Here is a 56,514-nt window from a genome sequence, read left to right on the forward strand (position 1 = left end):
TCCCTCGGTTTCCTCCTCATAAGGGAGATAAGCCTTAAAGACCTTAAAAGGCAATTTGATGAGATTAGATCATATGGAAAACTTTCTGAGAGACCCAGCTCCTGAGGAGGCATCCAGATTAATCCCCTCGATCTACTCAAGAAGAAGCTTATGTATTAGGGGACCTTTTGACCCTGATTTCGCCATTTTCTCTTCCTTGATCTCTAAGTACTTCAAGGGAGAGATTGGGGTGAGCTTTTCGTCCTCGTGCGACGTTACCTTAGAGAAGAGGGATACTGGTAGCTTCTTGATGTTGAATGGAAACGAAGTTTACGTTGGCTTCTCCTCATTCACGTCTCTTCTTCCCTTGACTATTGACGACCTTGTTCCCATGTTGGCCGGGATCTCCTCAGACTTGATCCTATACAGGAGGAGGCCGAGCCCCTGGGAGGAGAACTTACTCACCAAGGCTCAGGATCTGGGAGTTACGGAGGAGAAGTCCCTGAAAATCCCAGGTTACAGGGAAATCCCACTGTTCCTTTCCCTTTCCTATTCCCTTGACCCCTACATTCCCGAGATCTCAGGTAACAGAGAAAATTCCCTGAAGTTGGTTAAGGACATCGGGGGAAACGAGTTCACAAAGCTGGGAGAACTCGACGAGTCGCAGTTGAACACCCTCGTATTTAGGCTGATCTCTCTCCTGGTGAAGTTGAACCCCAAGATTGACAGGGACGAACTGGTGGTGAAGAGGTACTTCTTTCACAGCTACGATTTTCTAGAGTTAGGTCTCGTGTCCATATACCTTTTGGATAAACTCGGTTATCCCGGACTTTTCGATTTGGCACTTAACCCTTCCCTTTTCGGTGCATCCCTGGAGCTCTACAGGGAAAGCCTCAGCCACGGTTTCTCGCTGGATGTGGTTGAGGAGAAGAATCGTTACCTAGTTAATACTTCCCTGGGTTCCCCAATGCTGGCTCATGTTATACTTAGGCAACTTGGTAAGAAGGGAAAGCCAGTGTATGTTAATGATGGGAACAGGGTTTTTACCTCTAGGTTCTTTGGAAATATGGAGGAAGTTGATTCAAAGGATAAGGCTTGAAATTTCCACGGAGAATCCGAGCGAGATACTTAACGCAATTCAGGTTGATAACGTGGAACTGCCAGAGGGAATGACCATTAAGATGAAGGAGAACGAAAAAGGTGTTGAAATAATTGTGGAAATGAGGTACACCGATCCAAGGTCAATACTCACCCTCAGGAACACGGTGGATGAGATATTGGAACACGTGGAAATGTTGGAGAGGGTTCTGAAGAGCGATTCGAAGTTATAACGATTTTCAGGCTTATTTTCAGGATAGATAGCACGGTTTGATAATTAAAAACTTCCAATTGTTTAAGGAGACTAACAAGAAATCTTTTACCCAAACCGGAGTACTAGATGTCTAATACGAAGTAACCATGCGTAATGTAGAAACATAGAAATTATTGTTACGTCAACTTATAACTATCACCACGATATTTCGAACTTATATATTACGTGAAATCTGCATGAACAAATAAATAAGAATCTCAGTAAACGTGATTTTGCGATCTCATGCTCATAATAAACAAGTATTTACCAATCCCTAAACAGACGGACTCGGAGTTTTGGACAATAGACAGGCTAGAGCATATAAGGCAACTTGCACTTACAGGTGAACCGTATCAGATCTTCACCAGCAGAAGGAACAATTTGAGGATACTGGACAGGGTTGAGTTTAGGGTCGCTGAGACCAAGATAACAAGGGAGCCCTCAGCAGACACCAGGGTCTCCTTCAGCGGAATATCTATGTCCTCACCCCTATACCTAGGCGACATGTCGTACGGAGCCCTCAGTGGAACCCCTAACATTGCCATTGCGGAGGCGGCTGACATCACAGGTACGCTCGCTGGAACCGGAGAGGGCGGACTTCATCCAGAGGTAGCGAAACACAAGAGAATATTTGTTCAATGGGCCTCAGCTAGGTTCGGGGTAGATGTTGACGTTCTAAACGCTGGGCTGGGGGTAGTAATAAAGATAGGCCAGGGGGCCAAGCCGGGGATTGGCGGACATTTACCCGGAAGTAAGGTAACCGAGCCGATTTCCAAGACCAGGAGGATCCCAGTTGGGATGGACGCGATCTCGCCAGCCCCACATCACGACATTTACTCCATAGAGGACCTGGGACAGAGAATTGAGGCGCTAAAGGAGTTAACGGGCAAGCCTGTCTTCGTAAAGGTAGCAGCGACTAACTACATACCCTACGTGGTCTCAGGAATTGCCAGGATGAAAGCGGACGGAGTCATAATTGACGGTCACGGAGCGGGAACAGGAGCCACTCCTGCAGTGATACGGGACAACGTTGGGATACCCATAGAGTTGGCTGTATCTTCGGCAGACTCTGTCCTAAAGAGGGAAGGTCTAAGGGACAACTTCACTATCATTGCTGCTGGAAGAGTGGGAGATGCAACAGACGCAGCGAAGCTGATTGCGCTAGGAGCAGACGTAGTGAGCGTTGGAACTGGAGCTTTGATTGCCATGGGTTGCGTCATGGTCCATAAGTGTCACATAGGGTCGTGTCCCACTGCACTAACTAACAAGATAGATGGCACGAGGATAATGGAGACCGAGTTTGGAACTAAGATGCTCGTCAACTTCGTGAGGGGATTCTCCCTGGAGCTTGCGAACATTCTAGATAACCTTAATCTGTCCTCTGTCTCACAACTTAAGGGTAGAAGGGATCTACTTTACGGTTATGGGCTATCCAGGGACACCCTGGAGATTCTTGGAATCCGGGGAGAGGTTGAGGAGCTGAACCCCAAGTTAGGTGAACTTTGGACCAGGAGAAGAAAGAACGCCCTTCATGACCTCATAAACAAGGGAGAGCCATCACTCACCAGCATGGGTAGCACCGCACCACCTGACGTTGAGAAACCAGCTAGGATCCTCGACTGGCTTAGGTCCGACGGCGCACAGGTTACCAGGCCGTCCATTGACCCCTATAGGGAGGATATTGATACTAGTTTCCTTCTTAAGGGAGGTGAGCTTTACCTGTCACTGCCCGTAATTTTTGACGTGAGCAACTTACCGTTGGAGTATACTCAGGCCTTTGCCTGGGCTTCACTTGCCCTGGGAACCCTGGTCTTCTCAGTGGAGACCATTCGTCAATTTGAGGAAGTCTCGCTTTCCTCAGACGGAAAGGGAATTGCTACCTGGTCCACGAAACCCTCACTGGGCAACTACTTCATCCCGGAAGACCTCGAGGAGATGGAGGAACTGGCTAATGAGGGTGAGGTCCCGGGTTTCATCCTAGATGAGGATATCATGGGGGAGGACATAGAGCTTGTGATATCGGATGCGGACCTCAGGCTTAAGGAAGCTGGAGTAAGGAATAGGTATGACCTAATAGCCAAGTCCTCAAGGCTCAGGGACTCCTCGGACGTGTTCAAGCTTGTGGCCCTTGGCGCAGATTCCGTGATCATGCCCTACAGCGTTCTCGAGGTGGCCATAGGAGAAGGAAGTAAGGGAAACCTAAAGGAGAGAGCCTTTAACCTGATCTCGGGAATGAGGAAGGAGATCGCGCTGTTGGCTGGATCAGCGGGAATTTACAGCATTCAGTCAAGCTTAACTGGAAACAGGGAACTCCTGAGGGCGGTGAACCTGAACTCCTACGTCGCTAGGAGAATAAGAGTGAGGCAGGCTGGTTCGCTATGATCTCGCCATCGGGTTGTGGAGTTTTCGGGGTTCTGAGGAAACCACACGCCCCTAAGATACAGGGAGATTCCGTGGTAAGATCCATAGACGCTGTAAGCTATAGGGGAAGCGATAAGGGGGCAGGGTTTGCTGTATTTAACCTGGAGGAGGGCAACTACTACTACCTAAAGGCGTTCTTCCTAGATGACCCCGGAAAGATGAGGATAGCGATGGAGAGCCAAGGTCTTCAGGTGATAGAGGAGAGCATCGAGGCCGAGGATAGGGGGGTATGCAGTTGTAGCTATAAGGTTTCCATCGGGAACATAGCCCAGTTAAGGAAGGCAGTGAGGAACCTCAACGAGATGCTATGGCCAGAGAGGAAGGGTAGGATATACAGCATGGGTAAATCCCTTCAGGTGTTCAAGGGAGTCGGCTATCCCAAGGATATAGCCAAGATATATGACGTAAACAAGTACGAGGGAGATATGTGGTTGGCCCACACAAGACAGCCAACCAACTCCCCAGGTAGTTATCCCTATTGGTCTCACCCCTTCTCCTCCTTTGATGTGGCCATCGTTCACAACGGTGACGTTAGCTCCTTCGGTGCCAACCTGGAGTTCCTTCAATCCAGGGGATGGGGAGGTTTCGTGGGGACGGACAGTGAGGTCATGGCGTTCCTCTTCGAGGAGTTGATCAGCGAAGGTCTCACTGTGGAAGAAGTTGCAAAGATCCTGGTTAATCCTTCCAGGAGGACCAGTGCCATATCCCCGCATCATGATTACCTTTATAGGAACGCGAGACTCGATGGACCCTTCACTGCGGTGATTGGGTATGACTCTGGGGATGACCTATATCTTGTGGGTTTGGCCGATAGATCCAAGTTCAGGCCTGTGTTGATTGGCGAGGACGATTACTACTACTATATTGCGAGCGAGGAAAGTCAGATAAGACTCATGAGTCGCGAGGCGAGAGTTTGGACCCTCAGCCCCGGATCTTACTTCATTGCTTCCTTAAGGAAAGGGATACTTAGTCATGGGAGAGAGCTAGAGGAGATAAGGAATTTCTCTCCTCCTCCTACCTTTGTTTCCCCAAATTATGATATAGACGCTACTGCAATTGGTTACAAAGACCTGGACAAGGAAATTCTTAGGACTGGGAAGAAGGAGGTCAAGGTTGTAAACGTCCTGGGACACAGGTTCATTGGTATAAAGTTTCCCAGGGGAGGGCTTAAGGTCAGGTTATATGGGGTTGTGGGAAACGCAATGGCTAACCTCAACGAGAACAACGAATTCTACGTTTACGGTAACGTTGCAGACGACTGTTGTGACACCATGCATGGGGGAAAGGTGGTGATTACCGGGGACGCAAGGGACGTTCTCGCGCAAACTCTTCAGGGAGGGAAAGTTTTCGTTGGCGGAAATGCGGGCAACAGGGTCGGCATACAGATGCGTGAATACGCCAACAAGAGACCCTACCTGGTGATAGGTGGAAGGGTGGATGACTATCTTGGGGAATACATGGCAGGAGGGGTGATCATGGTTCTTGGAATGAGGGAGAAGGGTGAAAAAACGGGCAACTTCGTGGGAACAGGAATGGTTGGGGGAAAGATATACGTACGTGGTAGGGTAGACCCTGGAAGGATAGGGATGCAACCCAATAGGCTAGAGGTCATGAGACTTCTAAAGGCACTCGCCATGGAGGGTTACGTGCACGACGTGGACTATAACATGTCATATATTGACGTGATGAAAAAATTGGAGGGCGAAGCTAAGAAGTACGCCAAGAGGCTTTTCGAGGAAAAGGTGGGAATACCGACTTACGAGTACAGGGAGTTGAGTGACTCGGAGTTTAAGGAAGTTGAGCCTATCATAAGGGAGTACGATCAAGATCTAGGTACAAGAGCTACTGAACTTTTGAGCGAGAAATTCACCGTTATTTACCCGTCCAAGGAGAAATAAGTCAACGTGCTTAGCGTAGAAAAGCATAAATATTATCCTTCTCTTTACCTTTTTGCGAAGGGCCTGACACTGCTATGTAGCAGGGTGTGAAGGCCTTAAGCAATCCATGTGCGGCCGTAGTCTAGCCTGGTTAGGACGCTGGCCTTCCAAGCCAGAAGTCCCGGGTTCAAATCCCGGCGGTCGCACCATTCAGGATCCCATATACAATCTTAATTATATTAAGTTTCAATTATATTACCTAGGAGTTTAACAAGGTAAATGCAGCGTTAGACCATATTTGTAAAAAACATAATATCTGCGTGAGTTAGGTGAGCTCCATGGATAGGCTTAGACTGATGTGGCTCATCATAGTCGTCGGAAATATTGCAGACGTGATCATATCATGGTTTGGTTGGCCCACTGAACTTCGGAATACCGATATCTATATTTTTGATCATAATCTTGTTTTTAACATGTACATCAATTACATATTTGATTACGGTGGGGATAGCATATCCTTCTTTCAATTGTTGATCCTTCTTATCTCTCTTAAAATCCTACTAATCGTCATGATATACTGGTTTACTAAATTAGCGGATAAGCTAAGGGTAAGCCACATGAAGTGGGTTATGTTACTCCCATTCGTGTTGATAACATTAGGTGTAGATGTTTATGATGTCTTGTCCCTGACCAGCCTCGTTTTGGGCTCTTTATAAAATCTCTTAGTTTCCCCCCTTCAATGAAGTACAAATCCCCTATATCAATACCAATTCTAACATTATTTTCAATAACAATACTGGTGCCATCTGTTATTACTAATGCCGATACAGATTACCCTAACACATATGTAGTGGCATTCTATCCTGCCAACCCGCCAAGTAGTTACACAAGTTTTTCAACAATATTTGACGCACTGCCATTCATAAATACTGAGGGCTATAATTATACTGGATTAGTTATATCTGCGTTTCAATATGATAAAAATAGCATATATTATGGTAAAACTCTAGTAGGTTATTGGCTAACAGATGTAGGATATCAAGAAGGTATAACTACAAACAATTATCAGTAGGTCAAACATGCCAATATTCAGGACTTAAATCCATTTTTTAATTTATAAAGAATATTGCCAAAACGTTTTTTATTTCTTTAAGGGCAATCCTTTTTTAGGTGGCATAAAACAGTGACTACAACTACGATGTATCCAATAAATGGTACGCCTTTCGGGCCTGTGTACTTGCCGCCTGGGACGTTTATTCCGGCAAATAGTTCTTCAACAGTACTATTATCCCCACCCCCACCACCATGGTATATAGCCTTTTTGCCAGAAATCGTAATAGGAATAGTCGTAATAGGTGCCATATCCTTCTTAGTATTTAGAGGTAAGTTTAAGTTCTTAAGAAAGGCAAGGGGCTCTTTATAAATTTCCCCTTTTCCCACCTAGTGGTGACAACAATCAGATGCACGTATCGCTTGGGAATGCATGGCCTAATAATGGTGAATACGACTATTCCTATAACTTCTATCTGCCATCATCCGGTCTATCATTCACCGCACTATAAGGAATAACTTTTTCCCTTTTCTTTTTCCTATTCTCTTGATGACTGTATCTAACACGAGTTATTATAACATCACAAAAGTACCATTCCAACCTGGAAATATTAATGTAACAATAGGGCCAGACACTACCACGTTCATTGGCCCACCGGAACCCCTATGGGTTCAAACGATGCACACGATTATTTTCTTCGTTATTTTCTTCTTACCAGAAATAACTCTCGCATTAGCTATACTGAGTTTGATATTTACTTTCCGTAAATCACCAAAAGTGAAGGCAATAACAAGGTATTTCCCTAAGTTCAGGAGCAAGTCAAAGGGCTCTTTATAAATTTCCCCTTTCCCAGTCCAATGAAAAGAGAGTTGACAATTACCTTACTCTTCTAATGGTGATCTCGGCGTGATCCCCTACTACATCCCCCTTAAATAGATACCTAGGAGCATTCTTGAGAAGTTGATGTGTGCAAAGTATCCTGTCCTGATCAGCGACTAGCGAAAGTACATCTCCTGGTTTCATTGCAACTAATACCTTGGATATTTCAACCATGAATTCGTCGCATGATTTTCCCCTTAAATCTAACGAGAACGTCTGTGGCATAGGAAACTTATCTTAGAGTCCTTTTTAAATGTTGATAAAAATCGTTAACAAGCTCTCATAATTAAATGAAACTTTATAAAAAGAAAATAGTTACCGTTCTCCGCATACACTGTTTTCTTTTAATATTGCGGTTATCCCTATTCCCTTAAGCCAACTCACCACAAATCTTCCATACTTGGCATCAATACCTACTTCGTCTAGGCTGATACAGCCTTCCTCTGTTACCTTGGCTACTATCACATCCCTAAGTCCCTCAAGTAGTTGGAAGAGAGCTGAGACTGACTGGAAATCCGCTACTATCTCATCTATATCATTTATTACGCTAATGAAAGAGTACACTCTCCTTACTATCTCACATGTGGGAAGGTTTCCATTCACTGTGAAAGTTAAGTCCTCAATTACCTTTGCGTACTCCTTAGACTCGGGAAGTCCGATTTTTCTCAACTCATCCTTCCTAGAGGAAAGATACTCGAAGTACTTTTTCAGTAAGTTGACGTTCTCGTTAGAGAGGCTTACAATCTGACTTAGCTTGTCCATGGAGAACGTCTCAATTATGACCTGGTTAAGTTTACGTGAGAGAGCGATCTTTTCGTCACTAAATGGGTTCATCTTCAATTCCCTTACTGCATCCGCCTGCATGGCTAAGCATTCTTCCGCACTCCGTCTCATCGTCTCATTGCCAACAACTTCAGAGACCTTTTCCAATGACTTGAAGTCGGTAACCAACAGCCTCGTGTATTTTCCTCCCAGGGTTTTCTCTAAGCCTTCTACTATCTGGTTTATTCTACTCGTGGTTAGATACACGTTCCTGTCTATTGTGTTCAGTATCCTGATGACAGTGTTTACATCCTGCTCTGTGAGCCTTAGAGAGGGCGGTATCTGAATCTCCTCTGCGTTAACTCCAAGTTTCCTTATTCCGGTTACGACATTATTGTAATCTATAACTATCTTAAAGATCGCGTCATTGAGAGACTTATCTACGTTGTTTGATACTTCCAGAAAGTTTCTATATGCCTCGGCTATACATTCCGAAGTAGAGCAGGAGTTCATCTTGGCCATTTCAGCCTTGAGTTGGGACTCCATTTCGCTGAGTACTGTAATTAGCTCAACTGGCAGATTGGCTGACCCACCCTTAATGTTGTTAATCAACATGATCTTCTGTTCTACCTGTGAAATTACCTCATTTTTCTCCTTCTGAAGTATACTCTTAGCCTGGGATGAAGACATTAGGTGGTTCAGAGTGGCAGGAAGAGCATTCACAAGTAGGCCTAAAAGTGAAGCTATTATAGTATTGATCGAGAGAAATCCATACCCAAGGGCAAGTGCTATCCCTGGATAGAGAGGGATAATTCCTAGAACACTTAGTATGCTTCCCCTCGTAAAGAGTATGGAAGCTACAATAAGGAGAATGAAACCAACTATTGGATAAACGAGAGACACTGGCTCCGATAGTATGCCAGTATAATTCTCTACAGCCTTCAATACTAGAGAATATAGTACAGGTATGGCAGAGAGCACGTTACTTTTGGGATCTCTACCTTTTTCTGATATACCAGTGGCCACAAGGAAAGGAGAGATGAAAACCCCCAAAAGCGACTCTGAGGTTAAAAAGCCCTGAAGGGAGGTGAACTTTACCTCAACTATAATCGGTATAACGAATAGCAGGATCAACATAATCCCAAACGTCTCTATCGTCGTGGGAGTTATTGTGTTGGTCTGACCAAGAATCATCCCACTGAAATTGTAACTTACCACGTATAGTAGAGTTATGGCAGGGGCGAGAATGTAAGGTAAAAGCGCAGATAAGATGATGACGACTCCCTCCTCAAAATAGAAGAAAGAATGAAGGTTCAGTGCGTTGGAAATAAGGTAGAAGACGAAGGTATTTAGAATTGTTATGCCTATTCTTTCAACTATATCATTAAAAGTTACAGTGCTGAGCCCTAGAATTCTAAGCATAAGACCTTCTCTCTTTGCTAATACATTATTGATATAAATTTATTACGTGTGTAAAGATCACCTACATGAAGGGATAAAAAGGGACAATATTATCTCTGGGGTTGTATGGATGGGGATTCGGCGTTAATTAGATGGTCTGCATGGGGAATCCTCCTATTCTAGTGACAGGTATAATGATCAATTCCTAACCTTCAGGTAGAACATGTTCCCAAAAATTGAGAGCGTGATACGATTTTTATTAAATTCACTGATTAAACCTAAGAACCCATAAAAGGAAAAAATAAAAGTGATTAGCAAGTAAGTATTGCTATGAGTTCTTCCATATCTTTCAAAAAATTCGAATTGCCTCCACTACCCTATAAGGTAGATGCACTGGAACCATACATAAGTAAGGATATAATCGACGTTCACTATAACGGCCATCACAAGGGATATGTGACGGGAGCCAACACATTCATGGAAAGGTTCAACAAGGTTATAAAGGGAGAGCTACAGAGCGGGCAATACGACGTTCAGGGTCTAATGAGAGGAATAGTATTCAACATAAATGGTCATAAGCTTCACGCCTTGTATTGGGACAACATGGCCCCCGCTGGTAAGGGAGGCGGACAGCCAGGCGGTGCCCTCGCTGATCTCATTGTGAAGCAGTACGGGAGCTATGACAGGTTCAAGCAAGTTTTCACTGAGACTGCGAACTCGTTACCAGGCACAGGTTGGACTGTCCTTTACTACGACACTGAGAACGGTAACCTTGAGATCATGACCTTTGAGAACCACTTCATGAACCACATTGCAGAACTTCCGATCCTCCTGATCCTAGACGAGTTCGAACATGCCTACTACCTGCAATACAAGAACAAGAGGGCAGACTACGTAACTAACTGGTGGAACGTGGTAAACTGGGATTACGCTGAGAAGAAGTTGCAGAAATATCTCAAGTAAATCGATTCATTTATTTTCTTTCATCTATCAACAATATCATGGTTTCTGCTATTATTCTAGCTGGAGGATGGGCCACTAGGTTAAGGCCTTTGAGTTTGACAAAGCCAAAGTCCCTCTTTCCAGTTCTCGGGAAGCCTATAATTGATTATACGCTCGATGCACTAGAAAGGGCCGACATCAAGGACGTATATATCTCCTTAAGGGTAATGGCTGATAACATCATTAAACATGTGGAGAGGGGAGGGAAGAAGGTCACCTTTGTTGTGGAGGAGGAACCACTTGGCGACTTAGGACCCCTGAAATACATCTCTGAAAAATATACCTTAGACGACGAGGTTCTAGTGATCTACGGTGACGTGTACATGGAGGTGGACTTCAAGGAGATCCTCTCGCTTCACAGGAGTAATGAGTGCGGTGCAACTATCATGTCAGCTGAGGTGGAGGACCCCCAGAGGTACGGGGTCCTCTACACGGAGGGGGATAGGCTAATCCAGATCGTGGAGAAACCTTCGAACCCCCTTTCCAAACAGATTAATGCAGGAGTTTACGTCTTTGACAAGAAGCTTTTCTCGATAATAAACGGAAAGTCGATCGCAAGGCATTTCCTTCCCAAAGTCTTACAACAGAGTTGCGTCTCAGTTTATAGGTATCAGGGAGTTTGGGCAGACATCGGGATACCGGCGGATTATCTCAAGTTAAACTTTGATCTCCTGAGGAGGAAATATCCCCGTGGCTTTATCTCGGATAAGGCTAAGGTGAGCGAGAAAGCCGAGTTAACTCCTCCCTATTTTATAATGGAGGATGCAAAGGTGGGAGAGGTATACTTGGACTCTAACGCAATACTAGGAAAAGGTTCAGTAGTGGGCAATGGATCATACGTAGGGGAGAGTCTACTCATGGATAGGGTTGTGGTAGGAGAGAACTCATTTCTGAAGAACGTTATCGTGGGAGACAATAGTAAGATAGGGAAATGGAACCACATCAGGGAGAGGACTATCCTAGGAGAGGAAGTAGTTACGGGAGATGGAGTACTTCTAAATAGGGGAACAATAATCTTACCATATAAGGAAGTCTCAGATCCAGTTTACAAGGAGGGCAAGATAATTCTATGATATTATCCGAAATGTTGGAGGAACTCTCATACGAGCTCAAGAGGAGGAGGGTAGTAAACCTATGCGTAGGTCCCTCCTACACCGGAGTTCTCCTTGATGATCAGAGCATGGGCATCTCAATTACCTTGACCGACGGAGAAGTGGAAGAGGCAGGGGAGTTACAGGGAAAGAGCGCCTATGACGTCGCAAATAATTTTGACTCTCCCATGAGGAGGAGCATCTCCACCGCGGTCATGAATGCGTTAAGTCCTGCTGATCTTAGAAGCGGAGACCCACTTCAGCTATTTCAAGGAGGAAAACTGTGCATGTTTGGCTATTCTCCCCAGGTTAAGGTTGAGGGATTCACCGAGGTAGTCTCGTATGATTTCTCTCCCCAACCGGTTCCCGGAAGTAGACCCTTCTCTGAGTTTAGGGGTGAGGTATGTACCACAGCAGTGATCTTCGGCTCGTCATTAGTTCTGAACAACATCGAGAAGATCATCAAGAACGTTAAGGCAGACCACCTTATTATGAACGGGGCCTCGTCAGTGATGGCGTTGGGAACTCTCAAGAAGTATGGGTTTGAGGCAGTTGGAAAGCTCGTACCGGTGGACAGGAACAGAGCCTTCAGGACAATCTGCGAAGGTGGAAACGCGAGGCAGCTAGCGAGATTCCTGGAAAGAGTTCACGTAACTCTCTAGTCCTCTAGGCCAAGACCACTAAATTCCTCTAGTTTTTCTGCGCATTTGTCCCCTTGCTTGAACCTGCAGTTCACTCCCTTGTTCAACATGACCCTCACGTCCTCATAGTTTCCAGGTATTGAGGTTAGGATTCCATGGTTAAGCCTGAGAAGGGAGTGGGCAATTCTTGCGCTTACCCCAAGAAAGTCACTCCTGACACTGGCTATCCCCAATGCCTTGATCGCCATCTTTCTGGTTTCCTCATCTCCTGTGGCTTGCCAAAGGGCAGAGAGGAAGATCGCAATCTCAGCGTTGGCAAGTGGCTCCAGATATGTTATTGAGGTCAAAGGATCCTTAGGAACGGTATCCCTGAATCCCTTTTCGGTCTCAAGCTCCCGTTTCACGTAATCTCTAATCTTGATTGCCTGTTCCAGGTACTCATCCTTCCCTTCCCTAAGGTAACTCATTAGGAACGCATATCCCACAATAGCCTCATCTATCAGGAGTCCCCAATTCTCCTTTTTGGAACTCCTGAAAACCTTTCCATCCTTCACGTACTCCTCTAATTTTGAGGGCTCTCCCTTAATCGTTTTCACTGCCTCATAAATGGCGAACTCTCCCTTTAGATCTCCGCCTCCTAGAAGATAGGATGCAACCTCGTCCATTGGTGACAGGAATTTCTCGATCGTGGAATATCTTTTCTCGACCCTGGAGATAGTCTTTATCATCTCTATTACCCTGAAGTCAGCTTTCTGTTGATCTATTACCTTGTTCACAGTATCGAAGATTGAGGCCTCGGAGGGCTCCAATGGCTCAGGTGTGTACTCGGGTATCTTGACGGGGCGAATTTTCTTGGTTTCGAAGGAGTTAAGCATGTCCTTTAGGGAAGTCATCATGTAATCCACGTTATTGGACTCAATTATCCCTACCAGTTCAATGTTGGGCGTAAGCACCGATAGACAGGGTATAACGCCTCGCGTTATCCTTATGAGATAGTCTGGGTACTCCTCTGGATCAACCTTGAGTATCATGACCCTTCTCTCCAGTGCCGTTCCCTTAATCTTCCCTGAAATTGTGTCCTCCTTGTTCAGAAGAACGCCAATCAACTTACCGTAGAACTTAGCGTCCGAAAGTAACCTATCGTTTAACACCATGACCTACCGTAACTTTTATTTTAATTTAAAATGTATCTATGCAGATGAGCAGACCGGAAACCAAGTGGACGTGCGATATCTGTAAAAACAAGATATACTGGGATGAGCTTTTTACCTTCACGAGCAAGAAAGCAGTCGTTCACTACACCTGTTTCAGGGATAAGGCCTCGAAGACAGCTAAGATAGAGCCAGCTCAACTGGAGATAGTTCTTGACATGCTTGAGGACGAGCTAAGGGATATCACGATTTACAAGCAGAAGATTAACGTGGTAAAGGAAGAGGAGATAAAGAAGGTATTAGAGCAGGCAGAGAAGGATGCAGAGAAGAATTCAGCACTACTCACTAGGGTTGTGGAGAAGTTTAGCGGAGTGACTGAGTGAGAAAGTCATATCTAAATGGATTCTTTAAAGGTAGTACCTGGTATCAGGGAATAATATCTATTTCTTTTCTAGATAGATAATAGGTCAAATGATAAGTAGGGCCCTTCCATTTAAAGTAAGGTTGGTGGCGTACAACCCACAGGGAGAGAAAGTTGTTGCGATAGCAGCTAAAATGAGCAGGTCGAGACACGGCTGGGAGCACCACGAGGACATGTCTCAAGAGGAGATTGAAACGTGGATTCGTGATTCAATCATCCACGGATACTGGTCAGTTCTGGAGCACTCGGTCTACACTTTCTCCATAGAGGGCATATCTAGGGTAGCCTCACACCAATTTGTGAGGCATAGGATAGCATCCTACACCCAGATGTCGCATCGTTTCGCTAAGCCAAAGGACGAATTCTATAGGCCCGTTGTACCACCTAGCTTCAAGTCACCCGAGGCATTCGAAAAGGTATACCAGGAGTACCTTCGTGTCCTAGAGTCGGGGGTACCTGAGGAAGACGCTAGGTATGTCCTACCAAACGGCGTCAACACTAACCTAGTGGTTACGATGAACGCAAGGGAGCTCTACAACTTCTTTGGACTCAGGTTATGTACTAGGGCACAGTGGGAGATTAGGGCAGTGGCCTGGCTCATGCTGGACGAGGTGAAGAAGGTCCACCCCCTGCTCTTTAAGTTCGCAGGGCCCAATTGCATTCTTCACGAAAACTTCGTGAGGCCTGAGGACGATCCCGTTACCCTTGACCAGGAGAAGGAGCTGGTCTCATCGAGATGCATCGAGGGAGTCCCGAGAAACGGAGTCTGGAAGTGTATAAGAAACTCTCGCATGATTCTAGAAAAAATAAAGTAAACCTACATCTGCACAATTCTAGTTTTTTAAAATATATAAGCATAGTTCGATTGTCAAAAGCAAATATTTTATACTCCTTCTAGTCTATCTAACACTGCATGACCTACACTCAGGCAGTGTTATCCTTCGGTTTGCCCTTCATCTTAGTTCTTTTGGGGGCATATGGTACGTATAAACTCCTAGAGCTAGTTATGCCTAGAAACCCGAATCCTTTGAAGACTGCCAGGTTCGAGGCAGGTAATATTCCCACGGGAGAAGGTAGGCTGTGGTTTCCTCTTCAGTATTATGGTTACCTTCTCGTGTACACGACGCTCGAGCCCATAGTAGTTTTACTCTTTGTGGCCGCAGCGGTTCCATTCTACAATAACTTCACCCTATTTAGGAACCTCTTGATAGTTGTGGGATCCTTCCTAGTTTTAATGTATCCAGTCCTTTACTATGCCATAAGGCAGATCAACATGATTACTTATTGGGGGTTGAGAAGGTGAGCGAGAAACCCATAGACCTAGTGGTGAAGCTCCTTCAGGAGCGGAAAATACCCCTGAAGGTTGAGGGCGACACAAGGGGTTCCATTGAGGTAGATAAGTCGAAACTCGTGGAAACTGCGAAAGTCTTAAAGGAGCTTGGCTTCGACCACGTCAAGGCAGTGACCGGTATTGATTACCCCGATCAAGCCAAGTTCCAGGTGGTTTACCACGTTTCCTCCTTTGACCTTCAACTTTCCAAGGTGATCATTGCGCTCAAGACTTGGACCTCATACAAGGAACCGGTGGTCCCGAGCCTTCTCTCTGTTTGGGGAAGTGTGTGGACCGGGGAAAGGGAAACCTACGAAATGTTGGGGATAACCTTCGAGGGAAATCCAGACATGAGGAGGTTATTCCTACCTGAGGACTTCGAAGGGGTTTACCCCCTGAGAAAGAGTTTCAAGGTTAAGACGGAGGGGTTGTTCGTTGACAAGTCAAGTTGATGATTTAATGAAAAGTGGCGGGATGGAGCTGGACATAGTCCCCGTCACTGGAGAACTCAATGTGGGGCCTCAACATCCAGGATCAGGGCACATGAGAATTTTCGTTAAGCTCAATGGAGATATTATAGAGGACGCGGAAATTGACCCTGGGTACGTGCACAGGGCTGTTGAGAAACTGGGAGAGAACAGGAACTACATTCATTTGATCCCGCTCGTGGAAAGGCCTGCAATCCTTGATTCAGTTAATATGAACCTTGGATACATCCTCGCGGTCGAGAAGATACTTAACGTTGACGTTCCGGAGAGGGCACAATACCTGAGGAGCTTTGCCGCAGAGATAAGCAGGATAGCAAGTCACCTGTACGGCATGGGTATCCTGGCCATCTTCATTGGGCATTCCACAGGTTTCATGTGGGGGTTCGGCGATAGGGAAGTTTGGGTTCAGATTCTTGAGGCGCTGACGGGTGCAAGGATAACTAACTCCTACATCCTTCCAGGGGGAGTCAGAAGGGATCTGACCCCAGCCGTCATAGAGATGACCAAGAAGGCCATTGCATACCAACGTAAGAAGATGAAGGATTGGGAGAGGATTTTCCTAAATAACCCCAACATTAAGGCAAGGTTACAGGACGTTGGTGTTATGACACGGGAACAGGCTATTGAGTGGGGAGCTGCTGGACCAAACCTCAGAGGCTCTGGGGTTTACTACGACGCTAGAAAGGCCGAGCCCTATGGCGCTTATTCCAAGCTAGACTTTGAAATACCGGTTTATAAGGAAGGAGATGGTTACGCAAGGACCCTGGTCAGGTTTGAGGAAATTGAACAGAGCCTGAGAATACTGGAGCAGGTGATAAAGGATATTCCTGAAGGACAAATCCTGAGCGATAGGTTCTTCAAGCAAATTCCGCCCACCAGGTTGAAAAAGTGGTGGGAAGGACAAAAGAGGATCGTTATGCCAGGTTATTACGCCTCCTTCAGGCCGCCTAAGGGTGAGGCGATTTCAAGGGTTGAGGCAGGGAGAGGCGAACTCGTGTATTACGTGGTGAGCGACGGCTCAGCTAAACCCTATAGGTTGAGGATGATAACTCCGTCATACAGGTCAATATACGTGATGAAGAATCTCCTGAAAGGGGCTAGATACGCGGATCTGGTCTCGATTTACGGTAGCCTAGACTATTTCCCACCGGAGGCTGATAGATAATGAATATTCTATTCGATATCAGATATTATATTCTCTACCCATCATTTTTCGCTCCAATAATTCTTCCAGGGTTAATTTTCACTGCTATACTCCTCCTTACAACTATCTGGTTTGAGAGAAAGGCTGCTGCGAGGGTTCAAATGAGGATTGGTCCCTATTACGCTTCCAAGAGACTGGGAGGGTACCTTCAGTTGGTCGCTGATGCTCTGAAATTCGTGTTCTCAGAGGTTATAGTGCCCGAGGGAGTTAACCCAACCCTGTTCGCGCTGACGCCAGTGCTCGTTGTGGCCATGTCCTTTCTCCCCCTTGCAGTGATACCAGTGTCAGTGATCCCACCTTCTGGTTCAATCTTCTCGATCTATTTCCACGACTTCTACGATCCCAACGTGGGGTTAGGAGTTTTGGTGGGTCTATTTACCCAGTATAACATGCTATTAATCCTGGCAATAGAGTCCATTTATCCAGCGATGATCATCCTAATGGCCTGGAGTACCAACAATAGGTTTGCCATAGTTGGGGCAGTCAGAGAATCCTACCTTTCCGTGTCCTATGACGTGCTTTTGCTCATGTCCACCATATCCATGGCCCTGGAGTATCATACGCTGGATCTAGTGAAGATAGTTCAGACGGGGGTACCCGGAATTCTTGCCAATCCTCTTGCAGCAGTGACCTTCTTCATTGCAATGATAATCGGTAGTGCGAGGTTCCCCTTTGATATAGCTGAGGCCGATACTGAGCTCGTTCTTGGACCAGCGACGGAGTACAGCGGTCTCCTCTTTGTGTTAACCATGGCAGGCTCCTACGTGGGGAACTTTGTGTACGCCCTGGTGTTTACTGACATGTTCCTATGGGGCTGGTACCCGCTTTCAGGATTCCCAGGAGCCCTTCTCACGGTTATTAAGGCTTCAATTCTCGTGTTTTTCTCGGTGTTCCTCAGGTCAGTCTACGGGAGGTATAGATTGGATCAGGCCCTTAGGGGAAGCTGGAAATATATATTCCCCTTGGCCATAGCCTCCCTATTTCTAGGTTTAGTGGTGGGTTACCTATGGATTCAGTAAAAATAAAGGAATACAAAAAGGGAGAGTCTCCATTTAACGTGGTCTCCGGGCATCTTCAGGCCGTTGGGGCTGGGATAAAGTATTTCGTTAAGCCCCAGCGGATAACCCTGAAGTACCCGGACGAGTCAATGTCCCTTCCCACAGGTTACAGGGGAATGATAAGGCTGTACAAGGACGTGTGCATTGGCTGTACCCTGTGTGCCATGGTGTGTCCCGCGGATGCCATGAAGATGGTCACGGACCAGGGGAAGAAATTCCCCACAATCAACTACGGTAGGTGCGTTTTCTGTGCCTTCTGCGTGGACATTTGTCCCGTGGACGCACTTAAGGAGACAGGGGTACATGATGCTGCCTTCTCTAACAGAAGGGAGCTGATATTCAATCCAGAGAGATTTGACCAAGACTTCGATCAACCTCCCCTGCGACCTGTGGTGAGGAAAGTAAAGGCGGTAATAGATGAGGACAAGGGGATAAAGTATGTACCTGACACAGAGTGACTTTCAGATAGGGATATTCTTCCTTTTCTCCATCTTCGCCCTGGCTACAGCTCTCTTCATCGTGAACTCAAAGAACGTGTTCTATTCCGCGGTGTCCCTAGCCTTTCTGGGGATATCTGTGGCCGTGTTGATAGCAGATCTGGACCCTGAGGCCTACTCCCTTTACTCGGCTTTTCACCTCCTCCTTTACGTTGGGGCAACCGTGGTGTTCCTCTCGATCTCTCTGGTAATGTTCAGGGGGCTAGAGGTCAAGGAAATTAGAACTCCTTGGGCTCCTGCAATGGCCCTCCTATCGGCTGTAGCTTTCTTCGCCGTTCTAGTTCTCTCCACCAGCTCCATCACTCCAGTTCAGATACAACCCCTCAATCTAGCAGTGGTAGGTGAGAAAATAGTGTCGCAGTATTGGTTCCCTGCAGTGGTACTCGTGATAGCTTTGCTCACAACAATGATTGAGGCGCTTTCCCTAGCAAGGAGGGATTAACATGAATCCCATTGTTGTGGATACGGCTCTAGTTGTGGCTAGTCTTCTGGTGGCAATCGGGATATACGGACTTCTGAACAGCAAGAACGTGATAAGGGTTCTTCTGTCCTCCGAGATCATCCTTAACGCCTCAATTCTTCTAATCTTTTCCATGTCTTCCCTAGCTGGGAAGTCATATACACCTCTCATTTTTTCCGTGTTTGCCATAGGTATGGCCCTCACAGAGGTCGTGGTAGCTTTCGCTTCCATTATCCTGTATTATAGGCAAAAGGGTTCGTTGGAGGTGGATTAAATGCTAGGTATTTACCTCTTGGTAGCTTCACTCGTGCTCTCCTCCCTCGTGTTTTTCATCAAGGACAAGAAGTCCTCTACAACTCTCACGGGAATAGCGATAGCGCTCAACGGCTATTTCCTGTTCAGGAGGGGACTATTTGAGAACTTCTTCGTGGCCAAGACCATTGGCTCCTTTGGATTGACGGTGACGGATCTGAACTTCCCCTTCGTGATTACCATACTTGCGGTAACCCTGCTCACCATACCCTACTCCTTGAGGTATATGGAGGAAAGATTCCACGAACTTGGTTCAGGAAACTGGGGTCTTTTCTTCGGGCTCTACTCTCTGTTCTCCGTCTCAATGCTCTACACTGTGTTGTCCACTAACCTCTTAGAAATTTACATTTTCCTGGAGATAGCCCTCGTGACGTCCTTCCTCCTCATCATGCTCTACGGATATGGAGACAGGAGGAGAATAAGCCTGCTTTACTTCATTTGGACCCACGTGGGTACGGTGCTTTTGCTCGCGTCGGTGATAGTGATAGGCCTAGAGACCGGTAGCATGGACGTTTACTCCGCGTTGAACGTGTTTCACGATTACTCTACCGTGGGGTACGCCGTTGCCATCTTCCTCCTTGCGGTTATAGGAATGATGGTGAAGGGAGCTCAGGCTGGAGTTAACGTGTGGTTACCATATGCCCACGGCGAGGCTCCAACTCCCATTTCCGTGTTACTTAGTCCCAACATGGTGGGACTTGGCGTCTTCGTGGTTATCCTTTACTTCTACATGTTCCCCGGGATGTCGTTCCTTGCCCCAATCTTCGTGGGTTGGGCCTTACTCACCATGATTTACGGTGGAATTAATGCGTTGGCTCAAAGGGACTTCAAGAGGTTCCTGGCGTACTCAAGCGTCTCGCAAATGGGTTACATGATGCTGGGGGCGGGAGTTGCGTTCCTGATGGGGTTACCCCTGACCTTAGTTTCGCTCCCACTTGGGATAATTGCCTCAGCGTTGATTTACGTATCCCACGGCTTCGGAAAGGCTCTCCTCTTCATGAGCGCTGGGGCTAACATAACTGAGGCCCACGAGAGGGATATAGAGAAGTTGGGAGGACTGTACCAGACCTCTCCCCTTCATACTACTCTTTCATTCCTGGGACTACTGAACATACTTGGTCTTCCTCCTACTGTAGGGCTTATCAGCGAAGTCCTTCTCCTGTTTGCGACTGGAGAACTGGTGCAGAAGGTGGGTATATCCTGGTTCTTGGTAGTCGTGGTGGCGTTGTTCATTGCAATTGGGCTCTCCTCAGCTTACGCCACCTATCTCTTTAAGAAGGTCTACGCTGGGAAACCCCAAAATCCAGTTTCGCTGGACAAGATAGCGGAGTATAGCGTACCCATGCTCATCTTGGCGGGGCTTAGCGTTGTCCTCTTCTTCTTCCCTCAAGTCAGTGTGGAGTCCCTAGTTAACTTTATCCAGTCCGTGTCAGGACAGGACATCTACCTACCGCTAATAGTTTTCCTTCCAGCTTTGGGTTCGCTTCTAGCCCTTATCACCACGTCCAAGTTAAGCAGAGATGTGAGGGGATGGATTGTTAACATCATGTTAGGTATTAGCATGATCCTAGCCTGGTTAAACCTTGGGTCCACCTTGCTGGTTAATAGGACCTTCTTCGTTCCATCACAATTTTACACCATGTTTGGTTACCTTTCCTTTAGCTCCTCACTCCTTCAGTCAATACTGGCAGTTTTCGTGTCTACTCTGTCGTTCTTCATTGGTATTTACAGTGTCGGATACATGAGAGAGGATAACGTGTTAAGGAGATATTGGGGGTTCTTCGGATTCTTCGTGAGCTCCATGCTCGCTGTGGTTCTTTCCAATAATATTCTCCTCTTCATGGCCGGTTGGGAGGGTACTAGTCTTGCGTCCTACGGTCTAATTAGTTACTGGCTTGATGACAACGAGAAGAACGTGGTAGGTGATAAGGGTAGGTTTGTGTTCAACATGGAGTTCCTTTCGAAGCCTACAACCTCTGGAATCAGGGCAATGATATTCACGAGGGTAGGCGATGTGGGCCTCCTACTTGGCCTTGGGTATCTGGTGTATTTAACCTCGACCTCCACGCTCACTGGATCCACCATGCTCTTTACGCAAGTTGGATCCCTGCCAGGTGTTTTCCAGGTACTCGGTGAGATGGCGACCCTCCCCTTCGGGTTGACTATGCTGATTCTACTTTTCCTGGGAGGCCTCTCAAAGAGCGCCCAGTTCCCCTTCACTCAATGGTTGGTGACAGCCATGACAGGTCCAACGCCTGTTAGTGCCTTAATCCACGCGGCCACCATGGTCAATCTAGGGGCGATGTTCACATTCCTTACCTATCCTTACCTTGCGTTCCAAGCTAACAGTCAAGACGTGGGAACTCTTCTCACTTTCTTCTCGGTAATGGCAGGGATTTCCCTGTTCACAGCCCTTTACACCAGCCTCAATGCCCTGGTGTCAAACGAGCAGAAAGTAGTTCTAGCCAACTCAACTGCGGATCAGATATCACTCATGATTTTCGCGTCCTCCATGGGAGGTGTGCTAGCCATCCTGGATGGTAACCTCATTCTCCTGTTCTCTGGGATAGCAATTGGGTTAATCCAGATGATAGCTCATGGTATCTACAAGGCAAGCCTGTTCATGAACGCTGGTAGCGTGATCCATTACACGGAATCGAGATACATGGGCACGGTATCAGGACTATACAGGGAATTAAAGTGGGTCTTTATTCTTCAGCTAATAGCTGCCCTCAACCTCGCTAACGTGCCTCCTCTAGTGGGTTTCTGGGCTCACTCCTATATCTCAACCCTAACCTCGGCAAGCGCTCCGCTAAACACGTTCTATCTCTTCCTGGAGTTTCTGGGAGCAATATATATTGTAAGGTACGTGATGAAAACCTTCCTGTGGAAGGGAGAGACCCACGAAGAGGAGAAGGGACATGTTTACCCAGAGATGCTTATATCTCCCACTATCCTAGTGCTGGCGTCTATTGGCTTGGGTGCTTCAATCTCCCTCCTATCAGGGTTTATGGCATCTCACTTCTTCGCGGTAGGATTTGGCTTCGATTTTGTAGAGTTGGGACTTTCCCTTGTCGGTATAGTCATCGCGGTCGCGTTGTATCTTTCACCTAGGGACTTTGCCAGATATGCGGGATTAAGGCCTCTCATTAACTTCCTCTACTATGGATGGTACATCTACCCTGCCCTAGATAGGTTGGGCGTCTCGTTGTACAGGGGTGCATTGGCCACATATAGGGCCCTCGAGTATGGAACAATCGACATGGGACTTAATGTGAAGCTTCCGTCAGTCCTGATATCTGCTGGCAACAAGTACTTCAAGGACATTCAGACTGGGTTACTCAGGGATTACGTCGGACTTTACGTGGGTGGGTTGATCCTCTTGATGGTCATAGTCCTACTTGTGTTCGGGGTGATCTAATGAACCTACTTCTTTACCTTCCTGTTGTAATCCCCTCTATCCTTATCCTTTTCTCCTCCCTAACTGTGCTCTTCATGGACAAGGATGACAGGGGATATCAAGCTTCCGTGGGTCTCACTGCTGGGACTCTCCTTGTATCATTGGCTATCCTTGGCATATCCCTAGTTCTAAAGTTGTATGGCTACTCAATATTCACAGGATCCCTATACCTAGACGTTCCTGGCTATCTTCTTTCCATCGTGACCCTGGTCGGCACGCTAATAGCCCTAGCAGGGTTAGGAGGGCATATGAGGGACTGGAAAACTAGATCTTCCATGTTATCCCTCATGATGCTTACTGACCTTGGCGTAATCTACATGTCCTTCGCCTATGACGTACTCATAATACTTACGGGATGGGCAATCTCCTCGGCTGCAACTTACGCCATAACTATGTTGAGAAAGGACAGGAAGTCCGTGGATGCAGGAATAAAATACCTGATCCTAGGACTAGTTTCCTCCTCATTCATGATACTAGGTTTCGCAGCTTATGTTGTGGCAACGGGAACATTGTCACTCGCCTATTCCTCGTTGAGTTACCCAGACCTCCTAGTTCTGGGCATAGCACTTCTTTCAATGTCATTCCTATTCAAGATCGGAGCCTTCCCCTTCCAGGGCTGGTTACCCGACGTTTATACCATGGCTGATAGGGGCTCGATCTCCTTCGTGTCCAGTGTAGGGAAACTCGTGGGCATAGTTCCACTTCTCAGGATACTCACGTTAGGTGACCCGAGCTATGAGGAGGAAATAGCTGTGATCGCGTTATTTGTAACCATCTCAATCCTTAGTATGATCGTGGGTAACATTGTAGCGTACTCTAGGAGCGACGTAGCCTCAATTCTGTCCTTCAGTAGTATTGCCCAGGTTGGGTTCATTCTCATTGGTTTCGCCGTGATCCAGGTCAACACGGCGTTGGCTGAGGCTGGAATATTTACCCAAATACTTGCATATGTAATTGCGCAGGCAGGTTTGTTCAACTTCCTTGGTCACCTTGAGAAGCTCACTGGTACCACCAACTTAGAGGGACTTAGGGGGTTAGCCAAGGGAGATAGGGCATTGGCTGCTTCCTCCTCTATACTTCTCTTGAGTTTACTTGGAATCCCACCAATCCTTGGCTTCTGGGGGAAACTCTTCCTGTTCGAGTCCGCCTACTCTCTCCCATGGCTAGTGGTCATCGCCGTGATCAACAGCGCAGCTTCCGCAGGTTACTATATACCTGTCATTAGGGAGATGTTCAGGGAAGGATCTGTGAAGGTTGTGAAATCGGGCGAGAGGGACAGTGTTATAATTGCTGCAGTTCTGAGTATTGTAGTGGGAATATTGGCTCCCCTGGTGTTGGTGGTGTTCGGTTGATAAGAGTTGGCATAGTGGGCGTAGGAAACGTTGCTTCCTCCCTTGTTCAGGGCGTGGAATACGTTAAGCAAGGAGGACGCGTGCCAGGAATACTTGACCTAGAGTATAGGCCAGAGGAAATTGATATTGTTACTGCCTTTGACATTGATGCGAGAAAAGTGGGTAAGAAGCTGTCCCAGGCTATCTTTGAGAAACCTAACGTCGTGGAAAAGTACGTGGATGTGAGGTCTGACGTTGTCGTGCTTAGGGGACCTACCCTGGACGGGACTGAGGGAATACTGGGTAAGGTGATTGAGGAGTCCAAGGAGAGGCCAGTGGACGTTAAATCCGTTCTCAGGGAGAACAAGGTAGACGTGGTTGTTAACCTTCTTCCCACGGGGGTTGAGAGGGCGAGCGAGTACTACGCAGTTAACTCGCTGGAGGCAGGCTCTTCCCTAGTTAATGCCTCGCCTGCTCCTCTAGTGGAGAGGTTTGAGGAGAAGTTCAAATCCGCTGGTTTACCTCTCCTAGGTGACGACCTCATAAGCCAGATAGGTGGAACTGCTCTTCACGCAGGTATAATCAACTTCCTTACCGAGAGGGGGGTAAAGGTAACTAGGTCCTATCAGATTGATATCTCAGGAACCACTGAGACTCTCGTGACCCTAGAGGATTCCAGAAAGGAACTCAAGAAGAGGATAAAGTCATCATACATCTCCAGCCAGCAAGATGGAGTTGAAGTGGTTGCTGGAACTTCCGACTACGTAGAATTTCTAGGGGATAGAAGGGTAAGTTACATGGTGATAGAGGGAGAATATGCCCTAGGTGCTAAGGTAAGGATTGACGTTTCCATGAAGAGCTTGGATGGGCCTAACGCTGTGGCACCTCTCCTCGACCTGATTAGGCTCGCAAAGCTGTTGAAGGATAGGGGTATAGGTGGATCTCCTCCTCAGATATGCTCCCATTACTTTAAGGGGTACCACGGAAAAGTAGGTGGAGATACTAGGGCTAGTCTCATCAATTTCATTCAAGCCCTGAAGTGATGAGTGAACCCCGGCCTGATATGTGATGGTTTCCGTGTGAGGTCTGATCTCGCCTCTACGCTCTAGAGAGACAAGAGCTTTTTCTTTCACGACGTTCAAGATAAGAAAAAAAGATTTGGGTAAATCCTTTTTAAGCCTTTTCAAGACGTGCAGTTAGATGTAAGATGGATGGTAAAATTGTAGGATTTTCCGTAGCTATAATAGTTCTTCTCGTTGCGTCAGTAGTCGGTTTTTATGAGTACTCAACGGCTTCAGGGTCTCTAACATCTCTTCAAAGCACTGTTAGTGAGCAGAATAAAACTATATCCACACTCTCCTCTCAGATAGCTTCCCTTAACTCATCCCTACAGACTTACAAGACTCAGCTAACTGCTGCAGAGCAAAATGCCTCTAAGTATGATAACCTCTACATGATGTACCTCTCTATGTTTAATCAGGCCGAGAGCAATTACACCATGCTCAAACAGATGTACCAGCAACTATTGTCTAAAGTGAGCACTGGAGGCGCATCATACAAGGAGGGGGCAGCCCTAAACACTGCATTCAAGTTCTGGGATGGAATAGCCATTGAGAGTTTTGCAGATGTAACTCCATACCTTGCTACGAATTTCACTGCAAACGTGATGGGAGCACCCTTCCCAGGAACCTACACTTATAGTTCCTTCAATCTCACTTGGTTAGGCTCATTCTTTAGTAACTACGAGACTGTTTACTTCTACACTACAGCTCTTCCCACCATCACCGCAATGAACAATAACACCTATCAGGTCAGCACCGTGATACAGTACTTCGTTGCACCCACCAACGACCCAATCTACCTGCAGGTATTCAATGCTTCCATTACCCTTACAGTCCAGTACATACAAGGTACTCCTCTAATCACCAAGATGACCTGGGTTGGAAACGAGGTGCCTCCCTCTACCGTGATAGCAGGCTATCCCTCTCAGCACGCGTTAGCACAGTGGACAGCTCTCTCCGAGGTCTTATCCGAGATTAACGGTTTGGGAGCTGAGTTCCCAGGTCAAGTTACGGGACAATACTTCTCACCTAGTGCTACCCTCACCATAACTGGGCAGTTGCCTCCAGGTCTCAAGAACGGCACCTATTCTGGCCTCTCCTCCATAGAGAACTTCTTTAACACGTGGGATAGCTACTCTATCTTCGTTATGGAGTACTCCCAGAACCTCTTGCCCAATGGCACAGCCATCCCACTGCAGGTGCACGTGGTACTAAACGCTACTAACCCAGGAATGGCAGAGGTCATAGCCAACGATACTCCATTCATGCTCTTCGTGAACCAGGGACAGCCAGGGTTCCCAGGGATATACGACATCCACGTGAACATGGTGTCCTACCTCATGTACAATTCAACAGCCGGAGAGTGGCAGATAGTAAAACAGACCTGGTCCGTGACCCAAGTGCCCTCAATGAGTGACACCGTGTATTATAACCTCAATACTCCCACGTTTAACGTGATTGGAGAGCAGACAGTTACAGTAAACGCTACGCAAGGAGCAATTCTCAAGGTAGGACCTGTGATGACCATAGTTAAGCCAGGAACTTATGCACTACTTCCTAATGGGAGCATGGCGAGCATCTATAACTTCTCGTTAATTCTCCTGAGCACTCAGGCAGTTCTGCCTCCAGCACCAGATTACACTAACTTGACCCCAACTTATGCCTTCGCCTTCGCAATTAACGGGCACATATCTCCAGCCTACTCCCTTGTGAATAGCACAAAGGGACCTGATGCGGCAATAACTGTGGTTTATGCACCCAACACCTGGACGAGTTGGACTTGGTTCGGCGGTACTTTCAACGGAACCACGTACGTTGGCGGGTCTTACAAGTTTGCAGACCACTGGATTTACGGAAACGGAGTAATGGTGAACACGCAGTTCTTCAAGCCCGTGATATGGATATTTGAGGCTGGAAAGACGCCTCAAGGACCTGTTGCATCCCAGTCCAGTGTGAGAGTATCGACGGCATATGGCCTAACACCAATAAACGCTTACACTGAGGTAATTAACTCTCAGCAGGGAGGCGTAATAGTGGCAGGGAATATTATCACCGTGGTGCAACCCGGTACCACAATAAGTACTCCCGTGGGACAGCTTGACAACTACAACTTCTCAGTGGTGTTCTACGATCCTCAGAACGTTACTTCACCTGCGCCCGGACAAGTACCTTCTCTAGTATTCGCATATGCTGTGAACGGTAATGTTACGTTCTCGTATACAGCATCGAAGCCCTTCATAACAATCATTACCACTCCAAGCATGGAAGCTCAAATGTGGACCTGGGGAGTTACCAAGAACGGAACCTATGGCTACATATTCCATGATCCATTGCTGGTTGGCAATGGAACGGTTGTTAATCTGTCCTTCGTAAAGCCAGTGCCTTGGGTGTTGACTTTGCCAGAGTTGATGTAACTTAGCTATAAGTTCGTCACGTAGGCCAGACTATTCCCGCTAGACATAGACAAATAATGTAAAGGCATTTTTATATTGTATTTTTCCGTATATTTACATGATTATTTTATTTTGTGTCATAGTTCATCGCGTTGAAATGAATAATCTTATCTCTGATACACTACATTCTTAAATAATTTGTATTTTATTAACACTATCTGGAAAATTTTAGAATTGTAAGCCTTTATAGATGTCTTGATACCCTCTCCTTCCAAATGATATCATCGAGATTTCTTATAGACTTGAACCTTTTACTTAACGAGTTTACTATCATTTTTTCCCTTTCCCCTTCATAGTCAAATTCGACATTAATTGAGGAAGCTGTTCTAGTTATGGTGATCTTGCCATTACCCTTTGGCGGGGTTGGTTTGAAAGACCTATCTAGTTCCTTCCCAGGAGGCAACTTGACCAGTCCTGGAGCCACGTTAAGAACGTATATAACGCCTGTATTTGAAATATATCTAGTTACTTTGGCCTCTATGTCCACGAGTGAAAAGAGAGACGTTAGTTCCCCATAAACAAAGAAAGTGTTTTGATTCTCGAAGTCCATAATCTTGAACTGTAGAAGAGTCTCGAAGAAGAACTTTGGGTCAGAGAATAGAGATAGTATTACGTTGGGTTCATGTTTGCTAGATATCTGAATCGATATTTTCATAAGAATGAGTCATAAAGTAATGTTTTAAATTTTTCTTTATTGGATCAAGAAAGTATACTAAGCAGGATGGAATTACTGGAAGTCTAGATTTGCAACTATTATTAAGTCGACAAAGAGAATTAAACTCTGGGATGCCTGATACGTTTAGGATAATCAGGGATTGAGTCGTGAAAATGAGGAACATTCATGGCAATCCTTAGAGCGTATAGTAAACTTTTATCTTGGGGAGAGAGATGAGGATGTAGGGTAAGACCCCAGATTAGGAATTGGACCCGTGGCTCAGCCAGGACAGAGCGAAGGCCTGCGGAGCCTTAGGTCCCGGGTTCAAATCCCGGCGGGTCCGCCTATTCCGTAGCGAGATATTGTCCTAGCTTCTCACACGAATTCACGGACGGCTACTCAACTTCCCATGGTCCCACAAAGGGCTAAGGGTGGAATACCTTGATTTGAACTTTACCTATTTCTCATTTTCTGAACACCTCAAAGGTTTAAAGAAGTTTAAGCCAATATGAGTATAATGGCCAGACAGCTTACCCTTGCTGACTTCTCTGGGATCAAGAGAGAGGAACCAGTTAAACAGGAAGAGAAGACGCAGGAGGAAGAGAGGCCTCTGGAAAGGCCAGCGAGGCTAAGAAAGGACACAGTTAAACAGGCGCAGGAGGAGAGAAAGTACTTTCTTCTCTCCGTAGACTATGATGGTAAAATGGGGAAGGCTGTCTGCAAGCTTTATGATCCTGAAACGGGTGAGCTACACGTCCTTTACGACAGCACGGGTCACAAGTCATACTTCCTTGTGGATTTAGAGCCAGATCAGATCCAAAAAATTCCAAAGATTGTTAAGGATGAGTCCTTTGTTAGGCTTGAGAAGACCACTAAAATAGACCCCTACACTTGGAAACCTATTAACCTAACCAAGATTGTGGTGAATGACCCCCTCGCTGTGAGACGCCTAAGAGAATATGTCCCAAGGGCCTATGAAGCTCATATAAAATATTTTAACAATTATATTTACGATTTCAGCCTCATACCAGGGATGCCCTACGTGGTAAAGAAGGGGAAGCTAGTCCCCCTTAAGCCGGAGGTTGACGTCAAAGAGGTAAAGGAAGCGTTCAAGGATGCTGACCAGATAGCTCAAGAGATGGCGCTAGACTGGGCTCCCCTCTTTGAGTCCGAGATTCCGTCGGTGAAGAGGGTCGCAATAGATATAGAGGTTTATACTCCCATGATGGGTAGGGTACCGGATCCAGTAAAGGCCGAGTACCCCGTGATAAGCGTAGCCCTAGCAGGGAGCGATGGCCTGAAACTGGTCCTAGTCCTTGATAGGGGAGATAGTCCGATTCAAAGTAAGGATATCAAGGTTGAGGTCTTCCGCACAGAGAGGGAGCTTCTCTCCAGGTTGTTTGACATTCTTAAGGAATATCCCATGGTTCTGACCTTTAACGGAGACGACTTCGATATCCCATACCTGATCTTCAGAGGTTTCAAGCTCGGGTTACTACAGGATGAGATACCCTTCGAGATCTCTAGTTTTGGCAGGAAACCTGACGCGAAGTTCAGATATGGATTTCACATAGATTTGTACAGGTTCTTCTTCAACAAGGCGGTCAGGAACTATGCATTTGAGGGGAAGTACTCAGAGTACAACCTTGACACCGTAGCCCAGGCACTCTTGGGTCTCTCCAAGGTCAAGTTGGACGAGTCCATTAGCGACCTAAACATGTCTAAACTCGTGGAGTACAACTACAGGGACTCGGAGATCACGCTGAAGTTGACCACGTTCAACAACGAACTAGTATGGAAGTTGATTGTACTCTTCTCCAGAATTTCCAAGCTTGGTATAGAGGAGCTAACTAGGACAGAGATATCAGCCTGGGTAAAGAACCTGTACTACTGGGAACATAGGAAAAGGAACTGGTTAATCCCCCTCAAGGAGGAAATCCTTGAACGCTCCTCTGGGTTGAAGACAGCTGCCATTATCAAGGGAAAGGGATACAAGGGCGCAGTGGTCATAGACCCACCTGTGGGGGTTTACTTTGACGTAGTTGTTCTGGACTTCGCCTCACTGTATCCCTCCATCATCAGGAACTGGAACCTCAGTTATGAAACCGTTGATGTGAAGGAATGTAACAAGAAAAGGGATATAAGGGATGAGAGTGGGGCGAAAATCCATGAGGTGTGCGTGGACAGGCCCGGGATTACTGCAGTGGTAACTGGCTTACTTAGGGACTTCAGGGTCAAAATTTACAAGAAGAAAGGGAAACAGAGCAACATAGACGAGGAGAGAAAGATGTTGTACGACGTGGTACAGAGGGGCATGAAGGTGTTCATTAATGCGACCTATGGCGTCTTCGGTGCGGAGACCTTCCCCTTGTACGCCCCAGCAGTTGCAGAGAGCGTTACAGCCCTAGGTAGGTACGTAATCACGTCCACCAAGGAAATGGCTAACAAGCTTGGGCTGAAGGTTGTGTACGGGGATACGGACTCGCTCTTCATTCACCAGCCTGATAAGAAGAAGCTGGAGGAACTGGTGGAGTGGACCAGGCAGAACTTCGGGCTTGATCTAGAGGTGGACAAAACTTACAGGTTCATTGCCTTCTCCGGTCTTAAGAAGAACTACTTCGGTGTGTTCAAGGATTCCAAGGTTGACATAAAGGGCATGTTGGCAAAGAAGAGGAACACCCCAGAGTTTCTGAAGCAGGCCTTCAATGAGGCTAAGGAGAGGCTAGCGAAGGTTCAGAACCAGGAGGAGCTCGAAAAGGCAATTCAAGACTTAACGGCGCAGGTTAAGGAGGTGTACAGGAAGCTTAAGATGAAGGAATATAACTTGGATGAGCTCGCCTTCAGGGTCATGTTATCCAGGGACGTGAAGTCCTATGAGAAGAACACCCCACAGCACGTTAAGGCTGCGGCACAGCTGGCGGAGATGAACGTACAAGTGATGTCAAGGGATATAATTAGCTTCGTAAAGGTAAAGACTAAGGAGGGAGTTAAACCTGTCCAGCTAGCTAAGCTTTCAGAGATTGATGTGGATAAATACTATGAGAGCGTGAGAAGTACCTTCGAACAGTTATTGAAAAGCTTCAATGTGAGCTGGGATAGAATAGAGTCCACGACATCAATCGACTCGTTCTTCAAGACTTAGAGAGGCGTGGATTTTCAGGGGAAGCTAAGGTTTCCTAGCAACTAAAGCTAAAAACTACTCCTCTAAGTCCTCGTCCTCTTCCTCTATCTCTTCTTCCTTCTCGGCTTCCTCTGAAGTAACCTGAGCAGCGTAATCCGTTAATTCCTTTTTGAGCTCCTCATTTAGATAGTAGGAGATGACGTAAACCTTCTTGTCCTGGAAGTTCTCTTCCTTCCACTGGTTCTCAAAGCTAATGATGAAGATTGGTAACTTGACTATTGCAGACGTCTTATCCTTTCCTGTAAGGAAGTTCTTCATCTTCTCGTACATATCAGGCTTAAGGGGTAGAGGTATCCTAGCCTCCTGCGAGTCCCTCATTATGATGAAGTCTGAGGTAAGCTCGTTCCACTCCTTTAGTGCCTTCTCTGCAGTCTTCCTAACGACATCACCTATTTCCCCTTCCTCAAGGGCATCAGAGGTTACCTTTCCTGACTCACTCTTAAGCACAACAATCTTCATTGATGCTCACCAATAACGTAAAGGTAAACTAGATGGTGCATGTTCCCGTCCTCAACCTTAATTACTTCCTTGGGCTTCCAGCCCTTCATTTCGAACTCGTGGGAAACCACCCTGGTCCCAGGTTTAAGTTCCTTCTCAAACTTCGGCTTTAGAAGCTCGTTAGCGTTGGTCAACAGGAAGAGAGTAACCACAGTGGCATCAGATACGTTCTCGTCAAGAAAGTTGTTCTTCCTGAGTTCAATCTTGTCCCTAACTCCGTTCTGTATGGCGTTCTGTTCTGCCTCCTTAAGCCTTTCATCGCTTAGGTCAACGCCCACAGCTTTCTTAGCCCCAAAATTCTTCACTGCAGCAATTATTATCCTTCCGTCACCGCATCCTAGGTCATAAACAATGTCCTCTGGTCCTACCTTTGCAACCTCCAGCATTTTCAGCACTACCTTTTCAGGGGTCGGCACAAATGGAACGTGTGGAACTTCCCTATGTGGTGTGCTCAATTATCTCACTAGTGTAATCTTCATGAGACGAGATTTTTAATTTTGTTAATCGCTTCCTGCCTTCCGGCCTCGGGGTCTGGCTTTATGTCCTTGCCTATGGGCATCTGGGTAAGGATTGGGTAAATTCTTCCGTCCTCTAACTGAACCAAGAGCTGAGGTAACCAACTCATTCCGAACTCATCCTTTTCACCGTAGTCTGAGAGGAAGGCGTAGTCCTCCAGCTTGGTCTCTAGTTCAAGGTTGAACTCCTTGGCAATGGACTCAGCTATGCTTAGAAATCCCTTGTGATTGGGGTGGGACTCGGAAGTCACGAGGATCAGTTTTTTAGCTTTCATTGTGACCAAGTCTCAACGTATTCCACAGCTTAAAACGGTAGTGGTACCATGATTACAAATCTAAGGAGCGCCTCCAAGAAGGTTTTGAGGCCAATGGCATCTGCCCTGGTGAAGGCAGGTTTCACGGGAAATCAAGTCACTGCTTTGGGGTTGGTCATGTCCCTAGTATACTTGGGAGTAATCTATTTCACTAGGAATCCCCTGCTCGGACTGTTGACCCTGGCAATATCCTCCCTTTTAGATGCATTGGATGGGGAAGTTGCCAGGATGAGGGGTCTTGCAGGACCTAAGGGTAGCTTTCTTGACTCCTCCTTTGACCGGCTTGAGGATACCCTTTTCATTGGGTCTCTGGTCCTGCTGGGGTTTCCTCCACTGTTGACCGCAATACTTGTTGGGATTTCCCTATCAATCTCCTACTTGAGGGCTAAGGCAGAGTCCCTTGGAATAAAGGCAGAGGGTAAGGGACTCATTGAGAGGGGGGAGAGGTTAATCCTGGTGGGGCTAATACTCCTCTTCCTTCCTTTCCTTCCACTGATCTCCACCGTGATCTTCTACGGGCTGTTTGTGGCGTCCATAATAACCCTGGGGCAGAGATTTCACTTGGTGATGTCTGCGCTACCGTAATAAAACTGAAGAGGAGATCTAGTCCCGCAGTCTGAAACGCACATGCCCAACTCTTTCATTCTCTGACAGGAGTAAATCACCATTTTCTCCTTGAAGATCCTCTTAACCTGTTCCATGGGATTCTCCTCCCCATTCTTCTCCAGGACTAGGGCTATTGAGTCCACGCTGGAACCCGTGTTGGCCATGTAAACTGCCAGGGCGAGGGCCTCCTCCCGTGATCTTTCCCTCTTCTCCTGGATTGCCCTTATGCACGGGGGCGTCTTCCCTCCTCTCATCATTATGATGTCCACGAGCGTCTCTGGAACTTCCTCCATGGGGATTGGTTTCACAGTTTCCCTTAACCTTTTCAAGAGATTGAAACCTAGCAATTTGAGGAGAGTTGATCTATCCATGTAGACGTATCCCTTGTGGAGTATCCTCTGCGTCAGGGGGAACTCCTTGCTCCCCTTTATCGCCTTGAGGTACTCCAGAAAGTGGAGAGAATAGTCTAGTCTCTTGGGCTGAACCTTTCCCCTTGTTACCTCGTGATACTTTAGGCTACTCATTTTAACGTTGAACCCTAGCCACTTGAACACGGTGAGGAGGTCTGCGTCCTCCTCCCTTTCAAGGTCCCTCATGAATAGATCCTTTTCCTTTCTAAGGACTCTCTCCGTGGTTCTCTTGTCATTCAGGACTCCCAGGATGAGGAGCTCCGCGAAGAACACCAGCTGGGGAGAGGTGTACTCCTTGAGCCTCTTAACCTCCTTGCCTGTGACTATCTCCCTTATCCTGTTCTTTGCCTCCCTGATAGCCTTTCCATCAGTGGTGAGTAGGGTGTAAAGGTCGACAGCGTTCTCTCTCTTGATTACCTCGTCAACAGAGACCATGAAGGGATACTTGTTGTAGTCAAGCACCAATTTACTGGGGTATTTGTGAATTCCTTTAATAAGTGAACTAGGTGAATCTGTTAGGGTGATTATTTGAAGATTCTAGTGGCGTCAGCCTGGCCCTACGTGCAATCGGTTCCACATCTGGGCAACCTTATAGGCTCAATCCTCTCTGCCGATGTCTTTGCGCGCTATGCCAGATTAAAGTACGGAAAGGAGAACGTGGTCTTCGTGAGCGGGAGCGACGAGCATGGAACCCCCATAGAGATTGAGGCCATAAAGAGAGGGGTGAGCCCAAAGTCCCTCACAGATCAGGCCCACGAGTACGACAGACAACTGTTCCTGAACACCTGGAACATAAGTTTCGACAACTACACCAGGACGGAGTCCGAGGTTCATAAGAGCTTCGTGAAGGAGTTTTTGCTGGGAGTCAGCAAGTACATCAAGGTGGAGGAGGAGGAACTCCCCTACTGTGAAAGGGACAAGCTATTCCTCCCAGACAGGTTCGTGAAGGGGACCTGCCCCTACTGTGGATTTGAGGATGCACGGGGTGATCAATGCGACCGCTGTGGTAGGCTTTTGACCCCCTCCCTTCTCATAAATCCGAAGTGTGCCATCTGCGGTACTCCCCCCGTTCTCAGGAAGACCAAACACTGGTTCTTCGATCTCAGGCCCTTCTCTGAACCCATTAGGGAGTGGATAACCTCTTCCCAGGATATGCCAGAGAACGTGAAGGGAACAGCGCTGAGCTGGGTCAACGAGGGATTAAAACCCAGGAGCCTGACCAGGGATAACTCGTGGGGGATCCCAGCTCCCTTCCCAGGGGCGGAGGGAAAGACGATTTACGTCTGGTTTGAGGCCCTCCTGGGCTACCTATCTGCCACCCTAGAATATTTCCAGGGAAGAGGGGAAACGGAGAGGTGGAAGGAATTCTGGGAGAACGGTAAAGTGAGGAGTTACTACTTCATAGGAAAGGATAACATTCCTTTCCACGCCGTGATACTCCCGGCTATGTTGTTAGCCTCTGAGAAGAACTACGCTCTTCCCACGGTGATAGCTGCCACCGAGTACCTCATGTATGAGGGGCAGAAGTTTAGCAAGAGCAGGAAAATCGGGATCTGGATAGATGAGGCCCCCCTAATCATGGAGGTGGACTATTGGAGATTCCTCCTCATAAGGATGAGACCGGAAGAGAAGGACATGAACTTCACCTGGACCGAGGCTATCAGGATAGTGAATAGCGAGTTAAATGACGACGTTGGAAACCTCGTGAACAGGGTCATAACCATGGTGAACAGGTATTTCCAAGGCAAGATACCTGAACCCAAGAACCTGAAGGAGGTGGACATGAGACTTCTCTCCAGGGTAGGCGAAACCCTGGATCAGGTTAGCTTCATGTTCGAGAAGGGCAAGTTAAAGGGTGGAACTGAACTGGTCCTGACTCTAGCCAGGGAAACGAACGCATACCTCAATGAGAAGGCCCCATGGGACAAGGTAAAGAGCGACGTGGAGGACGCATCCAATACCTTGTTCGTGGCAAGCTCCGCCATCAGGGCAATAGCCCTAATGCTTTACCCTGTGATACCAGAGAAGGCTAAACTAATCTACGACCAGTTGGGGCTAGACATAACCCAGGAGAGATGGGATAACGCCAAGGAACCCCTTAAACCAGGTCACGTTGTTGGGAAGCCTGCCCCGGTTTTCAAGAAGCTTCCGCAGGACTTTGAGAAAAACCTTAACGAAATCCTGGAAAAAGTGAGAAAGGAAGTAGAAAAAAGAAGACCTACTCTTCTTAAGTAGCCAGTTCCACTGACGCTACTAGGGGTTCGAACTTCTTTCCTCTTCCCTCATAGAACTTGCTGAACATCTCGTAGAAGTGGAGCCTCATGTCCTGTATGAACACCACTAGTCCCTCTAGTCCTATTGCAAGGAGGTTTCCTATTATCAGGATCACGATCGAGGCCGGGTTAGTCCCCAAGGCTAGGAGGCTTGGATGCCCCACCACTAGATAGGCCATGTATGAGAACGCGTACAGAAGGTAGTAGTGAGCCAGTGCAAACACTAGAATTCTTATGAAAGAGATTGTGTTGGATAACAGTAGGATAGCAGCCTCGAAACCTCCTTCAATGAATCCCATGGCAAGGGCACTTCCCGTGGATGCGTGATCGTGTCTCTTCAGGATTATAGCCTTAGATATCCAGTTGTATATTAGTCCTATCTCTACCCATACAATTAACCCATACGCCAAGGCCGACGTAGGATTGCTCAGGTCAGGATGTATCCCGCTTAGCAAGTTCTGGAGGATATCACCTAGGAGGACTCCCACAGTACTGAAGTAATGGGAAGGATCCGTTACACCGTATCCAAATATCACCAGGGGAACTGTGTATAGCACCAGGAGTGGTAATTTCTCGAAGACAAGAAATTCAGGATCTCTCTTCTTCACTGCATTTATGACTCCCAGAAGGGAGCTTACGAAGAGAGCTATTGCTCCCAGGAGGATCGAAAGGATTATTGTGTGTTCAATCGAGGTGCTAGTGCTGTATTCACCAAATGGAAGTAGTGGGGATAACGCCTCCGTTACGCTCACTGGTACTGGCCATACGCTATCCAGGGGACCGCTCACGTTGGCTATACCCATCTCCTTGAGCCCTCCCACGGGAAGTGGTCCGAAGAAGTCTCTAGCTAGGAAACCAGTAATCATGGCAACGACTGAGGAGTAACCTAGAATGAGGGAAAGGTTCTTGATGTTGTTGCTTCCCTTCTTGACGCCGTATCTATGGAAGAAGATGGCAAAGATCAGGAGCACAAGGGCATTCCCAACATCTGGAAACATTAGCCCGAACAGGAGAGGGAAGGTAATGACTAGAAACACCAGCGGTGATATCTCCCAGTACGACGGTGTACCGTAGATTTCCACAACAGACTCTATGGCCGAGATACTCTTGGGAAGTCGGATGTACGTAGGGGGCTCCTCTTCCTCTCCGAACCTCCTTGGGGTAGCACTTTCGATAACAGCAACCTGATCTAAGGCAGATTTCAGCTTTTTCCAGTCCCTCTCGGGAACGTATCCCTCTATCTGGAAAAAGTGGTCTGAGATTCTCCCCTTGGAAAGGAGGGAAAGCGCGTCCCTCGCCGTTAGAAGCTTTCCGTATAACTCGCTGAACTCCCTCTCATTTTCCCTTATCTTCTTGATGAGGCTACTTCTGGTCTCCTCAAGGATTTTCCTAAGCTCGCCAATCCTTTCGCTTAACACCTTATACACTTCGTAGGGAGATTTCCCCTCGTTAGTCTCAAATCTCCTGACTCCCAGTTCCTTAAGTACCTGATCTAGTGACACAACGTTTCTCCTTGAGATAAGCACGGAGGCATATTTACCATCCTTCAGCGGAGTTGTCTCCACCACAACGTTCTTGTTAGACTTCACCTTGTTTAACTGGTCTTCCGTGAGAACTACTAGTGCTACATCCAACGTCTCTAGCGAGTACAAGGTGGATAGATCGGTGGTAATCCCGCTGAATGGTTCCAATTCCCTGAGTTGTGCCTGGTAGAGGTCTATCTCACCCTTCAGTTTCCCTATTTCCTCGAGGAGCTCCTTGTATCTGAACTCCTCAAGCGATGCCTCCTCTGAAAGCTTCTTGGCCACGTCAGTCCATGTGGAGTCAACCTTCATCTTGCCCCTAGGTTCCAGCGGTGTTCCAGCTATTTCCATGATCAGCTTGACCTTATTCACGTGTTCTTGGATTGCTGTCAATTCCCTCCTAGCATCTTCATACCTCGAGTTGGAGATAGGATGGGCTGGCTCTATTACCTCCATTTTACCGAACTTGAGTATCTCCGTGGTTACTTTGTCTTTTTGGTTAACTGGCGATATGATTTCTACTTTTACCATGTTTTCAGGAAAGATCAATACACTATCGGGAGTAGTATGAGCTATATCTTAAAAATATTTAATCTTCATAGCAAATGAGAGCACGTCATGGGTAAAATATTGCTATTGGGCGATAGGTACACTGTTTCGCTTTTTAAAATGATGGGGACTGAAGGTGAAGTGATCGAGGATCCCCTTAACCTAGAGAAGGAGATTGATGCTGTGAAAAAGAGGGAAGACGTAGACCTAGTGCTAATAACTAGGGACGTTTACGAACCAGTAAAGGAAAAGGTAGACTCAATGATTTCAAATCTCACAAAGCCCCTGGTTACCATCATACCATCCCCGTTCTCAGAATCCAAGCCAATTGACGTTAAGAAGATGGTTTTAAAGGCTCTAGGGTTCGGGTGATGATATGGTCTCTGTAGAGGAATTAATGGGACAGGTTATAGATTCGGAGATGGAGGTCATTAGCAAGGAGTTAAGCAAGGCTCTCGAGGAGGCCCTTAACCTGGTGAAACAGAAGAGGGACAGCGTAGAAAGGACCTATACTGCAAAGATGCAAGAAATGGTAACAAAAGCCAAGGAGGAGATTGAGGGAGAGAGAGCTAGGCTCGACATAGAAGTTAAGAGGGCAGTACTTGGCGAGAAGAACTACTGGTTAAACAAGGTCTACGAGGGTACAATCAAGTCGTTGGGAACGGTTAAGAACTCACAAGGTTATAAGCAAGGCCTTGAATCGGTACTGAAGAGGGAGCTTAGGGATGGTTCCATTGTGTACTGCTCCGAGGATGAAGTTGATCAAGTCCAGAAAATGATCAAGGGATTAAAGGCGAAGGCAGAGGTGAGGTCTGATCCCAAGATAATGGGTGGAGTCAAGATACAGTACTCGGACGTTGGACTAGTGAGGGATTACTCCCTTAACCTTATACTAGATCAAGTTTTTGAGTCACTAAAACCCAAGATAGCTGAGATTCTATTCGGTGAGATGTAAATGGCGCAGGGTAAAGTTGCAAGGGTGAACGGGCCACTGGTTGTGGCCGAGGGTATGAAGGATGCGCAGATGTTTGAAGTAGTCGAAGTGGGCGAGCCTAGGCTAGTGGGCGAAATAACAAGGATTGAGGGTGACAGGGCTTACATACAGGTATATGAGGACACGAGCGGAATCAGACCTGGTGAGCCAGTTTTTGGGAGTGGGGCTCCCCTATCAGTGGAGTTAGGTCCAGGCCTTCTCGGTCAACTGTTTGATGGTCTACTTAGACCTCTAGGAGAGATCAAGGAAATTACTAAGTCACCTTTCATCAAGAGGGGGATAAAGTTACCAACACTAAATAGGGAGAAAGAATGGCACTTCGTCCCAAAGATGAAGAAGGGAGATAAGGTAGAGCCAGGTGATATTCTAGGAGTGGTACAGGAGACAGGACTTGTAGAGCACAGAATACTCGTTCCTCCTTACGTTCACGGAAAATTAAAGGAGGTTGTTGCAGAGGGCGATTACAAGGTTGAAGACAACGTCGCAATTGTGGACATGAACGGTGACGAAGTTCCAGTGAAAATGATGCAGAAGTGGCCAGTTAGGGTTCCAAGACCCTTCAAGGAAAAGCTAGATCCAAGCCAGCCGTTACTGACTGGGGTTAGAATACTTGATACTATATTCCCCATAGCAAAGGGAGGTACTGCGGCGATTCCAGGGCCCTTCGGGAGTGGAAAGACAGTAACTCTACAAAGCCTATCCAAGTGGAGTGAGGCTAAGATTGTCATTTTCGTTGGATGTGGAGAGAGAGGAAACGAAATGACTGACGAGCTAAGAAGCTTCCCCAAACTGAAGGATCCGTGGACTGGAAGACCCCTTCTAGAGAGGACAGTGATGGTGGCAAACACCAGTAACATGCCCGTAGCAGCTAGGGAAGCAAGCATTTACGTAGGTGTTACCCTAGCTGAGTACTTCAGGGACCAGGGATACGACGTGCTTACCGTGGCTGACTCGACCTCCAGATGGGCTGAGGCGCTAAGGGACCTAGGAGGGAGAATGGAGGAGATGCCAGCCGAGGAAGGGTTCCCAAGCTACCTCTCCTCCAGAATCGCTGAGTACTATGAGAGGGCTGGAAGAGTTAGAACTCTAGGTAATCCAGAGAGGTACGGCTCAGTTACCTTAGCGTCTGCAGTTTCACCACCAGGCGGTGACTTTACTGAACCAGTTACTAGCACAACACTTAGATTCGTCAGGGTCTTCTGGCCATTGGACGTCTCCTTAGCTCAGGCCAGACATTACCCTGCAATAAACTGGCTCCAGGGGTTCTCATCCTACGTTGACCTGGTATCTGACTGGTGGATCAAGAACGTCGACCCAGATTGGAGAATTATGAGGGACTTCATGGTTAGGACACTTCTAAGAGAGGATGAGTTGAAACAGATAGTGAGGCTAGTGGGTCCAGAGTCCCTTGCAGAAAAGGATAAGCTAACGTTGGAGGTTGCAAGGCTGATCAAGGAAGCCTTCCTGAAACAGAACGCATATGATGACATAGATGCCTTCTCGTCACCCCAGAAGCAGGCTAGAATCATGAAGTTGATCTACCACTATAATCAATATGCAACTAACGCCGTGGAAAGGGGAATACCAGTGAAAAAGATTGTGGACAAGATAACTGTGGTTCCTGACATAATTAGATCAAAGGCTACTATCAAGAACAACGAGCTTCAGAAATACGACGAATTAGAGAACAAGTTAAAAGCTCAGTTCGATGAACTCTTGAAGGAGGCTGGTGCTTAATGGAGTCATCCATGAATGTAAGGGAATATTCGAACATTTCAATGATTAAGGGACCCCTTCTGATGGTTCAGGGAGTGGCAGACTCAGCTTATAACGAACTTGTAGAGGTCGAGATGCCCAATGGGGAGAGAAGGAGAGGGATAGTTGTAGATAGCCAGAAGGGAATTTCCATAGTACAGGTCTTTGAGGGAACCAGGGGAATATCGCCAGTAGGAACCACCGTGAGGTTCCTAGGTAGAGGATTAGAGGTTAAGATCTCTGAGGAAATGCTTGGCAGAATTTTCAATCCCCTGGGAGATCCCCTTGACAATGGTCCCATGGTGATAAAGGGGGAGAAGAGGGACATCAATGGCGAACCCTTGAACCCTGCTATCAGGGATTACCCAGAGGAGTTCATTCAGACTGGTATATCAGCAATAGATGGTCTAAATTCCCTTCTCAGGGGTCAGAAGCTTCCCATCTTTAGCGGAAGCGGTTTACCCGCGAACATACTTGCTGCACAGATAGCTAAACAGGCCACAGTGAGAGGAGAGGAGAGCAACTTTGCCGTTGTATTCGGTGCCATCGGTGTAAGATATGACGAGGCACTGTTCTTCAGGAAGTTCTTTGAGGAAACCGGGGCAATCAATAGGGTGGCCCTAATCATGAGTTTAGCTAACGAACCACCAGTGATGAAGACACTAACTCCCAAGACAGCACTTACCCTCGCGGAATATTTGGCCTTTGAGCAGGACATGCACGTGTTGGCAATCCTTATCGATATGACAAATTACTGTGAGGCCCTTAGGGAGATCAGCGCATCAAAGGAGGAAGTCCCCGGTAGAGGTGGTTACCCAGGTTACATGTACACTGACCTTGCCCAGACCTACGAGAGAGCAGGAAAAGTGATAGGAAAGAAGGGTTCCATTACTCAGATGCCCATTCTCACAATGCCAAACGACGACATTACCCATCCAATTCCAGACCTTACAGGTTATATCACGGAGGGGCAAATTACCTTAGACAGAAGCCTATACAACAAGGGTATCTATCCACCAATTAACGTCCTCATGAGTTTGTCAAGGCTTGCCAAGGACGGAATAGGTGAGGGTAAGACCAGGGATGATCACAAGGACTTATCTAACCAGTTGTTTGCGGCCTACGCAAAAGCAGTAGATACTAGGGGATTAGCTGCAATCATTGGAGAGGATAGCCTATCTGACACAGACAAGAAGTACCTAATGTTTGGGGATGCCTTTGAGAGGAAGTTCGTAAGTCAAGGAGTGAACGAGAACAGGGATATAGAGACGACCCTAGATATTGGGTGGGAGGTACTCTCCATTTTGCCAGAAAGGGAGCTCACGAATGTGAAGGTTGACTACATCAAGAAGTATCATCCAGCCTACCGTGGTAAGAAATGAGTTCTAGGAGGGTACTACCAACAAAGATAAACCTCATTAGCATGAGGAATCAGCTCAAACTCATCAGGGTAATCAAAAGACTCTTAGAGAACAAGAGGGAAGTTCTTCTAATATATCTCAGGACCTACGTAAATGAGTACGAAAAAATATACAATGAGGTTAACGAGGCCTTAAAGGAGGTCTACGACAGTTACATGAAGGCCGTGGTTGACGAGGGTATTGGGAACATAGAGACCATAGCCAATTCTCAAAACAGTTCCCTCCAGCTAAAGAGCTCCACCAAGGTCATCTTCGGGGTCAAGATCCCTATCACTGAGCTAAGTGAAGCCAGTATCCCTCCAAAGCCCTTCAGTGAAGTTGAAACATCTCCCTATCTTTCTGAGGCCTATGACAGGATGAGGGAGACTATGGTTAAGGTAATCAAGCTTGTTGAGCTTGAGTCTACCATTAGGTCCCTCGTTGCAGAGCTTAGAAGAACACAACGTCTGATTAACGCCATAGATACCTCAATCCTTCCCTTCTACAATAACTCCGTGAAGTACATTAGATCAATTCTGAACGACAGGAGCAGGGAAGAGTTCGTAAGGCTTAAAGTCACCAGAAGGATCTTACAGAGGAGGAGAGGAGATGGACGCTAACCCCTTCATTTCAAATCTAAACAAGAGGCTCGACCAAAAAATGAAGGAGATTCAGGATCAACTTAACAAGGAGTATTCCTCGATTCTAGAATCAAAACGCAAGGCCATGGAGGAAATAAGGAGAAAGGCTTTAAAGGAACTGCCAAAGTAAACAGTGGTGGATTTAACATGGAATATTCAAAGAGAATGAAATATGTAATACTCCTTCTACCTCTACTTATGGGGTCAGCTGTGGCCTTTGCCCAGTCTCCCGCTGATACATCAACAGGTTTTTCAGGAATAAACATTGGTGCAGGTCTCGCTGTGGGACTAGCGGCAATTGGTGCAGGTATGGCTGTGGGTATGGCAGCTGCGGCTGGAATCGGTGTGCTAACAGAGAGAAGGGACATGTTCGGTACAGTGCTTATCTTCGTGGCCATAGGGGAAGGAATAGCGGTATACGGTATCCTGTTCGCTGTGTTAATGTTGTTCGGTAAGTTCTAAAACCCCAAACTTTTTAGGTCAAGTTTTTTGGATTCCTCCCATGAAGATATCAAGGGAGAAGTGGTCCTCTAATTTTAGCGAATGGTTTGATTGGGTTATCTCTCAGGCTGAAATATACGACTATGGAAGATACCCCGTTAAGGGATCTGGCGTATGGATGCCCTACGGCTTCAAGATAAGGCAGAACGTGACCACCCTCATTAGGAAATTACTTGACGAAACAGGTCATGAGGAGGTGCTCTTTCCACTTCTTATTCCTGAGACGCTCCTCAAGAAGGAGGCAGAACACATTAAGGGCTTCGAGAAGGAAGTTTTCTGGGTCACTCACGGAGGGGAGGACGAACTCGAGGAAAGGTTTGCCCTCAGACCAACGTCAGAGGTTGCGATTACCCTGATGGAATCCCTCTGGATAAAGGGTTACTCGCAATTACCAAGAAAGTTCTACCAGATCGTTAGCGTGTTTAGGTATGAGACCAAGGCCACAAGACCCATGATCAGGGTTAGGGAGCTCTCCACGTTTAAGGAAGCCCATACTGTTCACGAGACCTTTGAGGATGCGGCCAGGCAAGTGGATGAGGCAGTAGAGATTTACAGTAAGTTCTTTGATATTCTGGGAATTCCATACCTCATCTCTAGGAGACCGGAATGGGATAAGTTCGCTGGGGCAGAGTACACCATAGCTCTCGACACCATAATGCCCGATGGAAGAGCTCTACAGATAGGGACGGCGCATCATCTGGGCCAGCACTTCACCAAGGCAATGGACTACAAGGTCCAGAGGGCCGATGGTTCTCACGTTCATCCACATCAGACAAGTTACGGGATATCTGACAGGGTAATAGCAACTGTGATCTCCATAAACGGTGATGATCACGGCCCCATACTACCACCTGTGGTAGCTCCCATTGAGGGTGTCATCATACCGATACCTGGAAAGAGTGAAGAGGACACCGAGAAAATCAACAAGTATGCCATGGAAGTGGAGTCCGTTCTCAAGAACAGCGGAATCCGCGTGGCCCTTGACGCCTCTGAGGATAAGACTCCTGGAGAGAAGTATTATATCTGGGAGTTAAAGGGCGTTCCAATCAGAATAGAGATAGGACCTAGGGAGCTAAACTCTGGCACTGCCTTCCTTAAGAGGAGGGATACGCTAGAGGGCAAAAGCGTGAAGAGGGAGGAACTGGTAAAGGAATTCAGGAACCTTGAGGATCAAATCTCCGCCGACCTTAGGAAGAGGGCATGGGAACAGTTCAAGGAGAGGGTTAAGAGGTTCCAGAGCTTGGATGAGGCTAAAAAGTTCCTGGAGAACAGGGGAGGCATAGCTGAGGTTCCATGGTGCGGACAGGACTCATGCGGACTTAAGATCGAGGAACAGGTCCAGGCTAGGGTTTTGGGTACTCCCTTGAAACCTGAACCTAGCGGTAACTGCGTCGTATGTGGAAAACCTTCAACCAACATCCTTCGAATAGCAAAAACTTATTAGAGGTCATGGTGAAAGAAGGAGAGGTGCTAAAGTATTGCCCAAGAAGAGGGAGAACAGAGGCAGAAGGAAAGGAGATAAAGGTCACGTAGGATACGTGATGTGCGATAACTGTGGCGCCAGGGTCCCAGAGGACAAGGCCGTATGCGTAACAAGGACTTACAGCCCCGTTGATGCTTCCTTAGCCAACGAACTGGAGAAGAAGGGTGCCATAATAACCAGATACCCTGTCACGAAGTGCTACTGTGTAAACTGCGCTGTTCACTTTGGTCTGATCAAGATAAGGGCTGAGAACGAGAGAAAGTCCAGGGCTAGGCTCTTCTAAGAAGGATCAGAAATCTAAGTTTTTAACCTCACTTACCCTCTATTTGTTTATGAGGCTATACGAGCTCTCATTTGATGAAGTGGAAAGGTTCTTCTATAAGTTAGCTGAACTGAGGGACACAGTGAAGGACTCTGGGTTAATGTCATACGTTCCCGAGCTCGTTTCCCTCACTGGTCAGGTTCAGGGAACCACAAGGGTTAAGCATGCCTTCCCCATCTTCCAGAAGGGCGGCGTAGTAATGGATGTGACCAGCGTGGAACAGGCAGGGATAGCAGAGGAAGCTGGCGCGGTGTCAGTGATGGTTCTAGACAAGCTCCCCTACGATGTAAGGAAAGCTGGAGGAGTGGCTAGAATGGCAGACCCTAAAATCATCGAGGAAGTCATGAACTCGATTACGATCCCAGTCATGGCAAAGGTGAGAATCGGGCACTATTATGAAGCAAAGGTTCTGGAGGCCTTGGGTGTGGACATGATTGATGAGAGTGAGGTTCTTACCCCAGCAGATGAGGAGCATCACATTAACAAGTGGGAGTTCAAGATTCCCTTCGTTAACGGAGCGAGAAATCTAGGGGAGGGACTCAGGAGGATCTCTGAGGGAGCCTCCATGATAAGAACAAAGGGTGAACCTGGTACGGGAAACGTGAGCGAAGCCGTGAAGCACATAAAGATAGTTAACCAGGAACTCAGGGCACTACTGAGCATGGCAGAGGAGGATAGGGTGAAGAAGTCCAGAGAGTTACAGGTTCCCTACGAACTTGTGGAACTTACCGTGAAATATGCCAGGTTACCTGTGGTGAACTTTGCAGCTGGTGGAATAGCTACCCCAGCAGACGCTGCTCTCATGATGTGGTTGGGCACAGATGGTATCTTTGTGGGCTCAGGAATTTTCAAGAGCGAGGATCCACTGGAGAGAGCTAAGGCTATTGTCCTGGCAACTGCAGGCTGGGAGGACCCAGAAATAGTTCTGGAGGCACAGAAAATGATAAGTGAGCATAAGGCCATGATGGGTATTGACATAAAGACCTTGAAACCTGAGGAGCTAATGCAGGTGAGAGGAGCATGAAGATAGGAGTTGTTGCGTATCAGGGAAGCTTTGAGGAACATGCCCTCTCCGTGAAGAGGGTGTTCGACAAGATAGGAAAGGGAGAAGTTATTCCAGTGAAGAGAGCCAAGGACCTCGACGTGGATGGAATAATCATACCTGGGGGAGAGAGCACTACAATTGGTCAAGTAGCCCTTAGGCTAGGCCTTCTAGACCCTCTGAAGGAGAAGATCAGTCAAGGTATTCCTGTACTTGGAACCTGCGCTGGTGCCATAATGCTGTCCAAGGAGGTTACGGACGCCAAGGTGGGCAAAAAGAGTCAGCCTCTGATAGGAGTTATGGATGCCTCGGTGATCAGAAACTATTACGGCAGGCAGAGGGAGAGTTTTGAGGCCACGGTAGACCTAGAGGAAATCGAGGGTGGAAAGGAGAGGTTCGTGTTCATAAGAGCCCCTGCGATCTCTAAGGTGTGGGGAAAGGCTAGAGCACTTGCCACTCTCAACGACGTAATAGTTATGGCGCAAGAGGATCAAATCCTTACCACTACTTTCCATCCAGAACTATCAGGAACGACATCCATCCATGAGTACTTCCTCAGGATGGTGAAGAGATAGCGTTTTATTTTACTACTCAAAACTAGGATTAAACGGGGAATAATCTTTTGCCGAATGAGTTTTTGGTTGACAAGAGCTCTCTGCTCCAGGGCGTCACGAGGTACATAGAGAAGAACCTGATTAACGGAACGTTTCTAATTCATAGGGCCCTTCTTAGACAGTTGGAGCAAGAGTCCAAGCAGGGATTAGTCACCAGTGATATAGCCCTAGAGGAAATCGAGAAACTAAAGGAGTTATCCGAGAGGTATCTCTTCGCTGTGGAGTTGGTGGGAAAGGAGAATGGGGATACGGAACAGGAGCTTAGAAACTATTGCTTAGAGAGGGGATGTAACCTACTAACAGCGGACGAACTGACCAAGAAAATGGCAGACCTTCTGGGAATTGGAGTCACTTTCCTAGATCCCCTGCCTGAGCCCCTAACCATAGAGACCTTCTTTGACGAGTCTACCATGAGTGTTCACCTTAAGGAGGACGCTGTACCTAAGGCTAAAAAGGGGAAACCTGGGGACTGGGAATTCAGGATTATCAGGGACACACCCGTTACAGGAGGAGAAATAAAGAAGATTGTGTCCGAAATACTCAACTCCATAAGATGGACCAAGGGCTCGTTCATAGAGATCGAGAGGAAGGGCTCAACAATAGTTCAATTGAGCACTTACAGGATAGTTATAACGAGACCTCCCCTGTCCGACGGTTGGGAACTCACAGCTACAAGACCTGTAGCAAGGAAGAAGCTGGAGGACTACGCCCTGAACCCTGAACTGGTGAAAAGGCTGGAGGAGAGGGCAGAGGGAATACTCATCGCGGGTTCCCCTGGAATGGGTAAGACTACCTTCGCGCAGGCCCTTGCCGAGTATTACATGAAAATGGGCAAGATAGTTAAGACCATAGAGTCCCCTAGGGACATGCACCTTCCCTCGGACATAACCCAATACTCCAAGAATTACGCCGAGATTGGTGAACTCCACGACATACTCCTACTGAGTAGGCCAGATTACACTGTCTACGACGAAATGAGAAATGACGAGGACTTCAGGCTTTACATTGACCTTAGGCTAGCCGGAATAGGCATGATAGGAGTTGTCCACGCTACCACGGCAATAGATGCAATTCACAGGTTTTTGAACAGGGTTGACCTAGGAACTGTCCCAGGGATCCTGGACACCGTCCTCTTCATAAATAAGGGAACCGTAGAGAAGGTGTATAGCCTAGAGATGACAGTGAAGGTCCCAGAGGGTTTGAGAGAGGCTGACCTAGCTAGACCTGTGGTTCAAATAAAGGACTTCCTGAATGACAGGGTGGAGTATGAGATTTACGTGTTCGGCGAGCAAACCATGATAGTTCCAGTGGGTAGGCTTAACCTTAACACCTTGGAGAACAGAATAACAAGGGCAATATCAGGGGTCATTCCAGACGCGAAAGTCAAGAAGGAGAATGGAGAGTACGTGGTGGAGATTCCCAGGGAGGGCATCTCCAGCTTCAATAGAAAGATTAACACGAAGCTGAGAAAACTGGAGAAGAAGCACGGTATAAGGATCAGAGTAAAGCTACAGGATAAGGAGTCCTAAAGGAAAGTATCAAGTGTTTTACTGAACTTGGACTCCACATATCTGCTAAGCCCATCTATATCTATTCCCTTTTCTATAACCTCCTGAGTTGCGACGTAGTTACCTCCGTCAGTCCTCTTGAGGTCCTGAAACCTGATAAACTTGAGCATCTTAGGATTTTTCACGGCAAGGAATAGTTCTCCACCACTTCTTCTTGAGAACTCCATAATCCCATCAGCTTGTTCCCTTGTAATGTATACATGTCCCTCCCTTTTCCTGCTCTTTACCTCAATCAGGAGTATGACCCCCATCTTCAAGGCCACGATATCCGGGGCGGGATCCTTCCTCTTACTTCCACTTGCTGGTGATCTTATAACTGCGAAGCCCCTGTCCCTCAGAAGGGATAGAATATATCTCTCTACGTTAGAACCTCGAGCTTTCCTTTGGTTCACAGATTATAAAAAGAAATCTTAGGATTTAGGCCTTCCTCTCTCTATGATCTCCTTGAGCCTTCTACCGGTTTGCTCCTCAAGGCTCTTATCCATTTCCTCAAGGCCTTTACTCAGGGTGGGACTTCCTCTTCCGTACTCCTCAATCCACTCCTCTGCGAACTTTCCTGACCTTACCTTTTCAGCTGCCTCCCTAAGTCTCCTCCTAGTCTCCTCATTTATCACCTGTTTACCCACTGTAAATCCGCCGTACTTCGCTGTGTCCGAAACTGCCCTGAGCATTCCCATGAAGCCCTTGTCATATATCAGGTCAACAATCATCTTGAGTTCGTTGATGGTCTCGAAGTAGGCAACCTCCGGCTGATAGCCCATTTCCACTAACGTTTCGAAGGCCGCCTTCATGAGTTCCATTACTCCTCCCACTAAGATTGTCTGCTCTCCAATTAGGTCCGTTTCCGTCTCTTCCTTGAAAGTGGTCTCTATGGCTCCTGCCCTAGTTCCTCCCAAGGCCTTGGCTATGGCCAATGCCTTCTCCAGTGCCTTGCCTGAGTGGTTTTGGTGAACTGCAACCAGAACTGGCACTCCACCACCCTTGACGTAGAAATCCCTCACTATGGGACCAGGCCCCTTTGGTGCAACCATGTATACGTCAACGTTGCTGGGAGGCTCTATCAGTCTATAGTGGATATTGAAGCCGTGGGCGAAAACTAGGTCCATCCCCTCCCTCAGGTAGGGCTGAACCCTTTCCCTGTAAACCAGCCTTTGGGCCATGTCTGGAACCAGGAATATGACAACGTCAGCGTCCTTGACCGCATCCTCAGTTTTCTTAGGCGTAAAGCCATCAGCCTTAGCCTGTTCCCAGCTTTTACCTTCCCTTTCTAGACCCACAGTTACCTGAAGGCCGGAGTCCCTGAGGTTCAGAGCCCAGGCCCTACCTTGACTACCGTAACCAAGTACGGCTATCTTCTTTCCCTTCATGGGATCTAGAGTTGTATCCTTATCCGTGTAGATCTTTGCTATATGACTCACCCCAACTATAGCCTGTAATCTTAGAGTAAACTGGTACATAAACTATCATCTTTTCCTCATCGGGATTATCACTGATTTCACCCTTGTTGTTAAAGGAGTATGAAACAACCTTTCCCTCCTCAAGAACCTCAACTTTCTCCACGTCTACCATCTTGCTGAGGTTCAGAATCGCAAGGTTAGTGTTCTTTCCTTCCTTTACCTCCATGTAGATCTCGTATAGCCCCTCCTCATTAACCCTCCTAGCATTTATCCATTCCACGTCTACCCATAGCTTCCTGAGGGTCCCCATCACTCTCTCAAGGAATCCTGGGTCCCTATAATAACCCGTTACCCTAAGTAGCCTTCCTTGGGTCACGCACTATCACCTGTTTAAGTTTTCCTCCTGGAGGTAGGGTAGGCAAAGCCAACTCTTCCTTATCTATTGGAACCCTAATCACCGCGGGGATATTCTCCTTTATGGCCGTCTTAATGGATCTCTCTATTTCATCATAGCTTGTGGCATTAAATCCTAGGGCTCCAAAGGCCTCAGCGAACTTCACGAAATCGGGGGAAGGTCCGTAATCCACTCCCACTACCCTCCTGCTCTGGAAGAGATCTTGAACCTGCCTGACTAGGCCTAAGGTTCTGTTATCGAATATCACTGATATGATGGGGATATGTTCATCGACAGCAGTGGCGAGGTTATTGGCAGTCATGAGGAAGGATCCATCTCCGTCAAGGTCCACGACTACCTTATCAGGCCTAGCCATCTTGGCACCCATGGCTGCTGGTAGTCCAAAGCCCATCGTCCCCATTCCTGTGGACGAAAGGAAGGTCCTGGGCTCTAGGACCTCCCAGAAAACCTCTGACCACATCTGATGCTGTCCCACACCCGTGGTCACTATGGAATCCCTAGGAATTGAGTTCCTTATGGTCTTAAGGATCTTCCAGGGTTTTAGCTTTCCGTCCTCCTCGTGATAGTAGAACTGGGCGTAGTAGTCCCTCAATTCCTTGACTCTCTTAACCCATGCGGAGTTGTCCCTCTTTCTTCCCAATTCCCTCACAGCCTTGATTATTTCCCTCAAGAGGACCTTGGCGTCCCCATACATGGGAACGTCTATCTTGAAGGCTCTCTCCGAGTCCGTAGGATCTATGTTAATCATGATGAACTTCTTCCTTGTCTCAATCATCTCATCGTAAGAGGTAAACGTTCTATCGCTTAACCTAGCTCCCACCACTAGCATGGCATCGGACTCGAGGGCAGCCATGGAGGCCTCTGCCCTTCCATAGTATCCCATAGCCCCCAGGAACAGAGGATGATCGTGAGGAATTGCAGACTTACCTGGTAGTGTTGAAACCATGGGAATGGCCAAGAGCTCAGAAAGTTCTAGGATCTCGGGAGTAGCGTTGGACCACACTGCCCCAGTTCCAGCTAGGATAATTGGCTTCTCGGCCTCCACTAAAATCTCCGCTGCCCTTTTAATCTTTACTGGATCTATTATTGTTCTGAAAGGTCTATAACCCTTGACCTCTGGCCTCTCTGGCCACTTTACGTCCTCAATCTTTTCCAGTTGAATGTCCCTAGGAATATCTACTACTACCGGACCTGGTCTTCCCGTAGAAGCTATGTAAAAGGCGTTCTTGATCCAGATGGGTATTTCGTAGATATTCTTGAGTTGTACCACATACTTGGCGGCGTTGGCAAAAATCCCAGGAGTGTCTGCCTCCTGGAAGGCCATCTTTCCAATAACTGGTCTAACCACCTGACCTGTGAGAGCCACTACTGGAGAGCTATCCCAGTACGCTGTAACCATTCCCGTTACTAGATTTGTGGCACCAGGGCCTGAAGTTGCTGTGCACACTCCAGGTCTTCCTGAGGCCCTAGCAAATCCGTCCGCAGCGTGAACTGCAGCTTGTTCGTGTCTCATTAACACGTGCCTGAGCTCCCCATTCTGAAGGTCCTCGAGAAAGGCGTCATATATTGGCATATTGGTTAGACCAGGTATTCCGAAAATTACCTTGACTCCCTCTCTTTTGAGAGAATCAACTACTAATCTAGCACCTGAGGGCATACAAAATCACCTTCATACTTAGATCTAAATAACGACGAGAAAGGCAAGAAACTCTTGAGAAAGTTTTTAGACTTGGAGGGTATAACCACCGATCATCCTTATCACGACCATATAGGAAAGAATCAAGGTTTTTAAACTTTATTATGATGTATTAACTTTAACAAGATTAGATATTGTTTTCTTAACAATTGCTCATGTCTGACTATTTTCCAATTTTGAGATTATCTCGAGGTGATCGTTTATGTCTTTCCACATTTCGAGGCATTGAATTCTCCCTAGGTAAAGCCACACATTACCGAAATGTGCCCTCCTATCATCGACAAAGAGAATCTCCTCGGGTCTAAATCGAATACCGCTCTCAGCAAACTTCCTGAGGATTTCCGCGATCATTATGAACTTGAACGGAAAATCCCTGGAGACTACGACGTCGAAATAGCTGTCGAGTTCTAGAGCTTTCAATACCTTTTCCGTTTTATGGGGGAAGTTCCAAGTGGCCATAGCAATCTTAACGTCTTTTCTTTTCAACTCTTCCAGTGTTTTCCTAACATTGGGGAAAAGCTTGAGCGTTCTTCCTTCGCTATCCCTTAGGATATCTCTCTCTGGTAAATGAAAAGGTTCCTCAAACTCTGAGATATTGTAGTGATCCCAGAGGGTTTTATCGGCATCAAATATCACTAGTTTTATCATGTTTTAAACCCGGAGGTTTAGTATAGTAAGTTATCTTACCCTCATGGTAGTCCCTTATAAGTTGAACTGAAGCCTGATCTATGTTGGGTTCCCTATCCGTCTTGTATATCCAGCCCCTCTTTAGGGCTAGCTTCTCCAGGAAATCTAGGGGAGATGAGAACTCTATCTTGTAGGCAAGGGTTAGGGAATCGGGGTTAAATCTAGTGATCCTCTCAATTAGTTTAATTGCCACCTTCACGGGATCTTCCAGATCCTCAGGCCTGCTCCCGCGCAGAGCCCTCTCGAAGGGATCCCCATCTGGAGGTATAACGCCAGGGGAATCTATGGCGTATATCCTTGAGTCTATTCTCACGAGCTGAAGGGATTTCGTGAATCCAGTAGACATGGGGACAGAGGAAGTTGAGGTGGCGTGCCTACCCTTGAGTGCATTTATTACGGATGACTTCCCTGTCTTGGGATAGCCCACAACGCCAACTACGCCCTCCCTACCTCCGAGGAGTTCCTTAACTGAGTTCCTTAGAATTTTGGTCCCTTGGTGTTCCCTTGAGGATACGAACACAGAGCGAAGACCCCTATCCTCAAAGTATTCCTTCCACCCCTTGAGAATCTCCAGGGGAACGAGGTCGGCCTTATTGATGACGAGGAGAAGTTCCTTACCCGACCGAAGGATCATCTCCTCGATCCTCCTAGACCTAGTCAGCTCAGGCTCCCTCGAGTCTAGAACCTCCATGACTACGTCTGACTTGGATATCACTGATTTTAGCAACTTCAGCATTTGCTTTATTTTGGGTGTTCCCCATTATAACGTATGTCAGTGAACTTTGCGCCTTTTGACGAGGGAGAGGTCACCGGTTACCTGGACTACCAGAGCTCAACTAAGTCTGCCACCCTGGGCAACACTCTCAAGGATTACTCCTTCTCCTTCTATGCGGAGGATAAACCTGTCAAGGGATACCTTCTAGTGATAACGGAGTCCCCTCCAGACTACGTTAAATGGAGGCTGTGGCTAAACAACTTTTCGCTCACGAAGGAATTCAAACCTAACCTAAGTTACGTCACGGATGAAAGGAAAGAGTTGCACTTTCACATTTTTGACGTAACACATCTCCTGGCAAAGGGGAAGAACGAGCTTACCGTGAACTACAACAGTGCTCGTCCCCTCACCATAAGGCTTGCAAATGCGACCATGATAGTGAGATCTGACGGGTTCTTCACTAGGTATTCCCTGAGGGCTGGTCTGCTTCAGCTCAAACCGGGTGAGGCAATGGAGCTGAAGTCCATGGGGAGGAGCTACCTAGTGGTCAGGAGCAATTCAAGGGGAAAGGTCAAGATATCCAACGGCAAAAGCCAGGAGGATATGTTGGAACTTGGGCATGAATGCGAGGAGATAGATGCCGAGGGCGACTTCGTGAGGATTCTCAACTCCAACGAAGGGCAAAGGACCGTTACCCAGATTCTGCTTCATTACTCTTACGCGTCTCAGACTCCTCGCCTCGATTTCGATTTGATTCCAGAGCTGTCTGGTAATAACCTTCAAATCAGAATAGTAAATAAGGGCGACGTCGATATTGAGAGGTTGACCTTGATCGTTATGCTTAATGGAGTAACTGTGGGCTTCAGGACCCTTAATGACTTGTCTAGAGGAGGAGAGACAGAATGTGTTATCCAGATACCTGCAAAAAAGGGTCTGATCTATATTAGGAGCGTAGGTATGAGGGCAGGTTTAAGGAAGATAGTGGAAAAGGAATTGAAAAGGGAGACTGCCTAGTGCAAAGGCCACCATTCCTAGGAAGGCTGATCCCTTGAGAAGGGATCTCGCCTTGGACGCTCCTTCTTCCGAGGTCTCCGCTAGAACCGCCTTTGTTGTAATATAGAGGAACGGCACAAGGACTATGCCGTAGAGAATGTTATACCCTAGAAACAGGGGTAGAGGGGATGTCACCTCTGTTATTATTAAGGCCACCCTAGCTACTCTCCACGCACTCGCTATCCCCCTGGTCGTGGCGAGAGTATTAACGTGGTTGGCCAGATCCCCTCGATAGTCCTCAATACCCTTAACTATCTCCCTGGACAGGGTGAGAAGGAAGGTGTAAAGCACAGGAATCCAGATTCTTTGAAGCCAGTCTCCTTCGTGATAGGATAGACCTCCATAAAACAAGGAGAGCGCCGTTGCCGTTGCAACTACCAGGTTACCGTATATCCCAGTCCTTTTCAAGTCCCTAGCGTAGAAAATCAGAGCCACACTGGTGAGCAGTGCAACTAGAAATTGGAGGTATCCCTGTAACGCAGAAAGGATTACGCCCACCCCCATTAAACCGTAAGAGAGGGAGGTCGCAGTCCTTAACGATACGGCCCCCGAGGGGATAGGCCTGTCGGGCTTGTTAATCCTGTCTATCTCCACGTCATAAACGTCGTTAATTGCATTACCTCCAGCATCAACCAATGCGACCACTAGAACTGCAAGGATGAGCTCCGTGGGGTCTATCTTCCACATGGAGGAAGCTACGTAACCTGTAAAGGCACCTAGTCCCGCGCCTATCACGTTGTGTATTCTTACGAGCTTCAGGAAAGGGTTCAAGTTAAAGTTAAATCCCTAGTGCGGAAAATAAAACTACGGCATGTCGGATTCTAGGGAACTGGAGATTGCTAAGAAGTACTTCCAGACCAACCTCTCTGTGGGGGAAATAGTTGCAGTAAGGGACCTAAAGGGTCTAGGAATAAGGGAACCCGAAAGGGTTATAGCGGAGTTGATAAGACAGGGTATTATAGTTAGGGGAGAGGGATGCTATAACTTTCGAAGAGAGAAGAGGAAGGAATGAAAGTCAAATTCCTGGTTCACACTCAGGGTTTTCCCGTTCATGAACCTCAGGGAGGTTAGCCCCAATCTCCAGGTCTTCTCAAGAAGGGAAGTAATTGTGTATTGCCTACTTATCTCCTTTCTCAGTCTATTAAAGTTCGAGAAATCCTCCAGCAACTCGGCTATTCCGAAGATTCCTCCTCCAGTGAAGGTTTTGATGAGGCCAGTTCTATCCCCTATTGCAGGTATGGGTGTGGGCGTAGGTTTAACCCTGGGAATTGCACCCCCATGCACGCTTAGAACCCTTCTCTGAAGCTTAGGGACAAAGGGCCTGGGATCGGATCTAGATAGTGCCCCCACCAGTGTTCTATCGGGGAGAGGGACTATCCACCCGAAACCTGCGGGATTCCTGGGATCCAGGGTAACTACTATCTCCTCCTGGTTGATTGGCTCCATTACATACTCTATGGCCTTAACCCAATTTGCCTTTCCCTTCCATCCTGACGCATCATATACCTTTCCACGGTACACGGAACTCCCTACCACAACTTCATCCATTCCCTTTATCACAGCGTCAACTGGTCTTATCACTCCAAGGTCGGAGTCCAGCCATCTCTCGAGCCTCTCCCTTCCAAGCCTGACGAAATCTCCCCTTATATATATCTCCACTGAGTTGTAAACTACCCTTATCTCCTTGAATTCCCTATCTAGAAATTCCTTGGAGACAGAAAGCTTCTCGAAGGTGTTCCTGCTCACTATTCCAGTGCACTGCTTTCCGGGGCTTCTTCTCCTATCAAAAACTTTCGGATCCCTATCCCTTAACCTGTGGGCCAATAGGAGTCCAGCTATACCTCCTCCTACTATTAAAACTCCGATGACCTATCAGCCTCATTAACATTGAACCTTTTGGCTTTAAGTTCTGTCACAATGTAATTGAAGGCCTTTCTTGGATCGGTGTGGCTACCACAGGAGTAAACGTCAACAGTCGCGAAATTATGCTCAGGCCAAGTATGTATGGTGACGTGGCTCTCGAGGA

At 47.1% G+C, this 56,514-nt stretch carries 59 protein-coding genes, 2 tRNA genes and 1 pseudogene (2 of these 62 cut by a window edge); 43 read left to right on the forward strand and 19 right to left on the reverse strand.

Going from position 1 to position 56,514, the window contains the following annotated elements:
* From MSED_RS09620 to MSED_RS09655, 9 genes and pseudogenes are all read left to right on the forward strand, one after another.
* Window positions 1-105, forward strand: the 3' end of a protein-coding gene (locus MSED_RS09620) for a lysylphosphatidylglycerol synthase domain-containing protein (RefSeq protein WP_012021808.1). It extends 825 nt beyond the left edge of the window; the window shows 105 of its 930 coding nt (coding positions 826-930); its start codon lies off the left edge, out of view; its stop codon occupies window positions 103-105.
* Window positions 74-1,078, forward strand: coding sequence for a hypothetical protein (locus tag MSED_RS09625; protein WP_012021809.1), 1,005 nt, complete (start codon window positions 74-76; stop codon window positions 1,076-1,078). The genes MSED_RS09620 and MSED_RS09625 overlap by 32 nt, the downstream gene beginning before the upstream one ends.
* A complete protein-coding gene (locus MSED_RS09630; RefSeq protein ID WP_012021810.1) occupies window positions 1,056-1,310 on the forward strand; it encodes a KEOPS complex subunit Pcc1 in 255 nt (84 codons plus the stop codon). The genes MSED_RS09625 and MSED_RS09630 overlap by 23 nt, the downstream gene beginning before the upstream one ends.
* A gap of 263 nt (window positions 1,311-1,573) precedes the next feature.
* On the forward strand, window positions 1,574-3,712 hold the full coding sequence (locus MSED_RS09635) for an FMN-binding glutamate synthase family protein (RefSeq protein ID WP_012021811.1): 2,139 nt from the start codon (window positions 1,574-1,576) through the stop codon (window positions 3,710-3,712).
* Complete coding sequence (locus tag MSED_RS09640) at window positions 3,709-5,649, forward strand: class II glutamine amidotransferase (RefSeq protein ID WP_012021812.1); 1,941 nt, start codon at window positions 3,709-3,711, stop codon at window positions 5,647-5,649. Before MSED_RS09635 ends, MSED_RS09640 begins: the two co-directional genes overlap by 4 nt.
* Window positions 5,650-5,759: 110 nt before the next feature.
* Window positions 5,760-5,837, forward strand: a tRNA-Gly gene (locus tag MSED_RS09645).
* A gap of 54 nt (window positions 5,838-5,891) precedes the next feature.
* Window positions 5,892-5,957: pseudogene (locus MSED_RS12595) on the forward strand (hypothetical protein); the annotation flags it as partial.
* Window positions 5,958-5,966: 9 nt separating this feature from the next.
* On the forward strand, window positions 5,967-6,344 hold the full coding sequence (locus MSED_RS09650) for a hypothetical protein (RefSeq protein WP_048060159.1): 378 nt from the start codon (window positions 5,967-5,969) through the stop codon (window positions 6,342-6,344).
* Window positions 6,345-6,367: 23 nt separating this feature from the next.
* Entirely contained in the window at window positions 6,368-6,700 is a 333-nt protein-coding gene (locus tag MSED_RS09655; protein WP_048060160.1) for a hypothetical protein, read from the forward strand.
* A 77-nt stretch (window positions 6,701-6,777) separates the two neighbouring features.
* Here MSED_RS09655 and MSED_RS09660 read toward each other — a convergent pair whose 3' ends face one another.
* From MSED_RS09660 to MSED_RS09675, 3 genes are all read right to left on the reverse strand, one after another.
* Complete coding sequence (locus MSED_RS09660; protein WP_048060161.1) at window positions 6,778-7,068, reverse strand: hypothetical protein; 291 nt, start codon at window positions 7,066-7,068, stop codon at window positions 6,778-6,780.
* Window positions 7,069-7,555: 487 nt separating this feature from the next.
* Window positions 7,556-7,783, reverse strand: coding sequence for a sulfurtransferase TusA family protein (locus tag MSED_RS09670; RefSeq protein WP_012021814.1), 228 nt, complete (start codon window positions 7,781-7,783; stop codon window positions 7,556-7,558).
* Window positions 7,784-7,873: 90 nt separating this feature from the next.
* Window positions 7,874-9,742: a hypothetical protein gene (locus MSED_RS09675; protein WP_012021815.1), complete on the reverse strand. Its 1,869-nt coding sequence runs from the start codon at window positions 9,740-9,742 to the stop codon at window positions 7,874-7,876.
* A 309-nt stretch (window positions 9,743-10,051) separates the two neighbouring features.
* Between MSED_RS09675 and MSED_RS09680 the strand changes: the two genes are divergently transcribed.
* Genes MSED_RS09680 through MSED_RS09690 form a run of 3 tightly spaced genes read left to right on the forward strand, consistent with a single transcriptional unit; the run spans window position 10,052 to window position 12,476 of the window.
* Window positions 10,052-10,684 carry a superoxide dismutase gene (locus tag MSED_RS09680; protein WP_012021816.1) on the forward strand — a complete coding sequence of 211 codons (633 nt, stop codon included), beginning with the start codon at window positions 10,052-10,054 and terminating at the stop codon, window positions 10,682-10,684.
* A gap of 38 nt (window positions 10,685-10,722) precedes the next feature.
* Entirely contained in the window at window positions 10,723-11,796 is a 1,074-nt protein-coding gene (locus tag MSED_RS09685; RefSeq protein ID WP_012021817.1) for a sugar phosphate nucleotidyltransferase, read from the forward strand.
* Window positions 11,793-12,476 carry a DUF364 domain-containing protein gene (locus MSED_RS09690; protein ID WP_012021818.1) on the forward strand — a complete coding sequence of 228 codons (684 nt, stop codon included), beginning with the start codon at window positions 11,793-11,795 and terminating at the stop codon, window positions 12,474-12,476. Before MSED_RS09685 ends, MSED_RS09690 begins: the two co-directional genes overlap by 4 nt.
* Here MSED_RS09690 and MSED_RS09695 read toward each other — a convergent pair.
* The gene (locus MSED_RS09695) at window positions 12,473-13,609 is read right to left on the reverse strand and encodes a hypothetical protein (protein ID WP_012021819.1); all 1,137 of its coding nucleotides are present in this window, start codon (window positions 13,607-13,609) and stop codon (window positions 12,473-12,475) included. The genes MSED_RS09690 and MSED_RS09695 overlap by 4 nt on opposite strands.
* A gap of 44 nt (window positions 13,610-13,653) precedes the next feature.
* Between MSED_RS09695 and MSED_RS09700 the strand changes: the two genes are divergently transcribed.
* The 13 genes from MSED_RS09700 to MSED_RS09760 all read left to right on the forward strand — a co-directional run bounded on the left by MSED_RS09700 (window position 13,654) and on the right by MSED_RS09760 (window position 27,642).
* On the forward strand, window positions 13,654-13,989 hold the full coding sequence (locus tag MSED_RS09700) for a DUF2175 domain-containing protein (RefSeq protein ID WP_048060163.1): 336 nt from the start codon (window positions 13,654-13,656) through the stop codon (window positions 13,987-13,989).
* Between the two features lie 88 nt (window positions 13,990-14,077).
* Window positions 14,078-14,842 carry an FAD-dependent thymidylate synthase gene (gene thyX / locus MSED_RS09705; RefSeq protein ID WP_012021821.1) on the forward strand — a complete coding sequence of 255 codons (765 nt, stop codon included), beginning with the start codon at window positions 14,078-14,080 and terminating at the stop codon, window positions 14,840-14,842.
* Window positions 14,843-14,940: 98 nt separating this feature from the next.
* Entirely contained in the window at window positions 14,941-15,330 is a 390-nt protein-coding gene (gene ndhC, locus MSED_RS09710) for an NADH-quinone oxidoreductase subunit A (RefSeq protein ID WP_012021822.1), read from the forward strand.
* Window positions 15,327-15,809: an NADH-quinone oxidoreductase subunit C gene (locus MSED_RS09715; RefSeq protein ID WP_012021823.1), complete on the forward strand. Its 483-nt coding sequence runs from the start codon at window positions 15,327-15,329 to the stop codon at window positions 15,807-15,809. Before ndhC ends, MSED_RS09715 begins: the two co-directional genes overlap by 4 nt.
* Window positions 15,793-17,010, forward strand: a complete 1,218-nt coding sequence (locus MSED_RS09720) for an NADH-quinone oxidoreductase subunit D (RefSeq protein ID WP_012021824.1) — start codon at window positions 15,793-15,795, stop codon at window positions 17,008-17,010. The genes MSED_RS09715 and MSED_RS09720 overlap by 17 nt, the downstream gene beginning before the upstream one ends.
* Entirely contained in the window at window positions 17,010-18,068 is a 1,059-nt protein-coding gene (nuoH, locus tag MSED_RS09725; RefSeq protein WP_012021825.1) for an NADH-quinone oxidoreductase subunit NuoH, read from the forward strand. The genes MSED_RS09720 and nuoH overlap by 1 nt, the downstream gene beginning before the upstream one ends.
* Window positions 18,056-18,565 carry an NADH-quinone oxidoreductase subunit NuoI gene (nuoI, locus tag MSED_RS09730; protein ID WP_012021826.1) on the forward strand — a complete coding sequence of 170 codons (510 nt, stop codon included), beginning with the start codon at window positions 18,056-18,058 and terminating at the stop codon, window positions 18,563-18,565. The genes nuoH and nuoI overlap by 13 nt, the downstream gene beginning before the upstream one ends.
* Window positions 18,546-19,046, forward strand: coding sequence for an NADH-quinone oxidoreductase subunit J family protein (locus MSED_RS09735; RefSeq protein ID WP_012021827.1), 501 nt, complete (start codon window positions 18,546-18,548; stop codon window positions 19,044-19,046). The genes nuoI and MSED_RS09735 overlap by 20 nt, the downstream gene beginning before the upstream one ends.
* A 1-nt stretch (window position 19,047) precedes the next feature.
* Window positions 19,048-19,338: an NADH-quinone oxidoreductase subunit NuoK gene (gene nuoK / locus MSED_RS09740; RefSeq protein WP_012021828.1), complete on the forward strand. Its 291-nt coding sequence runs from the start codon at window positions 19,048-19,050 to the stop codon at window positions 19,336-19,338.
* Complete coding sequence (locus MSED_RS09745) at window positions 19,339-22,797, forward strand: proton-conducting transporter transmembrane domain-containing protein (protein ID WP_012021829.1); 3,459 nt, start codon at window positions 19,339-19,341, stop codon at window positions 22,795-22,797. It begins immediately after the preceding gene.
* Window positions 22,797-24,188: an NADH-quinone oxidoreductase subunit NuoN gene (gene nuoN, locus MSED_RS09750; protein ID WP_012021830.1), complete on the forward strand. Its 1,392-nt coding sequence runs from the start codon at window positions 22,797-22,799 to the stop codon at window positions 24,186-24,188. Before MSED_RS09745 ends, nuoN begins: the two co-directional genes overlap by 1 nt.
* Complete coding sequence (locus tag MSED_RS09755; protein ID WP_012021831.1) at window positions 24,185-25,210, forward strand: inositol-3-phosphate synthase; 1,026 nt, start codon at window positions 24,185-24,187, stop codon at window positions 25,208-25,210. Before nuoN ends, MSED_RS09755 begins: the two co-directional genes overlap by 4 nt.
* A gap of 164 nt (window positions 25,211-25,374) precedes the next feature.
* A complete protein-coding gene (locus MSED_RS09760; protein ID WP_012021832.1) occupies window positions 25,375-27,642 on the forward strand; it encodes a hypothetical protein in 2,268 nt (755 codons plus the stop codon).
* A gap of 223 nt (window positions 27,643-27,865) precedes the next feature.
* Here MSED_RS09760 and MSED_RS09765 read toward each other — a convergent pair whose 3' ends face one another.
* A complete protein-coding gene (locus MSED_RS09765; protein ID WP_012021833.1) occupies window positions 27,866-28,336 on the reverse strand; it encodes a DUF3211 domain-containing protein in 471 nt (156 codons plus the stop codon).
* 268 nt (window positions 28,337-28,604) lie between these two features.
* On the opposite strand from MSED_RS09765, the gene MSED_RS09770 reads away from it, so the two are divergent.
* Both MSED_RS09770 and MSED_RS09775 read left to right on the forward strand, forming a co-directional pair.
* Window positions 28,605-28,679 (forward strand) — tRNA-Arg (locus tag MSED_RS09770).
* 174 nt (window positions 28,680-28,853) lie between these two features.
* A complete protein-coding gene (locus MSED_RS09775) occupies window positions 28,854-31,478 on the forward strand; it encodes a DNA-directed DNA polymerase I (RefSeq protein WP_048060164.1) in 2,625 nt (874 codons plus the stop codon).
* A gap of 54 nt (window positions 31,479-31,532) precedes the next feature.
* Here the strand turns inward: MSED_RS09775 and MSED_RS09780 are convergent, their stop codons facing one another.
* From MSED_RS09780 to MSED_RS09790, 3 genes are all read right to left on the reverse strand, one after another.
* The gene (locus MSED_RS09780) at window positions 31,533-31,976 is read right to left on the reverse strand and encodes a DUF2286 domain-containing protein (protein ID WP_012021835.1); all 444 of its coding nucleotides are present in this window, start codon (window positions 31,974-31,976) and stop codon (window positions 31,533-31,535) included.
* A complete protein-coding gene (locus MSED_RS09785; RefSeq protein ID WP_048060165.1) occupies window positions 31,973-32,401 on the reverse strand; it encodes a protein-lysine N-methyltransferase in 429 nt (142 codons plus the stop codon). Before MSED_RS09785 ends, MSED_RS09780 begins: the two co-directional genes overlap by 4 nt.
* Before the next feature lie 89 nt (window positions 32,402-32,490).
* Window positions 32,491-32,805 (reverse strand): hypothetical protein, encoded by a 315-nt coding sequence (locus MSED_RS09790; protein ID WP_012021837.1) that lies wholly within the window; start codon window positions 32,803-32,805, stop codon window positions 32,491-32,493.
* A 48-nt stretch (window positions 32,806-32,853) separates the two neighbouring features.
* Here MSED_RS09790 and pgsA point away from each other — a divergent pair, with 48 nt between their 5' ends.
* Window positions 32,854-33,429 carry an archaetidylinositol phosphate synthase gene (gene pgsA, locus MSED_RS09795; protein WP_012021838.1) on the forward strand — a complete coding sequence of 192 codons (576 nt, stop codon included), beginning with the start codon at window positions 32,854-32,856 and terminating at the stop codon, window positions 33,427-33,429.
* Here pgsA and priL read toward each other — a convergent pair.
* Window positions 33,402-34,322, reverse strand: a complete 921-nt coding sequence (priL, locus tag MSED_RS09800; RefSeq protein WP_225938922.1) for a DNA primase regulatory subunit PriL — start codon at window positions 34,320-34,322, stop codon at window positions 33,402-33,404. The genes pgsA and priL overlap by 28 nt on opposite strands.
* Window positions 34,323-34,388: 66 nt before the next feature.
* On the opposite strand from priL, the gene metG reads away from it, so the two are divergent.
* On the forward strand, window positions 34,389-36,095 hold the full coding sequence (gene metG / locus MSED_RS09805) for a methionine--tRNA ligase (protein WP_012021840.1): 1,707 nt from the start codon (window positions 34,389-34,391) through the stop codon (window positions 36,093-36,095).
* Here the strand turns inward: metG and MSED_RS09810 are convergent.
* Entirely contained in the window at window positions 36,088-38,205 is a 2,118-nt protein-coding gene (locus MSED_RS09810) for a V-type ATP synthase subunit I (RefSeq protein ID WP_012021841.1), read from the reverse strand. The two genes, metG and MSED_RS09810, sit on opposite strands and share 8 nt — an antisense overlap.
* 69 nt (window positions 38,206-38,274) lie before the next feature.
* Between MSED_RS09810 and MSED_RS09815 the strand changes: the two genes are divergently transcribed.
* The 12 genes from MSED_RS09815 to MSED_RS09870 are packed head-to-tail and all read left to right on the forward strand — an operon-like array spanning window position 38,275 to window position 48,486.
* A complete protein-coding gene (locus tag MSED_RS09815; RefSeq protein WP_048060166.1) occupies window positions 38,275-38,577 on the forward strand; it encodes a V-type ATP synthase subunit F in 303 nt (100 codons plus the stop codon).
* 4 nt (window positions 38,578-38,581) lie between these two features.
* Window positions 38,582-39,160, forward strand: coding sequence for a V-type ATP synthase subunit E (locus MSED_RS09820; RefSeq protein WP_012021843.1), 579 nt, complete (start codon window positions 38,582-38,584; stop codon window positions 39,158-39,160).
* Window positions 39,161-40,936 (forward strand): ATP synthase subunit A, encoded by a 1,776-nt coding sequence (locus MSED_RS09825; RefSeq protein WP_012021844.1) that lies wholly within the window; start codon window positions 39,161-39,163, stop codon window positions 40,934-40,936.
* Window positions 40,936-42,336 (forward strand): V-type ATP synthase subunit B, encoded by a 1,401-nt coding sequence (locus MSED_RS09830; RefSeq protein ID WP_012021845.1) that lies wholly within the window; start codon window positions 40,936-40,938, stop codon window positions 42,334-42,336. Before MSED_RS09825 ends, MSED_RS09830 begins: the two co-directional genes overlap by 1 nt.
* Window positions 42,333-42,974 carry a V-type ATP synthase subunit D gene (locus tag MSED_RS09835; RefSeq protein ID WP_012021846.1) on the forward strand — a complete coding sequence of 214 codons (642 nt, stop codon included), beginning with the start codon at window positions 42,333-42,335 and terminating at the stop codon, window positions 42,972-42,974. Before MSED_RS09830 ends, MSED_RS09835 begins: the two co-directional genes overlap by 4 nt.
* Window positions 42,964-43,125: a hypothetical protein gene (locus tag MSED_RS12395; RefSeq protein ID WP_048060167.1), complete on the forward strand. Its 162-nt coding sequence runs from the start codon at window positions 42,964-42,966 to the stop codon at window positions 43,123-43,125. Before MSED_RS09835 ends, MSED_RS12395 begins: the two co-directional genes overlap by 11 nt.
* Window positions 43,126-43,160: 35 nt before the next feature.
* On the forward strand, window positions 43,161-43,457 hold the full coding sequence (locus MSED_RS09845) for an ATP synthase subunit c family protein (protein ID WP_144418861.1): 297 nt from the start codon (window positions 43,161-43,163) through the stop codon (window positions 43,455-43,457).
* 40 nt (window positions 43,458-43,497) lie between these two features.
* Entirely contained in the window at window positions 43,498-44,940 is a 1,443-nt protein-coding gene (gene proS, locus MSED_RS09850) for a proline--tRNA ligase (protein WP_012021848.1), read from the forward strand.
* A 34-nt stretch (window positions 44,941-44,974) separates the two neighbouring features.
* On the forward strand, window positions 44,975-45,262 hold the full coding sequence (locus tag MSED_RS09855) for a 30S ribosomal protein S26e (RefSeq protein ID WP_012021849.1): 288 nt from the start codon (window positions 44,975-44,977) through the stop codon (window positions 45,260-45,262).
* 49 nt (window positions 45,263-45,311) lie between these two features.
* Window positions 45,312-46,325 carry a pyridoxal 5'-phosphate synthase lyase subunit PdxS gene (pdxS, locus tag MSED_RS09860; protein ID WP_012021850.1) on the forward strand — a complete coding sequence of 338 codons (1,014 nt, stop codon included), beginning with the start codon at window positions 45,312-45,314 and terminating at the stop codon, window positions 46,323-46,325.
* Window positions 46,322-46,918, forward strand: coding sequence for a pyridoxal 5'-phosphate synthase glutaminase subunit PdxT (gene pdxT, locus MSED_RS09865; protein WP_012021851.1), 597 nt, complete (start codon window positions 46,322-46,324; stop codon window positions 46,916-46,918). The genes pdxS and pdxT overlap by 4 nt, the downstream gene beginning before the upstream one ends.
* Before the next feature lie 47 nt (window positions 46,919-46,965).
* Entirely contained in the window at window positions 46,966-48,486 is a 1,521-nt protein-coding gene (locus MSED_RS09870) for a PINc/VapC family ATPase (protein ID WP_012021852.1), read from the forward strand.
* Here MSED_RS09870 and hjc read toward each other — a convergent pair.
* From hjc to MSED_RS09900, 6 genes are all read right to left on the reverse strand, one after another.
* On the reverse strand, window positions 48,483-48,917 hold the full coding sequence (gene hjc, locus MSED_RS09875) for a Holliday junction resolvase Hjc (RefSeq protein ID WP_012021853.1): 435 nt from the start codon (window positions 48,915-48,917) through the stop codon (window positions 48,483-48,485). The two genes, MSED_RS09870 and hjc, sit on opposite strands and share 4 nt — an antisense overlap.
* Before the next feature lie 18 nt (window positions 48,918-48,935).
* Window positions 48,936-49,943, reverse strand: coding sequence for a ketol-acid reductoisomerase (gene ilvC, locus MSED_RS09880; RefSeq protein ID WP_012021854.1), 1,008 nt, complete (start codon window positions 49,941-49,943; stop codon window positions 48,936-48,938).
* Entirely contained in the window at window positions 49,912-50,298 is a 387-nt protein-coding gene (locus tag MSED_RS09885) for an ACT domain-containing protein (RefSeq protein WP_012021855.1), read from the reverse strand. Before MSED_RS09885 ends, ilvC begins: the two co-directional genes overlap by 32 nt.
* Window positions 50,276-51,994, reverse strand: coding sequence for an acetolactate synthase large subunit (locus tag MSED_RS09890; RefSeq protein WP_012021856.1), 1,719 nt, complete (start codon window positions 51,992-51,994; stop codon window positions 50,276-50,278). The genes MSED_RS09885 and MSED_RS09890 overlap by 23 nt, the downstream gene beginning before the upstream one ends.
* Window positions 51,995-52,186: 192 nt before the next feature.
* A complete protein-coding gene (locus MSED_RS09895; RefSeq protein WP_012021857.1) occupies window positions 52,187-52,681 on the reverse strand; it encodes a magnesium-dependent phosphatase-1 in 495 nt (164 codons plus the stop codon).
* Window positions 52,659-53,456, reverse strand: a complete 798-nt coding sequence (locus MSED_RS09900; protein ID WP_012021858.1) for a GTPase — start codon at window positions 53,454-53,456, stop codon at window positions 52,659-52,661. Before MSED_RS09900 ends, MSED_RS09895 begins: the two co-directional genes overlap by 23 nt.
* 33 nt (window positions 53,457-53,489) lie before the next feature.
* Here MSED_RS09900 and MSED_RS09905 point away from each other — a divergent pair, with 33 nt between their 5' ends.
* Window positions 53,490-54,449: a hypothetical protein gene (locus MSED_RS09905; RefSeq protein ID WP_012021859.1), complete on the forward strand. Its 960-nt coding sequence runs from the start codon at window positions 53,490-53,492 to the stop codon at window positions 54,447-54,449.
* Here MSED_RS09905 and MSED_RS09910 read toward each other — a convergent pair.
* The gene (locus MSED_RS09910; protein ID WP_012021860.1) at window positions 54,405-55,259 is read right to left on the reverse strand and encodes a UbiA family prenyltransferase; all 855 of its coding nucleotides are present in this window, start codon (window positions 55,257-55,259) and stop codon (window positions 54,405-54,407) included. The genes MSED_RS09905 and MSED_RS09910 overlap by 45 nt on opposite strands.
* Before the next feature lie 40 nt (window positions 55,260-55,299).
* Here MSED_RS09910 and MSED_RS09915 point away from each other — a divergent pair, with 40 nt between their 5' ends.
* Window positions 55,300-55,500, forward strand: a complete 201-nt coding sequence (locus MSED_RS09915; protein WP_012021861.1) for a PolB1-binding protein PBP2 family protein — start codon at window positions 55,300-55,302, stop codon at window positions 55,498-55,500.
* On the opposite strand, the gene MSED_RS09920 is transcribed toward MSED_RS09915, so the two are convergent.
* Both MSED_RS09920 and speD read right to left on the reverse strand, forming a co-directional pair.
* Complete coding sequence (locus MSED_RS09920) at window positions 55,467-56,342, reverse strand: NAD(P)/FAD-dependent oxidoreductase (RefSeq protein ID WP_256464114.1); 876 nt, start codon at window positions 56,340-56,342, stop codon at window positions 55,467-55,469. The genes MSED_RS09915 and MSED_RS09920 overlap by 34 nt on opposite strands.
* Window positions 56,342-56,514, reverse strand: the 3' end of a protein-coding gene (gene speD / locus MSED_RS09925; protein WP_048060360.1) for an adenosylmethionine decarboxylase. It continues 202 nt past the right edge of the window; only the last 173 of its 375 coding nucleotides appear in the window; its start codon lies off the right edge, out of view; the stop codon is at window positions 56,342-56,344. The genes MSED_RS09920 and speD overlap by 1 nt, the downstream gene beginning before the upstream one ends.

The sequence above is a fragment of the Metallosphaera sedula DSM 5348 genome, from assembly GCF_000016605.1.
Taxonomy (GTDB): Archaea; Thermoproteota; Thermoprotei_A; order Sulfolobales; family Sulfolobaceae; genus Metallosphaera; species Metallosphaera sedula.

What these genes read in the sequence shown, in the direction of transcription:
- MSED_RS09625 (WP_012021809.1), top strand. Translation starts at nt 74, where the DNA reads ATGGAAAACTTTCTGAGAGACCCAGCTCCTGAGGAGGCATCCAGATTA.
- MSED_RS09635 (WP_012021811.1), top strand. Translation starts at nt 1,574, where the DNA reads ATGCTCATAATAAACAAGTATTTACCAATCCCTAAACAGACGGACTCG.
- MSED_RS09640 (WP_012021812.1), top strand. Translation starts at nt 3,709, where the DNA reads ATGATCTCGCCATCGGGTTGTGGAGTTTTCGGGGTTCTGAGGAAACCA.
- MSED_RS09650 (WP_048060159.1), top strand. Translation starts at nt 5,967, where the DNA reads ATGGATAGGCTTAGACTGATGTGGCTCATCATAGTCGTCGGAAATATT.
- MSED_RS09655 (WP_048060160.1), top strand. Translation starts at nt 6,368, where the DNA reads ATGAAGTACAAATCCCCTATATCAATACCAATTCTAACATTATTTTCA.
- MSED_RS09670 (WP_012021814.1), bottom strand. Translation starts at nt 7,783, where the DNA reads ATGCCACAGACGTTCTCGTTAGATTTAAGGGGAAAATCATGCGACGAA.
- MSED_RS09675 (WP_012021815.1), bottom strand. Translation starts at nt 9,742, where the DNA reads ATGCTTAGAATTCTAGGGCTCAGCACTGTAACTTTTAATGATATAGTT.
- MSED_RS09680 (WP_012021816.1), top strand. Translation starts at nt 10,052, where the DNA reads ATGAGTTCTTCCATATCTTTCAAAAAATTCGAATTGCCTCCACTACCC.
- MSED_RS09685 (WP_012021817.1), top strand. Translation starts at nt 10,723, where the DNA reads ATGGTTTCTGCTATTATTCTAGCTGGAGGATGGGCCACTAGGTTAAGG.
- MSED_RS09690 (WP_012021818.1), top strand. Translation starts at nt 11,793, where the DNA reads ATGATATTATCCGAAATGTTGGAGGAACTCTCATACGAGCTCAAGAGG.
- MSED_RS09695 (WP_012021819.1), bottom strand. Translation starts at nt 13,609, where the DNA reads ATGGTGTTAAACGATAGGTTACTTTCGGACGCTAAGTTCTACGGTAAG.
- MSED_RS09700 (WP_048060163.1), top strand. Translation starts at nt 13,654, where the DNA reads ATGAGCAGACCGGAAACCAAGTGGACGTGCGATATCTGTAAAAACAAG.
- thyX (WP_012021821.1), top strand. Translation starts at nt 14,078, where the DNA reads ATGATAAGTAGGGCCCTTCCATTTAAAGTAAGGTTGGTGGCGTACAAC.
- ndhC (WP_012021822.1), top strand. Translation starts at nt 14,941, where the DNA reads ATGACCTACACTCAGGCAGTGTTATCCTTCGGTTTGCCCTTCATCTTA.
- nuoH (WP_012021825.1), top strand. Translation starts at nt 17,010, where the DNA reads ATGAATATTCTATTCGATATCAGATATTATATTCTCTACCCATCATTT.
- nuoI (WP_012021826.1), top strand. Translation starts at nt 18,056, where the DNA reads ATGGATTCAGTAAAAATAAAGGAATACAAAAAGGGAGAGTCTCCATTT.
- MSED_RS09735 (WP_012021827.1), top strand. Translation starts at nt 18,546, where the DNA reads ATGTACCTGACACAGAGTGACTTTCAGATAGGGATATTCTTCCTTTTC.
- nuoK (WP_012021828.1), top strand. Translation starts at nt 19,048, where the DNA reads ATGAATCCCATTGTTGTGGATACGGCTCTAGTTGTGGCTAGTCTTCTG.
- MSED_RS09745 (WP_012021829.1), top strand. Translation starts at nt 19,339, where the DNA reads ATGCTAGGTATTTACCTCTTGGTAGCTTCACTCGTGCTCTCCTCCCTC.
- nuoN (WP_012021830.1), top strand. Translation starts at nt 22,797, where the DNA reads ATGAACCTACTTCTTTACCTTCCTGTTGTAATCCCCTCTATCCTTATC.
- MSED_RS09760 (WP_012021832.1), top strand. Translation starts at nt 25,375, where the DNA reads ATGGATGGTAAAATTGTAGGATTTTCCGTAGCTATAATAGTTCTTCTC.
- MSED_RS09765 (WP_012021833.1), bottom strand. Translation starts at nt 28,336, where the DNA reads ATGAAAATATCGATTCAGATATCTAGCAAACATGAACCCAACGTAATA.
- MSED_RS09775 (WP_048060164.1), top strand. Translation starts at nt 28,854, where the DNA reads ATGGCCAGACAGCTTACCCTTGCTGACTTCTCTGGGATCAAGAGAGAG.
- MSED_RS09780 (WP_012021835.1), bottom strand. Translation starts at nt 31,976, where the DNA reads ATGAAGATTGTTGTGCTTAAGAGTGAGTCAGGAAAGGTAACCTCTGAT.
- MSED_RS09785 (WP_048060165.1), bottom strand. Translation starts at nt 32,401, where the DNA reads ATGCTGGAGGTTGCAAAGGTAGGACCAGAGGACATTGTTTATGACCTA.
- MSED_RS09790 (WP_012021837.1), bottom strand. Translation starts at nt 32,805, where the DNA reads ATGAAAGCTAAAAAACTGATCCTCGTGACTTCCGAGTCCCACCCCAAT.
- pgsA (WP_012021838.1), top strand. Translation starts at nt 32,854, where the DNA reads ATGATTACAAATCTAAGGAGCGCCTCCAAGAAGGTTTTGAGGCCAATG.
- MSED_RS09815 (WP_048060166.1), top strand. Translation starts at nt 38,275, where the DNA reads ATGGGTAAAATATTGCTATTGGGCGATAGGTACACTGTTTCGCTTTTT.
- MSED_RS09820 (WP_012021843.1), top strand. Translation starts at nt 38,582, where the DNA reads ATGGTCTCTGTAGAGGAATTAATGGGACAGGTTATAGATTCGGAGATG.
- MSED_RS09825 (WP_012021844.1), top strand. Translation starts at nt 39,161, where the DNA reads ATGGCGCAGGGTAAAGTTGCAAGGGTGAACGGGCCACTGGTTGTGGCC.
- MSED_RS09830 (WP_012021845.1), top strand. Translation starts at nt 40,936, where the DNA reads ATGGAGTCATCCATGAATGTAAGGGAATATTCGAACATTTCAATGATT.
- MSED_RS09835 (WP_012021846.1), top strand. Translation starts at nt 42,333, where the DNA reads ATGAGTTCTAGGAGGGTACTACCAACAAAGATAAACCTCATTAGCATG.
- MSED_RS12395 (WP_048060167.1), top strand. Translation starts at nt 42,964, where the DNA reads ATGGACGCTAACCCCTTCATTTCAAATCTAAACAAGAGGCTCGACCAA.
- MSED_RS09845 (WP_144418861.1), top strand. Translation starts at nt 43,161, where the DNA reads ATGAAATATGTAATACTCCTTCTACCTCTACTTATGGGGTCAGCTGTG.
- proS (WP_012021848.1), top strand. Translation starts at nt 43,498, where the DNA reads ATGAAGATATCAAGGGAGAAGTGGTCCTCTAATTTTAGCGAATGGTTT.
- pdxS (WP_012021850.1), top strand. Translation starts at nt 45,312, where the DNA reads ATGAGGCTATACGAGCTCTCATTTGATGAAGTGGAAAGGTTCTTCTAT.
- pdxT (WP_012021851.1), top strand. Translation starts at nt 46,322, where the DNA reads ATGAAGATAGGAGTTGTTGCGTATCAGGGAAGCTTTGAGGAACATGCC.
- MSED_RS09890 (WP_012021856.1), bottom strand. Translation starts at nt 51,994, where the DNA reads ATGCCCTCAGGTGCTAGATTAGTAGTTGATTCTCTCAAAAGAGAGGGA.
- MSED_RS09895 (WP_012021857.1), bottom strand. Translation starts at nt 52,681, where the DNA reads ATGATAAAACTAGTGATATTTGATGCCGATAAAACCCTCTGGGATCAC.
- MSED_RS09900 (WP_012021858.1), bottom strand. Translation starts at nt 53,456, where the DNA reads ATGCTGAAGTTGCTAAAATCAGTGATATCCAAGTCAGACGTAGTCATG.
- MSED_RS09905 (WP_012021859.1), top strand. Translation starts at nt 53,490, where the DNA reads ATGTCAGTGAACTTTGCGCCTTTTGACGAGGGAGAGGTCACCGGTTAC.
- MSED_RS09915 (WP_012021861.1), top strand. Translation starts at nt 55,300, where the DNA reads ATGTCGGATTCTAGGGAACTGGAGATTGCTAAGAAGTACTTCCAGACC.